Annotated in this window: 52 protein-coding genes (1 of these 52 running past the window's edge); 28 read left to right on the top strand and 24 right to left on the bottom strand. The window is 73.1% G+C overall.

Translation table 11 applies throughout. The annotated features are described in order from the left end of the window. From ilvA to ACFVFS_RS18020, 3 genes are all read left to right on the top strand, one after another. On the top strand, positions 1-908 hold the 3' portion of the coding sequence (gene ilvA, locus ACFVFS_RS18030) for a threonine ammonia-lyase (protein WP_380625190.1). It extends 304 nt beyond the left edge of the window; 908 of the gene's 1,212 nt are visible here — the last part of the coding sequence; the start codon falls outside the window, past its left edge; it ends in the stop codon at positions 906-908. A gap of 179 nt (positions 909-1,087) precedes the next feature. Next, positions 1,088-2,122, top strand: a complete 1,035-nt coding sequence (locus tag ACFVFS_RS18025) for an ATP-binding cassette domain-containing protein (protein ID WP_380625188.1) — start codon at positions 1,088-1,090, stop codon at positions 2,120-2,122. A gap of 1 nt (position 2,123) precedes the next feature. Further along, positions 2,124-2,981, top strand: a complete 858-nt coding sequence (locus tag ACFVFS_RS18020) for an ABC transporter permease (RefSeq protein WP_380625186.1) — start codon at positions 2,124-2,126, stop codon at positions 2,979-2,981. 35 nt (positions 2,982-3,016) lie between these two features. Here the strand turns inward: ACFVFS_RS18020 and greA are convergent, their stop codons facing one another. Beyond that, positions 3,017-3,514, bottom strand: coding sequence for a transcription elongation factor GreA (gene greA / locus ACFVFS_RS18015; protein WP_380625184.1), 498 nt, complete (start codon positions 3,512-3,514; stop codon positions 3,017-3,019). A gap of 272 nt (positions 3,515-3,786) precedes the next feature. Beyond that, the gene (locus ACFVFS_RS18010; protein ID WP_380625182.1) at positions 3,787-4,197 is read right to left on the bottom strand and encodes a DUF4307 domain-containing protein; all 411 of its coding nucleotides are present in this window, start codon (positions 4,195-4,197) and stop codon (positions 3,787-3,789) included. 242 nt (positions 4,198-4,439) lie between these two features. On the opposite strand from ACFVFS_RS18010, the gene mca reads away from it, so the two are divergent. The 3 genes from mca to ACFVFS_RS17995 are packed head-to-tail and all read left to right on the top strand — an operon-like array spanning position 4,440 to position 7,686. Then, entirely contained in the window at positions 4,440-5,345 is a 906-nt protein-coding gene (gene mca / locus ACFVFS_RS18005) for a mycothiol conjugate amidase Mca (protein ID WP_380625180.1), read from the top strand. Between the two features lie 49 nt (positions 5,346-5,394). Next, positions 5,395-5,586, top strand: coding sequence for a hypothetical protein (locus ACFVFS_RS18000; RefSeq protein WP_376093163.1), 192 nt, complete (start codon positions 5,395-5,397; stop codon positions 5,584-5,586). Positions 5,587-5,628: 42 nt separating this feature from the next. After that, positions 5,629-7,686 carry a thioredoxin domain-containing protein gene (locus ACFVFS_RS17995; RefSeq protein ID WP_380625178.1) on the top strand — a complete coding sequence of 686 codons (2,058 nt, stop codon included), beginning with the start codon at positions 5,629-5,631 and terminating at the stop codon, positions 7,684-7,686. Positions 7,687-7,828: 142 nt separating this feature from the next. Here ACFVFS_RS17995 and ACFVFS_RS17990 read toward each other — a convergent pair whose 3' ends face one another. Continuing rightward, positions 7,829-8,761 carry a hypothetical protein gene (locus tag ACFVFS_RS17990; RefSeq protein ID WP_380625176.1) on the bottom strand — a complete coding sequence of 311 codons (933 nt, stop codon included), beginning with the start codon at positions 8,759-8,761 and terminating at the stop codon, positions 7,829-7,831. Between the two features lie 286 nt (positions 8,762-9,047). Between ACFVFS_RS17990 and ACFVFS_RS17985 the strand changes: the two genes are divergently transcribed. Further along, a complete protein-coding gene (locus ACFVFS_RS17985; RefSeq protein ID WP_380625174.1) occupies positions 9,048-9,704 on the top strand; it encodes a papain-like cysteine protease family protein in 657 nt (218 codons plus the stop codon). 8 nt (positions 9,705-9,712) lie between these two features. After that, on the top strand, positions 9,713-10,576 hold the full coding sequence (locus tag ACFVFS_RS17980) for a hypothetical protein (RefSeq protein ID WP_380625172.1): 864 nt from the start codon (positions 9,713-9,715) through the stop codon (positions 10,574-10,576). Positions 10,577-10,636: 60 nt separating this feature from the next. Here the strand turns inward: ACFVFS_RS17980 and ACFVFS_RS17975 are convergent, their stop codons facing one another. Then, a complete protein-coding gene (locus ACFVFS_RS17975) occupies positions 10,637-11,293 on the bottom strand; it encodes a TetR family transcriptional regulator (protein ID WP_380625170.1) in 657 nt (218 codons plus the stop codon). A gap of 8 nt (positions 11,294-11,301) precedes the next feature. Continuing rightward, positions 11,302-12,882, bottom strand: a complete 1,581-nt coding sequence (locus ACFVFS_RS17970) for an MFS transporter (protein ID WP_380625168.1) — start codon at positions 12,880-12,882, stop codon at positions 11,302-11,304. Positions 12,883-13,191: 309 nt separating this feature from the next. Here ACFVFS_RS17970 and ACFVFS_RS17965 point away from each other — a divergent pair, with 309 nt between their 5' ends. Beyond that, positions 13,192-13,719, top strand: coding sequence for a hypothetical protein (locus ACFVFS_RS17965; protein WP_380625166.1), 528 nt, complete (start codon positions 13,192-13,194; stop codon positions 13,717-13,719). Here the strand turns inward: ACFVFS_RS17965 and ACFVFS_RS17960 are convergent. Beyond that, entirely contained in the window at positions 13,690-14,364 is a 675-nt protein-coding gene (locus ACFVFS_RS17960) for a hemolysin III family protein (RefSeq protein ID WP_380625164.1), read from the bottom strand. The genes ACFVFS_RS17965 and ACFVFS_RS17960 overlap by 30 nt on opposite strands. Positions 14,365-14,648: 284 nt before the next feature. Here ACFVFS_RS17960 and ACFVFS_RS17955 point away from each other — a divergent pair, with 284 nt between their 5' ends. Then, on the top strand, positions 14,649-16,490 hold the full coding sequence (locus ACFVFS_RS17955) for a phosphoenolpyruvate carboxykinase (GTP) (protein WP_380625162.1): 1,842 nt from the start codon (positions 14,649-14,651) through the stop codon (positions 16,488-16,490). Between the two features lie 154 nt (positions 16,491-16,644). Here ACFVFS_RS17955 and ACFVFS_RS17950 read toward each other — a convergent pair whose 3' ends face one another. After that, a complete protein-coding gene (locus tag ACFVFS_RS17950; protein ID WP_380625160.1) occupies positions 16,645-17,859 on the bottom strand; it encodes a pyridoxal phosphate-dependent aminotransferase in 1,215 nt (404 codons plus the stop codon). A 449-nt stretch (positions 17,860-18,308) separates the two neighbouring features. On the opposite strand from ACFVFS_RS17950, the gene ACFVFS_RS17945 reads away from it, so the two are divergent. After that, positions 18,309-19,025 (top strand): prepilin peptidase, encoded by a 717-nt coding sequence (locus ACFVFS_RS17945; RefSeq protein ID WP_380625158.1) that lies wholly within the window; start codon positions 18,309-18,311, stop codon positions 19,023-19,025. Between the two features lie 103 nt (positions 19,026-19,128). Here the strand turns inward: ACFVFS_RS17945 and ACFVFS_RS17940 are convergent, their stop codons facing one another. Beyond that, positions 19,129-20,748 (bottom strand): chitinase, encoded by a 1,620-nt coding sequence (locus tag ACFVFS_RS17940; protein ID WP_380625156.1) that lies wholly within the window; start codon positions 20,746-20,748, stop codon positions 19,129-19,131. Positions 20,749-21,170: 422 nt separating this feature from the next. Here ACFVFS_RS17940 and ACFVFS_RS17935 point away from each other — a divergent pair, with 422 nt between their 5' ends. From ACFVFS_RS17935 to ACFVFS_RS17920, 4 genes are all read left to right on the top strand, one after another. Next, positions 21,171-21,965, top strand: coding sequence for an isoprenyl transferase (locus ACFVFS_RS17935; RefSeq protein WP_380625154.1), 795 nt, complete (start codon positions 21,171-21,173; stop codon positions 21,963-21,965). Positions 21,966-22,217: 252 nt separating this feature from the next. Further along, complete coding sequence (locus ACFVFS_RS17930; protein ID WP_380625153.1) at positions 22,218-23,552, top strand: PhoH family protein; 1,335 nt, start codon at positions 22,218-22,220, stop codon at positions 23,550-23,552. A 455-nt stretch (positions 23,553-24,007) separates the two neighbouring features. Beyond that, positions 24,008-24,763, top strand: a complete 756-nt coding sequence (locus tag ACFVFS_RS17925) for a transglycosylase SLT domain-containing protein (protein WP_380625151.1) — start codon at positions 24,008-24,010, stop codon at positions 24,761-24,763. Positions 24,764-25,165: 402 nt separating this feature from the next. Continuing rightward, complete coding sequence (locus ACFVFS_RS17920; protein ID WP_380625253.1) at positions 25,166-26,557, top strand: AI-2E family transporter; 1,392 nt, start codon at positions 25,166-25,168, stop codon at positions 26,555-26,557. A gap of 103 nt (positions 26,558-26,660) precedes the next feature. Here the strand turns inward: ACFVFS_RS17920 and ACFVFS_RS17915 are convergent, their stop codons facing one another. Beyond that, the gene (locus ACFVFS_RS17915) at positions 26,661-27,203 is read right to left on the bottom strand and encodes an alkyl hydroperoxide reductase (RefSeq protein WP_380625149.1); all 543 of its coding nucleotides are present in this window, start codon (positions 27,201-27,203) and stop codon (positions 26,661-26,663) included. Between the two features lie 3 nt (positions 27,204-27,206). Then, positions 27,207-27,758, bottom strand: a complete 552-nt coding sequence (locus tag ACFVFS_RS17910; RefSeq protein WP_380294345.1) for a peroxiredoxin — start codon at positions 27,756-27,758, stop codon at positions 27,207-27,209. A gap of 188 nt (positions 27,759-27,946) precedes the next feature. Between ACFVFS_RS17910 and ACFVFS_RS17905 the strand changes: the two genes are divergently transcribed. Then, positions 27,947-28,900 (top strand): LysR substrate-binding domain-containing protein, encoded by a 954-nt coding sequence (locus ACFVFS_RS17905; protein ID WP_380625147.1) that lies wholly within the window; start codon positions 27,947-27,949, stop codon positions 28,898-28,900. Positions 28,901-28,909: 9 nt separating this feature from the next. Here ACFVFS_RS17905 and ACFVFS_RS17900 read toward each other — a convergent pair whose 3' ends face one another. Further along, positions 28,910-29,533, bottom strand: a complete 624-nt coding sequence (locus ACFVFS_RS17900; protein ID WP_380625145.1) for a TetR/AcrR family transcriptional regulator — start codon at positions 29,531-29,533, stop codon at positions 28,910-28,912. A 151-nt stretch (positions 29,534-29,684) separates the two neighbouring features. On the opposite strand from ACFVFS_RS17900, the gene ACFVFS_RS17895 reads away from it, so the two are divergent. Beyond that, positions 29,685-31,883, top strand: a complete 2,199-nt coding sequence (locus ACFVFS_RS17895) for an MMPL family transporter (RefSeq protein ID WP_380625144.1) — start codon at positions 29,685-29,687, stop codon at positions 31,881-31,883. 61 nt (positions 31,884-31,944) lie between these two features. Here ACFVFS_RS17895 and ACFVFS_RS17890 read toward each other — a convergent pair whose 3' ends face one another. The 3 genes from ACFVFS_RS17890 to ACFVFS_RS17880 all read right to left on the bottom strand — a co-directional run bounded on the left by ACFVFS_RS17890 (position 31,945) and on the right by ACFVFS_RS17880 (position 38,171). After that, complete coding sequence (locus ACFVFS_RS17890; protein ID WP_380625142.1) at positions 31,945-33,756, bottom strand: SpoIIE family protein phosphatase; 1,812 nt, start codon at positions 33,754-33,756, stop codon at positions 31,945-31,947. A gap of 93 nt (positions 33,757-33,849) precedes the next feature. Beyond that, positions 33,850-34,545 (bottom strand): class I SAM-dependent methyltransferase, encoded by a 696-nt coding sequence (locus tag ACFVFS_RS17885; RefSeq protein WP_380625251.1) that lies wholly within the window; start codon positions 34,543-34,545, stop codon positions 33,850-33,852. 641 nt (positions 34,546-35,186) lie between these two features. After that, on the bottom strand, positions 35,187-38,171 hold the full coding sequence (locus ACFVFS_RS17880; RefSeq protein ID WP_380625140.1) for a BTAD domain-containing putative transcriptional regulator: 2,985 nt from the start codon (positions 38,169-38,171) through the stop codon (positions 35,187-35,189). 219 nt (positions 38,172-38,390) lie between these two features. On the opposite strand from ACFVFS_RS17880, the gene ACFVFS_RS17875 reads away from it, so the two are divergent. Continuing rightward, on the top strand, positions 38,391-38,657 hold the full coding sequence (locus ACFVFS_RS17875) for a hypothetical protein (protein WP_380625138.1): 267 nt from the start codon (positions 38,391-38,393) through the stop codon (positions 38,655-38,657). A gap of 262 nt (positions 38,658-38,919) precedes the next feature. Here the strand turns inward: ACFVFS_RS17875 and ACFVFS_RS17870 are convergent, their stop codons facing one another. After that, on the bottom strand, positions 38,920-39,198 hold the full coding sequence (locus ACFVFS_RS17870) for a hypothetical protein (RefSeq protein ID WP_380625136.1): 279 nt from the start codon (positions 39,196-39,198) through the stop codon (positions 38,920-38,922). A gap of 218 nt (positions 39,199-39,416) precedes the next feature. Between ACFVFS_RS17870 and ACFVFS_RS17865 the strand changes: the two genes are divergently transcribed. After that, positions 39,417-40,178 (top strand): GntR family transcriptional regulator, encoded by a 762-nt coding sequence (locus tag ACFVFS_RS17865; RefSeq protein WP_380625134.1) that lies wholly within the window; start codon positions 39,417-39,419, stop codon positions 40,176-40,178. A gap of 31 nt (positions 40,179-40,209) precedes the next feature. Here the strand turns inward: ACFVFS_RS17865 and ACFVFS_RS17860 are convergent, their stop codons facing one another. The 3 genes from ACFVFS_RS17860 to ACFVFS_RS17850 all read right to left on the bottom strand — a co-directional run bounded on the left by ACFVFS_RS17860 (position 40,210) and on the right by ACFVFS_RS17850 (position 42,552). Continuing rightward, positions 40,210-40,470 carry a Txe/YoeB family addiction module toxin gene (locus tag ACFVFS_RS17860; RefSeq protein WP_380625132.1) on the bottom strand — a complete coding sequence of 87 codons (261 nt, stop codon included), beginning with the start codon at positions 40,468-40,470 and terminating at the stop codon, positions 40,210-40,212. Next, the gene (locus ACFVFS_RS17855; RefSeq protein ID WP_380625130.1) at positions 40,467-40,739 is read right to left on the bottom strand and encodes a type II toxin-antitoxin system Phd/YefM family antitoxin; all 273 of its coding nucleotides are present in this window, start codon (positions 40,737-40,739) and stop codon (positions 40,467-40,469) included. The genes ACFVFS_RS17860 and ACFVFS_RS17855 overlap by 4 nt, the downstream gene beginning before the upstream one ends. A gap of 145 nt (positions 40,740-40,884) precedes the next feature. Continuing rightward, positions 40,885-42,552, bottom strand: coding sequence for a fumarate hydratase (locus ACFVFS_RS17850; protein WP_380625128.1), 1,668 nt, complete (start codon positions 42,550-42,552; stop codon positions 40,885-40,887). A 223-nt stretch (positions 42,553-42,775) separates the two neighbouring features. Between ACFVFS_RS17850 and ACFVFS_RS17845 the strand changes: the two genes are divergently transcribed. Both ACFVFS_RS17845 and ACFVFS_RS17840 read left to right on the top strand, forming a co-directional pair. Continuing rightward, the gene (locus tag ACFVFS_RS17845) at positions 42,776-43,507 is read left to right on the top strand and encodes a DUF1707 domain-containing protein (RefSeq protein ID WP_380625249.1); all 732 of its coding nucleotides are present in this window, start codon (positions 42,776-42,778) and stop codon (positions 43,505-43,507) included. Between the two features lie 361 nt (positions 43,508-43,868). Next, positions 43,869-44,225 carry a WhiB family transcriptional regulator gene (locus ACFVFS_RS17840; protein WP_380625247.1) on the top strand — a complete coding sequence of 119 codons (357 nt, stop codon included), beginning with the start codon at positions 43,869-43,871 and terminating at the stop codon, positions 44,223-44,225. Between the two features lie 97 nt (positions 44,226-44,322). Here the strand turns inward: ACFVFS_RS17840 and glpX are convergent, their stop codons facing one another. Next, on the bottom strand, positions 44,323-45,363 hold the full coding sequence (gene glpX, locus ACFVFS_RS17835; protein WP_380625126.1) for a class II fructose-bisphosphatase: 1,041 nt from the start codon (positions 45,361-45,363) through the stop codon (positions 44,323-44,325). A gap of 215 nt (positions 45,364-45,578) precedes the next feature. Between glpX and ACFVFS_RS17830 the strand changes: the two genes are divergently transcribed. Then, entirely contained in the window at positions 45,579-46,115 is a 537-nt protein-coding gene (locus tag ACFVFS_RS17830; protein WP_380625124.1) for a DUF4245 domain-containing protein, read from the top strand. 197 nt (positions 46,116-46,312) lie between these two features. On the opposite strand, the gene ACFVFS_RS17825 is transcribed toward ACFVFS_RS17830, so the two are convergent. The 4 genes from ACFVFS_RS17825 to ACFVFS_RS17810 all read right to left on the bottom strand — a co-directional run bounded on the left by ACFVFS_RS17825 (position 46,313) and on the right by ACFVFS_RS17810 (position 49,993). Beyond that, complete coding sequence (locus tag ACFVFS_RS17825; protein WP_380625122.1) at positions 46,313-46,912, bottom strand: malonic semialdehyde reductase; 600 nt, start codon at positions 46,910-46,912, stop codon at positions 46,313-46,315. Between the two features lie 146 nt (positions 46,913-47,058). Next, positions 47,059-47,322, bottom strand: a complete 264-nt coding sequence (locus ACFVFS_RS17820; protein WP_380625120.1) for an exodeoxyribonuclease VII small subunit — start codon at positions 47,320-47,322, stop codon at positions 47,059-47,061. A gap of 51 nt (positions 47,323-47,373) precedes the next feature. Next, complete coding sequence (gene xseA, locus ACFVFS_RS17815) at positions 47,374-48,597, bottom strand: exodeoxyribonuclease VII large subunit (RefSeq protein WP_380625118.1); 1,224 nt, start codon at positions 48,595-48,597, stop codon at positions 47,374-47,376. Positions 48,598-48,607: 10 nt separating this feature from the next. Further along, entirely contained in the window at positions 48,608-49,993 is a 1,386-nt protein-coding gene (locus ACFVFS_RS17810) for an APC family permease (protein ID WP_380625116.1), read from the bottom strand. An 87-nt stretch (positions 49,994-50,080) separates the two neighbouring features. Between ACFVFS_RS17810 and ACFVFS_RS17805 the strand changes: the two genes are divergently transcribed. Then, the gene (locus ACFVFS_RS17805; protein ID WP_380625114.1) at positions 50,081-51,058 is read left to right on the top strand and encodes a 4-hydroxy-3-methylbut-2-enyl diphosphate reductase; all 978 of its coding nucleotides are present in this window, start codon (positions 50,081-50,083) and stop codon (positions 51,056-51,058) included. A gap of 164 nt (positions 51,059-51,222) precedes the next feature. Beyond that, the gene (gene ppgK, locus ACFVFS_RS17800; RefSeq protein WP_380625112.1) at positions 51,223-51,969 is read left to right on the top strand and encodes a polyphosphate--glucose phosphotransferase; all 747 of its coding nucleotides are present in this window, start codon (positions 51,223-51,225) and stop codon (positions 51,967-51,969) included. 32 nt (positions 51,970-52,001) lie between these two features. Here the strand turns inward: ppgK and ACFVFS_RS17795 are convergent, their stop codons facing one another. Further along, on the bottom strand, positions 52,002-52,439 hold the full coding sequence (locus ACFVFS_RS17795; RefSeq protein WP_380625110.1) for a DUF6542 domain-containing protein: 438 nt from the start codon (positions 52,437-52,439) through the stop codon (positions 52,002-52,004). Between the two features lie 332 nt (positions 52,440-52,771). Between ACFVFS_RS17795 and ACFVFS_RS17790 the strand changes: the two genes are divergently transcribed. From ACFVFS_RS17790 to ACFVFS_RS17775, 4 genes are all read left to right on the top strand, one after another. Next, positions 52,772-53,089 carry a glyoxalase gene (locus ACFVFS_RS17790; RefSeq protein ID WP_380625108.1) on the top strand — a complete coding sequence of 106 codons (318 nt, stop codon included), beginning with the start codon at positions 52,772-52,774 and terminating at the stop codon, positions 53,087-53,089. Between the two features lie 77 nt (positions 53,090-53,166). Beyond that, on the top strand, positions 53,167-54,240 hold the full coding sequence (ychF, locus tag ACFVFS_RS17785; RefSeq protein WP_380625106.1) for a redox-regulated ATPase YchF: 1,074 nt from the start codon (positions 53,167-53,169) through the stop codon (positions 54,238-54,240). A gap of 177 nt (positions 54,241-54,417) precedes the next feature. Then, the gene (locus tag ACFVFS_RS17780) at positions 54,418-54,699 is read left to right on the top strand and encodes a type II toxin-antitoxin system prevent-host-death family antitoxin (protein ID WP_344325967.1); all 282 of its coding nucleotides are present in this window, start codon (positions 54,418-54,420) and stop codon (positions 54,697-54,699) included. After that, on the top strand, positions 54,696-54,950 hold the full coding sequence (locus ACFVFS_RS17775; RefSeq protein ID WP_380625104.1) for a Txe/YoeB family addiction module toxin: 255 nt from the start codon (positions 54,696-54,698) through the stop codon (positions 54,948-54,950). Before ACFVFS_RS17780 ends, ACFVFS_RS17775 begins: the two co-directional genes overlap by 4 nt. The last annotated feature ends 222 nt before the right edge of the window (positions 54,951-55,172 follow it).

Below are 55,172 nucleotides of genomic sequence, written 5' to 3'. Positions count from 1 at the left end.
TGCCGGTGTCCGCGCCGCTGCCGAAGATCGCGGCGACCCGGGAGTACGGCGCCGAGGTGCGGCTGCACGGGGCGACCGTCGACGAGGCGCTGCAGGCGGCGCAGCGGTACGCGGAGGCCGGCGGCGCGGTGTTCATCCACCCGTTCGACCACCGGGACGTCGTGATCGGGCAGGCCACCGTCGGCCTGGAGATCCTGGAGCAGTGCCCCGAGGTGCGGACCGTGCTGGTCGGGGTGGGCGGCGGCGGCCTGCTGGCCGGGATCGCGGCGGCGGTCAAACCGCTGCGGCCGGACGTGCGGGTGGTCGGGGTGCAGGCGGCGGCCGCGGCCGCGTACCCGCCCTCGCTGGCGGCGGGGCACCCGGTCTCGCTGGAGCGGTTCGCCACGATGGCGGACGGGATCATGGTCGGCCGGCCGGGGGACGTCCCGTTCGAGATCGTCAACACCCTGGCGGACGGCGTCCGGACGGTCTCCGAGGACTCGCTGTCCCGGGCCCTGCTGCTCGGCCTCGAACGGTTGAAGCTGGTGGTGGAGCCGGCCGGGGCGGCCCCCGTCGCGGCGCTGCTGGAGCAGCCGGACTCCTTCGAGGGGCCGGTGGTGGCGGTGCTGTCCGGCGGCAACATCGACCCGCAGCTGATGCAGCGGGTGCTGCGGCACGGGCTGGCGGCGGCCGGCCGGTACCTCTCGCTGCGGGTGCGCCTCGCCGACCGGCCGGGCGCGCTGGCGGGCCTGCTCGGGGTGCTGACCAGGGTGGACGCCAATGTCCTGGACGTGGCGCACGTCCGGGTCGATCCGCAGCTGGGGCTGACCGAGGTGGAGGTGGACCTGCACCTGGAGACCAAGGGGCCGGAGCACTGCGCGGTGGTGCTCGGCGAACTGCGGGGCGCGGGGTACGTGGTGACCCGCTAGGGTCCGGTGGGGCGGCCGCCGCTGATCCTTGACGCGATATATCGCGGCTGCCAGACTCGCGATACATCGCGTTCTGTCGCCGCGGCAGCGGAAACGAGTCGCTTGCCTGCCCGAATTGGGGGCAAAGTGGGACAGACCACGCAGTTCCGCCCGTTCCTCCGAGGAGATGAGGCAGGCCCATGGCGCCAGCCATCCAAGCCGAGAACCTGGTCAAGACCTTCGGTGACGTACGAGCCCTGGACGGCGTCAGCCTCGACGTCCCCGAGGGTACGGTGCTCGGGCTGCTCGGCCCGAACGGCGCCGGCAAGACCACCACCGTGCGCGTCCTCACCACCCTGCTCCAGCCCGACTCCGGCCGTGCGACGGTGGCCGGCGTCGACGTCCTCAAGCACCCGAACCGGGTCCGCAGCCTGATCGGACTCTCCGGCCAGTACGCCGCGGTCGACGAGTACCTGACCGGCTTCGAGAACCTCCAGATGGTCGGCGAGCTCTACCAGATGCCCGCCCGCGCGGCGAAGGCCAGAGCGCTCGAACTGCTGGAGTGGTTCAACCTCACCGAGGCCAAGGACCGCACCGCCAAGACCTACTCCGGCGGCATGCGCCGGCGCCTCGACCTCGCCGCCGCCCTGGTCGTCCGGCCGCCGGTGATGTTCCTGGACGAGCCCACCACCGGCCTCGACCCGCGCAACCGGCTCGCCCTCTGGGAGGTCATCGAGACCCTGGTCGAGCAGGGCACCACGCTGCTGCTCACCACCCAGTACCTGGAGGAGGCGGACCGCCTCGCCCACGACATCGCCGTGGTCGACCACGGCAAGGTGATCGCTCGCGGCACCGCCGACCAGCTCAAGGCGCAGATCGGCGGCGAGCGGATCGAGGTCGTGGTGCAGCGGCCCGACCTGGTCGGCGAGGCGGTCGAGGCGCTCTCCTCCTACGCGATCGGCGAGCCGGCGGTGGAGAAGAACACCCGGCGGATCACCGTCCCGGTCAGCGGCGGCGCCCGGGTGCTGGCCGACGTGATCCGCGAGCTGGACTCCCGCTCGATCGGGATCGACGACATCGGCCTGCGCAGGCCGACCCTGGACGACGTCTTCCTCTCGCTCACCGGCCACCACACCGAGGGCGGGGACGAGGAGGCCGCCGGGGGCAAGGGACGCGCGCGGGGCGACGGCTCCGGCACCGGCAAGCAGGCCGTTCCGGCCGGGAAGGAACTCTGAGATGGCCACCGCGACCGAGCACGCCATCGGCGGGGCGGTACCCAAGCAGCGCCGGGGCGTGGACGCCGTCCTGCACGACTCCTGGGTGGTCGCCCGGCGCAACCTGCGCCGGATGACCCGGATACCCGAGATCGTGGTGTTCGGCCTCATGCAGCCGGTCATGTTCGTGCTGCTGTTCTCGTACGTCATGGGCGGCGCGATCAACATCCCGGGGACGCAGTCCAGCTCCTCGGCGTACATCCAGTTCCTGATGGCGGGCATCTTCGCCCAGACCGTCACCTTCGCGGTGGCCGGCGCCTCGGCGGGCATCGCCGAGGACATGTCCAAGGGCCTGGTCGACCGGTTCCGCTCGCTGCCGATGGCCCGCTCGGCGGTGCTGGTCGGCCGGACCCTGGCCGACCTGTGCCAGACCGCGTTCACCCTGGTGGTGCTCGCCCTGGTGGCGCTGCTGGTCGGCTGGCGGATCCACGAGGGGCTGCTGTCCGCGCTGGGCGCGTTCGCGCTGCTGCTCCTGCTCGGCTACGCCTTCTCCTGGATCGGCGCGCTGATCGGCCTCTCGGTGCGCAGCCCGGAGGCGGCCACCTCGGCCGGGCTGATCTGGCTCTTCCCGCTGACCTTCATCTCCAACGCCTTCGTGCCGGTCAGCTCGATGCCGGGCTGGCTGCAGACGATCGCCTACTGGAACCCGTTCAGCGCCACCGTGCAGGCCTGCCGCAACCTGTTCGGCAACCAGGTGGGCCCGGTGGACGACGTGTGGCCGATGCAGAACGCCGAGCTGGTGTCGGTGCTCTGGTCGGTGGTGATCACCGCGGTGTTCTCCTGGCTGTCGGTGCGCAAGTACCGCTCCTCCACCCGCTGATCCGGTCCCGGGTGCGCGAAAGGGCGGGGGTGGGATCAGCCGGAGTAGGGCTTGACCTCGACGATCTTCACCATGGCCTGCTTGCCGTTCGGCAGCTCGTAGGTCGCCTCGTCGCCGATCGTCCTGCCGTCGATCGCGCGGCCGAGCGGCGACTGCGGCGAGTAGATGTCCAGGTCGTCCTCGCCGACCTCGCGCGAGCCCAGCAGGAACCTCATGGTGTCGTCCTCGTCGCCGTCGAAGGCGACCGTGACGACCATGCCCGGAGCCACCACGCCGGAGTCCGCCGGAGCCTCGCCGACCTTGGCGCGCTCCAGGATCTGGGTGAGCTGGCGGATCCGGAGCTCGTACTTGCCCTGCTCCTCCTTGGCGGCGTGATAGCCGGCGTTCTCCTTGAGGTCACCCTCCTCACGCGCGGCCTCGATCTTCTGCGCGATCTCGATCCGCCAGGGGCCGGTCAGGTGATCCAGCTCGGCCTTGAGCTGGTCGTAGCCGGACTGAGTGAGCCAGGTCACGTTCTCGCTGGTCTGGGTCACGGGTGCTCCTCGTAGGTGCTGGGGCTGTGCTGAGGGTGTGAGTCGTCAGCGTGTTGGGTGGTGCCGATATCGGTCTTAACTACAAAGCAACGCCCGCTCCCGTACCAGCTGGTGCGGAAGGGGCGAAACCACGAGCCTAACAACTCCTGCCGACAATCGGGAGGGTCGTTGGCGCGCCATTGACGACGGCGTTGCGCCGAGGTGTACAGGATCGGTGGGCGGGACTCCTCTACGGATGCCCGTTCTCCTGAGCGGATATGCCTGGCGCGCCGCTACTCGGGAGTACAGCCCAGCAGCTCGGCGGTGGTGCCGCGGGCGGTGGTCCGCAGGCTCACCACGGCGTCGTACTCGGTGCCGCCCGCCGGGACGGGGAAGTCGGCCACCCCGACCACCGCGCCGTTCTCGCCCTGCGAGCGGACGGTGCAGCTGCCGGCCGTGCCGTCGCTCTTGCGCACCGCCAGGTGCAGCTGGAGCTCGGTGTCGGAGAGCGCCTGGAAGGTCGGCACGGTGCCGTTGATCTTCGTCTCGCGGATCAGGTAGGTGCCGCCCAGCCAGGCGACCACGCCCAGCAGCAGCACCCCGCAGACCGCGCCGACCACCTTGAGCCGGCGGTCGTCCTCGCGGTCGCCGCGCCGCCCGTAGCGGTCCTCGGGCAGCTGCGGGGGCCGGGTGCCAGCGCTCATGGGGCTCAGTCCTCTCGTGGGGAGGGGGCCGCGCGGGTGGTGCGGGGGGAATGCGGTGCTCCTCCAGTCCGTCACTATAGGAGGGGCACGCCCGCGGCCGTTCCGGCGGGGGCGGGCTCGGTCGTGTCGGCGCCCCGCGCGGCGGCCGGCCCCTGCGGTGACGCGGCCCCGAGAGCGGATCGGACGGCGGGCGGACCGGCTTGCGCGGTACGCCCGGACATTTTGTGGAAGGAACGCACGCGTTGACTGAGCAGTTGCGACTGATGGCGGTGCACGCCCACCCGGACGACGAGTCCAGCAAGGGCGCGGCGACCATGGCCATGTACGTCGACCAGGGGGTGGACGTGCTGGTGGCCACCTGCACCGGGGGGGAACGCGGTTCGGTCCTCAACCCGAAGCTGCAGGGCAAGCCGGAGATCGAGGAGAACATCCACGAGGTGCGGCGCAAGGAGATGGACGAGGCCCGCGCGATCCTCGGGATCAGGCAGGCCTGGCTGGGCTTCGTGGACTCGGGCCTGCCGGAGGGCGACCCGCTGCCCCCGCTGCCCGAGGGCTGCTTCGCCCTGCAGGACGTCAAGGAGGCGGCCGAACCGCTGGTCCGCCTGATCCGGGAGTTCAAGCCGCAGGTCATCACGACCTACGACGAGAACGGCGGCTACCCGCACCCCGACCACATCATGACCCACAAGATCACCATGGTGGCCTTCGACGCGGCCGGCGACCCCGACGCGTACCCCGGGGCCGGCGAGCCCTGGCAGCCGCTGAAGCTGTACTACAACCACGGCTTCCCGATGGGCCGGATCCGAGCCCTGCACAAGTACCTCTCCGAGAACGGCCACGAGTCCCCCTACGGCGAGTGGATCGCCGGCTGGGAGAAGAGCGGCCGCGTGGAGCGCGAGATCACCACCCGGGTCCGCTGCGAGGACTGGTTCGAGACCCGGGACCGCGCGCTGATCGCGCACGCCACCCAGATCGACCCGGACGGCCCGTGGTTCCGCGTCCCGCTGGAGGTCCAGCGCGAGGTGTGGCCCACCGAGGACTACGAGCTCGCCCGTACCCTGGTCGACGTGGACCTGCCGGAGGACGACCTGTTCGCCGGCCTGCGGACCCCCAGCCTGACGGCCGAGTCGGCCGACACGCGGGACTGAAGCACCCCCCGATGGCCCGGCTCCCCGTGAGCCGGGCCACCATAGAGATATGAGTGCCCCCGTGAACCTCACCCACCTCGCCGTCCAGCTCGCCGTCGACGACGCCAAGGTCACCCCCGGCCTGCTGGGCTTCCTCGTCTTCGCCGCCCTCGGCGTGGCCACCTGGTTCCTGGCCAAGTCGATGAACAAGCAGTTCAAGCGGGTGAACTTCGCCGAGGAGCCGGAGACCCCGAAGGAGTGAGGACGGGCCCCCTCCGGCGCGCGGATGCGCAAGGATGGGGGCATGCCGAACCGCCTCGCCGACGCGACGTCGCCGTACCTGCAGCAGCACGCCGAGAACCCGGTCGACTGGTGGCCGTGGGGGCCGGAGGCCTTCGAGGAGGCGGAGCGGCGCGGGGTCCCGGTGCTGCTGAGCGTCGGGTACGCCGCGTGTCACTGGTGCCACGTGATGGCGCACGAGTCCTTCGAGGACGCGGGCACGGCGGAGTACCTCAACGAGCGGTTCGTCGCGGTCAAGGTCGACCGGGAGGAGCGGCCGGACGTCGACGCCGTGTACATGGAGGCCGTGCAGGCGGCGACCGGGCAGGGCGGCTGGCCGATGACCGTCTTCCTGACCCCCGGCAAGGAGCCGTTCTACTTCGGCACCTACTTCCCGTCCGAGCCCCGGCACGGCATGCCGTCGTTCCGGCAGGTGCTGGAGGGCGTGCACGCCGCCTGGCGGGACCGGCGGGAGGAGGTCGGCGAGGTGGCCGCCCGGATCCGGGCCGACCTGGCCGAGCGGGCCTCCGTCTACGCGGTCGGCAGCGGGGTGCACCAGCCGCCCGGGGAGGCCGATCTGCACCAGGCGCTGGTCGCGCTCAGCCGTGACTTCGACCCGCGGCACGGAGGCTTCGGCGGGGCGCCCAAGTTCCCGCCGGCCATGGCGGTCGAGTACCTGCTGCGCCACCACGCCAGGACCGGCTCGCAGGCCGCGCTGGAGATGGCCGTCCGCACCGGCGAGGCGATGGCCCGCGGCGGCATCCACGACCAGCTCGGCGGCGGCTTCGCCCGGTACGCGGTGGACGCCGGCTGGGTGGTCCCGCACTTCGAGAAGATGCTCTACGACAACGCGCTGCTGCTGCGCGCGTACCTGCACCTGTGGCGGGCGACCGGCTCCCCGCTGGCCCGCCGGGTCGCGCTCTCCACCGCGGACTTCCTGCTGCGCGAACTGCGCACCCCCGAGGGGGCGTTCGCCTCGGCGCTGGACGCCGACAGCCTGGACGAGGAGACCGGCGCCACCGCCGAGGGCGCCTACTACGTCTGGGAGCCGGGCCAGTTGGTCGACCTGCTCGGCCCCGCCGACGCCGCCACCGCCGCCCGGCTGTTCTCGGTCACCGCCGACGGCACCTTCGAGCACGGCACCTCCGTCCTCCAGCTCCTCGCCGACCCCGAGGACACCGCCGAGTACGAGGCGATCCGTGCGCGCATGCTGGCCGCCCGCGCGGACCGCCCGGCGCCCGCCCGGGACGACAAGGTGGTCGCCGCCTGGAACGGGCTCGCGATCGCCGCCCTCGCCGAGACCGGCGCCCTGCTGGAGCGCCCCGACCTCGTCCGGGCCGCCGAACGCGCCGCCGACCTGCTGCTCGCCGTCCACCTCACCCCCGAGGGCCGGCTGCTGCGCACCTCCCGGGACGGCCGCCCTGGCGCCAACGCGGGCGTGCTGGAGGACTACGCCGACACCGCCGAGGGCTTCCTCGCGCTGTACGCCGTCACCGGTGAGGCCGAGTGGCTCCAGCTGGCCGGCGGACTGCTCGACACCGTGCTCAAGCACTTCGCCGACGAGGGGACCGGCGCGCTGTTCGACACCGCCGACGACGCCGAGGAGCTGATCCGGCGACCGCAGGACCCGACCGACAACGCGACCCCGTCCGGCTGGACCGCCGCCGCGGCCGCCCTGCTCACGTACGCCGCGTACACCGGCTCGGACCGCCACCGGACCGCCGCCGAGCGCGCGCTCGGCATCGTCGGGGCGCTCGCCTCGCGCGCGCCGCGGTTCGTCGGCTGGGGCCTGGCCGCCGCCGAGGCGCTGGCCGACGGCCCCCGCGAGGTCGCGGTGATCGGCCCGGCCGGCGACCCCCGGACGGTCGCGCTGCACCGGACCGCGCTGCTGGGCACCGCGCCCGGCGCGGTGGTCGCGTTCGGCGAGCCGGGCGCCGGCAGCGACGAGGTCCCGCTGCTCGACGGCCGGCCGCTGGTCGACGGCGCGCCCGCCGCCTACGTCTGCCGGCACTTCACCTGCGACGCGCCGACCACCGACCCGGCGGTCCTCGCCGAGCGGCTGGGAGCGGCCGAGGCCGGGTAAAACCGCTGGGCGGCGGAGCAGCGGCGGGGGAGGACGGGGCATGCCCTGGACCCTCAGGGACCGGCTGTTCGGCACCGTCGACCCCCGGTACGACGCCCGCCGCGCGGCCCCGGACCCGGCGCGCCCGTGAGCCGCTCCGGGGCTACTCCCAGTCCCAGCCGATGCCCAGGATGCAGGGCCCGACGGCGGTGGCGACCAGGTGGACGCAGTGGTGGCCGTCGAGGGTCAGTTCCTCGCTCTCGTAGGGCCGCTCCGCGGGCGAGCGGCGGGCGAACCGGTGGCAGCGGACGGGCAGCGCGGCCGGGTCGAAGGTGATCTGGAGGACGTACTGCCCGGCGCCCGTGTGGAAGCCGCGGAGGTACTCGCAGCTGGGCTCGGGCGCCGGGGCGTCGTCGAAGCCGTAGCCGAGCAGGTGGGTGTCGCCCGCGCGCAGCCGCCGGTCCAGCAGGAGTTCGGCGATCAGCAGGTCGTGGGCCTGGTCGCGGCGGATGCGGCCGGGGCGGCAGTTCTCCTCGGCGCGGACGCCGACCCGGGTGATGTCGCTGCCGGGATCGCCCTGGTGGATGGCGAGGTAGCGGTCGACGCCGTCGCGGTGGGCGCGCAGCGCGTGCTGGGAGTCGCGGCGCCGGAGCCGCCGGTCGGCGCCGATCCTGATCCGCTCGATATGGGTGATGGTGTGCAGCCCGCTGTCGCGCGGGCCGGCCAGTTCGGCGAGCAGGTCGTCGACCGCGGTGGGCGGGGTGATGAGGTCGCGGTAGGGGCGGACGGGTGGACCGGCCGGCGCGGCGGGGGCGGCGCGCCGGGGGCCGAGCAGCCGGGTGAGGGAGTGCGCGGGCAGCTCCAGCACCCGCTCCAACTCCCGGACGGCGCGCAGTGACTCGGCCCGTTCGGGGCGGCGGTGGCCCTGCTGCCAGTAGCTGAGGCTGGTGACCCCGATGTGGACGCCGCGCAGCGCCAGGCGGTCGCGGATGCGGTGCAGGGCGAGGCCGCGGGCGGTGATCGCGGTGCGCAGGGCGAGGTCGAACGGGCCGGTGCGCAGCGCGGTGGCGAGGTCGGCTCGGTCGGTCCGCTGCATGCGGCCTCCTCGGGGGCGGGGCCGGGCGGCCCGGCGCTGGCCGGTGCGGTGGGCCCGGTTGGTCGTGAATATTCACACGGGGAGGGGGGTTTGTCACCGGTCCTGACGCTCCGGGCGGGGGTTCCGGGGCCGGCGTTCACAGCGGGGCGGGCCCGTTCACAGCCGTGCGGGCGGGGGCCGAGGGCCGTTGACCTGCCATGTCAACGGCGCGATGCTCGGTGGCGCGATCCGGACCGCACCCCCACACCTCTCGACTCCTCTGCCTGCCGCAAGGAGGCCATCCCCCATGTCCGTTCCCCGGATACGCCTGCGTCGCGCCGTCTCGGTGCTCGCCCTCGGCGTCCTCGGCCCGGCGCTCAGCGTCGCGGCCGTCACCCCGGCCCAGGCCGCCCCCACGGCCGCCGGCCCCCAGGCGCGGGTGCGGCCCGCGGCCGCCGCCGGCGCCACGACCGACCTGGCCGGCACGTCCAGGAAGCTCAACATCACCATGCAGCAGCAACAGCAGACCAACTGGTGCTGGGCGGCGAGCGGCAACACCATCGCCACCTGGTACGGCTACGACTACAGCCAGAACCAGTTCTGCAACGCCGCGTTCGGCCGCTCGACCAACTCCGGCTGCCCCAACAGCCAGGCCACGCTGGGCGACGTGCAGAACGCCCTGAGCCGGATCGGCATCAATCCGGGCTCCTACGTCACCGGCTACCTGCGGTACGCCACGGTGCAGACCGAGGTGAACGCCGACCGCCCGGTCGAGACCCGGATCCAGTGGAGCTCCGGCGGCGGCCACATGCACGTCCTGTACGGCTACGACACCGCGAGCAACTGGGTCTACTGGGGCGACCCGTGGCCGTCCAACTACCGCTACAACTGGGCGGACTACAACTACTACGTGTCGAACGGCACGTTCTCCTGGACCCACTCCCTGTACCGGATCGGCGCGTGAGGGGCGACATGAGCAGCAGCATGCGCAAGGCCGCGGCGGTCCGCGGCGCGGCGGCCGTCCTGCTCGCCGCCGGTCTGGGGCTGGCCTTCGGGCCGGCCGCCTCCGCCGCCGGTCCGTCCGGCGGGTCCGGTCCGGCCGGGGTGCCCGAGCCGGTGCCGGCCGCGGAGCTGGCGCTGGCCCGCAGCGCGGCGCAGAGCCCGGAGGTGCTCGACCGGGTCGGCCGCTTCCTCACCCGCAACGGCCTCCCGCCGACCGGGCGGCTCGCCCCCGGGGCGGCCGACGGCGCGGCGGCGGACGCCACCGCGCCCCGGCTGGCCGGGGACACCGTGCCGGTGTACACGCTGAACGCCGCCTTCGTGTCCGGCACGCCGGGCGCCCCGGTGGCCCGGGCCGAGTTCGCAGCGAGCCGGGTGGTGGCGGCCGACGGGCAGGTCGCCTCGGTCTGGACGGTGAAGCAGGGCGACGGCTGGCGGGTCGTCAACATCGCCACCGGCGGCGACGAGGGCGACTACGCCGCGCGGGCGGCGGACGGCGGCGGCGGGACGGCGTTCCGCGAGCCGCAGATCAACGCCTGGTACGTGCTGCGGGACGGCCGGGTGCTGCCGCTCGACGAGGAGGCCCGCCGCTCGGTGGGCGGGGCCGGAGTGAGCCTGGCCGCGTACCAGGGACTGGTCCGCCAGCGGTACGGCGACAAGCTGCCCGGCTCGGCGTACGACCGGACGGGCCGGGGCGGCGGCTACGAGCCGGCCGCCGCGCGGGGCGCGGGCGGTACCGCGCTGCCCGCCGTGACGGCGGCCGCGGCCCTGGGCGCCACCGCGCTCGCGGGCGCGGGCGTCGCCCTGCGGCGGCGGACGGCCCTGCGGCACGGGTAGCCCGCAGGGCCCCCGCCCGGGAGCGCGGCGGCGGCGACCCCGCCGTCGCGTTCCCGCCGGCTACAGACCGGTGAAGCCGTCCTCCAGGATCGCGAAGGTGCGGTCCACCAGGTCGGCGATGTCCTCGGAGCCGTCGCTCTCGGCCCACCGCAGCACCGTCTCCGTGGTGGCGGCGCCGATCGCGGCGGCGGTGATCCGCATCGCGAAGGTGGGTTCCTCGACGCCGGCCCGCCGGGCCATCGCGACGAGGTAGAGCCGCTGCGGCTCGTTGCCGGCGTCGATCATCCGGGCGCGCAGCGAGGGGACGTCCTTGGTCAGCCGCATCCGGACGAGCAGTTCCTCGCGCTCGTGCTCCATCAGCTGCCGGAGCAGGCCGATGACGGCCTCGCGGCAGGAGCGCAGAAACGGTTCGTCGGAGGGCCTGGCGAGCAGGGCGTCGATCATCGCCGGGTCGTACTCGTCGGTGAGGACGAGGTCCTCCTTGGTGGCGAAGTAGCGGAAGAAGGTGGACGGGGACACCTCGGCGGCGGCCGCGATCTGGTCCACCGTGGTGTTCTCGTACCCCTGCTCGGCGATCAGCCGGTACGCCTCGCGCCGGATGGTCTGGCGGGTCTTCAGCTTCTTGCGCTCGCGCAGCGACAGCGGCGCCTCCAGCATCGCCTGGATCGGGTTGCCCGGTCCGGTCGGAGGTGCCGTCGCCGGCCGCGGTGCGTTCATGCCTTCGATTATCCGTGATCGGCCGCGGGCACCGCGGCGGACCCGGCGGCCCCGGAGGCCGGCCCGGCCGGTTCGACGGCGGGCATCCGCAGCGCGACCAGGATCGCCGACAGCATCGCGATCGCCCCGGAGACCAGCAGCACGACCGTCATCCCGTGCACATAGGCGCTGTGCGCGGAGGCGGCCAGTGCCGGGTCGCCGGCCGCGGCGGCGACCGCGTCGGCGGCGACCACCGACCTCCCGGCCTGCTCGGCCGAGCCCGCCGCCAGCCCGCCGGTGTCCAGTGCGCCCCGGTAGGCGTCGGCGAGCAGGCTGCCGAAGACCGCCACCCCGATGGCCCCGCCGACCTGGCGGAAGGTCTGCAGCAGGCCCGAGCCGACGCCGGCCCGGGCGGGCGGCAGCGTGAGCAGGGCGGTGGCCTGCGCGGTGATGAGGGACAGGCCCATGCCGACCCCTAGCAGGGTGAGCCAGACGGCGGCCGGGCCGTAGCCGTCCGCGACCTCCGTCCGGCCGCCGATGAGCAGGGCGGCGGCCAGCAGGGCCAGCCCGAGGGCGATCACCGTCCGGGGGCTGGTCCGGGCCACCAGCCGGTCGCTGAGCCGGGCGGCCACCATCAGGCCGAGCATCATCGGCATCAGCCGCAGACCGGTGCCGAAGGCGTCCGCGCCGAGGACGCTCTGGAAGTACAGCGGGAGCACGAAGAACGCGCCGAACAGGACCAGGGACACCAGCGTCGCGGCCACCGTCGACCAGCGGAAGGAGGCGTCGGCGAGCAGCGACAGGTCGAGCATCGGGCTGCTCCGCCGCCGGCTGCGCAGCACCAGCAGGGTGAGCGCGACCAGTGCGCCGCCCACGGTGCCGAGCACCAGCGGGTCGCTCCAGCCGCGCTCGGGGCTCTCGATGATGCCGTAGGTGAGCGCGGCCAGCCCGCCGGCGCCGAGCAGGGTGGCGGGCACGTCGATCGGGGGCGCGGCGGGGTTGCGGGTCTCCGGCAGCAGGACGACGCAGGCGGTGATGCCGATCGCCACCAGCGGCAGGTTGATCGCGAAGATCGCGCCCCACCAGTAGTGCTGGAGGATGAAGCCGCCGATCAGCGGGCCGAGCGGGGTGCCGACGGCCAGCGAGGCGGCCAGGATCGCGGTGGCGCGCCGCTGCTCGCCGGGCGGGAAGAGACCGGGGATCACCGCCATGGACATCGGCATCACCAACGCGCCGGCCAGGCCCATCGCGGCGCGGGCGGCGATCAGCGTGTCGGGGCTGTCGGCCAGTATGCCGACCGCCGAGGCGAGGCCGAACAGGGCGAGGCCCAGAGTGAGCGTGAAGCGGCGGCCGAAGCGGTCGCCGATCAGCCCGGCCGGGAGCATCACGGCGGCGAAGACCACGGTGTAGGAGTCGACGATCCACTGCTGCTGCCCGGTGGTGGCCTGGAGCTGCGAGGCCAGCGTGGGCAGGGCGACGTTCAGGACCGTCATGTCGAGGCTGATCACCAGGACGCTCAGCGCGACCGCGACGAGCGCGAGCCAGCGCCGCGGGTCCGGGCCGGGCGGGGCCGGCCGGTCCTCGGTGGGCGGGGTGGGCGCGGTGGGCACGGGAAACCTCCGGAGACCGGTGAAGGTAGTCGGTGTCAAATGACAGTAACTCCCAAAAGAAGGTCGCCGTCAACGTCCAAAGGGGGGTGGGATTTCGTCACTCTCCGTGATGTGTCCTGGAAGTGCGCGTTCCGCACGGGGAATTGACGCAACGTTGATCTGTCGTTCGCCGCTTTCGGGCCGTTGCGGGTGACTGTCGGTAGATACGATGTGGCCGTCGGTCAGTGCGGACCGGTGCGTGCCGAGAGCGGAGAAGGGGTGGGGCGGCAGGGGCCGACCACGAGCCCGGCGCAGGAAGGAGAAGCCGTCATGGCCGTTCGGGAGTCGGGTGCCCAGATCTGGGGTGCCGCAGTGGTGGTGGGCTCGGCGCTGGCCGTGGTCGCGGCCTATCTGATCCACGGCGCCGCGCTGGTGCTGGCGGTCGCCGGGGTCGAGACGCTGCTGCTGATGGTCTACGTGGGCCGCCGCTGGCGGCTGCTCCACCAGGCGCCCGAGCCGGACCGCGGGTCGGCGCCGGGCGGGCACCGGACGGCCGGGGGCACGGCGGACGCCGCGCACTGCGAGCGCTGCCGCCGGGCCCGGGCGGCGATCGACGCGCGGCAGGCCGGGCGGACGGTCCGCGGCCAGCACACCCATGAGCGCTTCGACCGGCTGCGCGACCACCGGCACGACGGGTCGTACGAGCGGGCCCCGTACGAGCGGGCGCCGCACGACCGGGTGTACGAGCACCCGGTCCGGGAGTGGACGGCGGAGCGGGCGGCCGTCCGGTCGCACGACCGGCCGACCGCCCGCCACGGGGCGCCGGGCTCAGCCGGCCGCGCTGTAGGCCACCAGTGAGACCCCGACGTACTGCGTGATGAAGGCCCCGAGGGTGAAGGCGTGGAACACCTCGTGGAAGCCGAACCACTGCGGTGACGGGTTCGGCCGCTTGAGCCCGTACACCACGCCGCCGATGCTGTAGAGCACACCGCCGACGATCATCAGCACCAGGACGGCGACGCCGCCGGCGCGCAGGAAGTCCGGCAGGAAGAACGCGGCGGCCCAGCCCAGCGCCAGGTACACGGGCGTGTAGAGCCAGCGCGGCGCGCCGACCCAGAAGACCCGGAACGCTATCCCCGCCAGCGCGCCGCCCCAGACCGCCCAGAGCAGCACCTGCCGGGCGGTGCCGTCCAGCAGCAGGACGGTGAACGGGGTGTAGGTCCCCGCGATGATCAGGAAGATGTTCGCGTGGTCCAGCCGGCGCAGGATCGCGTCGCCGCGCGGCCCCCAGTGGAAGCGGTGGTAGACCGCGCTGACCCCGAAGAGCAGCCAGGCGCTGGCGGAGTAGATCGCGCACGCGATCCTCGCGGGCCCCGGTTCGGCCAGCGCGATCAGCGCGATCCCGGCGGCCACCGTGGCGGGGAACATTCCTGCGTGCAGCCAGCCGCGCCACTTCGGCTTGCTCTCGGCACGCTCCGTGCTCTCCAGGAGCTCAGCAGTCATGAGCCGCATGCTACCCGCTACCTACGGACCCGTAGGTTACTGATTCGTAGGAAGTGGCGCTCATCACGACTTGGACGTTTTGGAGTATTCGGAGGAGGGGTGGCGGGCCTCGCGAGGTGTCGTAGGTCCAGTCCTACCGGCAAGTAATCATCCGTACTGTAGTAAAAGATGCGTCAACTCTGCCGTTGTGCCGCGTTGAGGCCGAGGGTCCGGAGCTACGCTGCAAGCACCCTCAACCCCCGCTACGCCGTCTCCCCGCCGGGATGGCGTGAAACGGAGCGATCGTGTCGAACGAGAACTCGGCTGCTCTCAGCGCCGCGCCCACCCGCCACCAGCGTCTGCTGGCGTGGGTCGGCGAGATCGCGGAGCTCACCCAGCCGGACCGCGTCGAATGGTGCGACGGTTCCGACGAGGAGTACCAGCGCCTCGCGGACCTGCTCGTCGCCCAGGGCACTTTCAAGAAGCTCAACGAGGAGAAGCGACCCAACTCCTACTACGCCGCCTCGGACCCCTCGGACGTGGCGCGCGTGGAGGACCGCACCTTCATCTGCTCCGAGCAGGAGAAGGACGCCGGCCCGACCAACCACTGGAAGGCTCCCGCCGAGATGCGCGAGCTCTTCCAGGGCGAGCAGGGCCTGTTCCGCGGCGCCATGAAGGGCCGCACCATGTACGTCGTGCCGTTCTCGATGGGCCCGGTCGGCTCCCCGCTGGCCGCCTACGGCGTCGAGATCACCGACTCCGCCTACGTCGCCGTGTCGATGCGCGTGATGACCCGCATGGGCCGGGCCGTGCTCGACCAGCTCGGCGAGGACGGCGACTTCGTCAAGGCCGTGCACACCGTCGGCGCCCCGCTCGCCGAGGGCCAGGCGGACGTGCCGTGGCCGTGCAACAGCACCAAGTACATCTCGCACTTCCCGGAGACCCGGGAGATCTGGTCCTTCGGCTCCGGCTACGGCGGCAACGCCCTGCTCGGCAAGAAGTGCTACGCGCTGCGCATCGCCTCGACCATGGCCCGCGACGAGGGCTGGCTCGCCGAGCACATGCTCATCCTGAAGCTCACCCCGCCGGCGGGCCCCGCGGGCGAGGCCGAGCCCAAGTACGTCGCGGCCGCCTTCCCGTCCGCCTGCGGCAAGACCAACCTGGCGATGCTCCAGCCCACCGTCCCGGGCTGGAAGGTCGAGACGATCGGCGACGACATCGCCTGGATGCGCTTCGGCGCCGACGGCCGCCTGTACGCCATCAACCCCGAGGCGGGCTTCTTCGGCGTCGCCCCCGGCACCGGCGTGGACACCAACGCCAACGCGATCGACACGCTCTGGGGCAACACCGTCTTCACCAACGTCGCGCTCACCGACGACGGCGACGTCTGGTGGGAGGGCCTGACCGACGAGAAGCCGACCCACCTGACCGACTGGCGCGGCAACGACTGGACGCCGGAGTCGGAGACCCCGGCCGCCCACCCGAACGCCCGCTTCGCCGTCCCGGCCGCGCAGTGCCCGACCATCGCCCCCGAGTGGGAGGACCCGGCGGGTGTGCCGATCTCGGCCATCCTGTTCGGCGGCCGCCGCGCCACCGCCGTCCCGCTGGTGACGGAGTCCTTCAACTGGCAGCACGGCGTCTTCCTCGGCGCCAACATCGCCTCCGAGAAGACCGCCGCCGCCGAGGGCACCGTCGGCGAGCTGCGCCGCGACCCGTTCGCGATGCTGCCGTTCTGCGGCTACAACATGGGCGACTACTTCGCCCACTGGCTGAAGGTCGGCGCCGAGGCGGACGCCGGGAAGCTGCCGAAGATCTACTACGTCAACTGGTTCCGCAAGAACGCCGACGGCCAGTTCGTCTGGCCGGGCTACGGCGAGAACAGCCGCGTGCTGAAGTGGGTCGTCGAGCGCCTGGAGGGCACCGGCGAGGGCGTCGAGACCCCGATCGGCGTGCTGCCGACCGTCGAGGGCTTCGACCTGAACGGGCTGGAGCTGTCGAAGGAGGACCTCGACCTGCTCTTCACCGTCGACGCCGACATCTGGCGTCAGGAGGCCGCGCTCGTCCCGGCCCACCTGGAGATGTTCGGTGAGCACACGCCCGCCGCGCTGTGGGACGAGTACCGAGACCTGGTCGCCCGCCTCGGCTGAGCCTGAGCCTCAGCAGGAGCGGTAGAGAGGCCGGTGCGCCGCACGAACCGCGCACCGGCAAGCGACAGGACGGCCGGAGCCCCGACGGACGATCTTTCCCCGACCAAGGAGATCGCCCGACCGGGACTCCGGCCGTAGCGCTTTCCGCGGGCCCTCAGGGCTGGGTGTAGCCGCTCAGGAACGTCCCGATCCGGGTGACCGCGTCGGTGATCTCCTCCGCGCGCGGCAGGGTGACCAGCCGGAAGTGGTCCGGCTCGGGCCAGTTGAAGCCGGTGCCCTGGACCAGCAGGATCCGTTCGGCGCGCAGCAGGTCGAGTACCATCCGGGCGTCGTCCTTGATCTTGAAGACCTTCGGGTCCAGCCGGGGGAAGGCGTACAGCGCGCCCTTCGGCTTCACGCAGCTGACCCCGGGGATCTCGTTGAGCAGCCGGTACGCCGCGTCCCGGGACTCCAGCAGCCGTCCGCCGGGCAGGATCAGGTCCTTGATCGACTGGCGTCCGCCGAGCGCCGCGGCCACCGCGTGCTGGGCCGGCATGTTGGCGCACAGCCGCATCGAGGCCAGCACGGTCAGGCCCTCGACGTAGCTCCGGGCCCGGGCGCGGTCGCCGGAGAGCACCATCCAGCCGGAGCGGAAGCCCGCCACCCGGTAGGACTTGGACATGCCGTTGAAGGTGACGCAGAACAGGTCGGGTGCCAGGCCGGCCAGCGGGACGTGCTCGGCGTCGTCGTAGAGGATCTTGTCGTAGATCTCGTCCGCGTAGATCACCAGCCGGTGGCGGCGGGCGATCCCGACCAGCCCCTCCAGCACCTCGCGCGGGTAGACCGCGCCGGTCGGGTTGTTGGGGTTGATCACCACCAGCGCCCTGGTCCGGTCGGTGACCTTGGCCTCGACGTCGGCGAGGTCCGGGTACCACTCGGACTGCTCGTCGCAGCGGTAGTGGACGGCGGTGCCGCCGGCCAGCGAGACGGAGGCCGTCCACAGCGGGTAGTCCGGGGCCGGGACGAGCACCTCGTCGCCGTCGTCCAGCAGGGCGGTCATCGCCAGCTGGATCAGTTCGGAGACGCCGTTGCCGAGGAAGACGTCCTCGACCGTCAGGCCCTCCAGGCCGCGCTCCTCGTAGTCCATCACCACGGCGCGGCGCGCGGAGAGCAGACCCTTGGAGTCCCCGTAGCCGTGCGCGGAGGAGAGGTTGCGCAGGATGTCCTGGAGGATCTCCGGCGGCGCGTCGAAGCCGAACAGCGCGGGATTGCCGGTGTTGAGCTTCAGGATGCGGTGGCCCTGTTCCTCCAGCCGCATCGCCTCGTCGAGCACCGGACCGCGGATGTCGTAGCAGACATTGGCGAGCTTGCTGGACTGGATGACCTGCATGCCTGCCTACTTTAGGGGCACGAACGGGCGGTCCGGCGCGTGTCGTGGGACACCCGCAGGACCGCCCGGACGCCACCGTTCCGCTCCGCCTTCGATCAGGAGGCGGATGCCTCGGCCCGCCTTCCGGATCAGCGGCCGGGGGTCCGGAACGCTGCCGAAGGCGAGGAACTGCGGCGGGGTGCCGTCCGGAACGAGACGGACGGCACACTTGCCGCCGGGTCCGGCCGTCGGCCGGGGTGCCCGGCTTCCCGCCGGAGTCGTACGGCGGGGCCGGACCGCCGCGCGCAGAGTGCTCCGAAGCTTCGTCAAGGCGCCCCTCGCCCGTGGATGATGTGGTCGTGCGGCACCCGGGTTCCGCGGTGCCGTCGGTGGCGGACGCGGACGGTGTCCGGCCGGCTCCGGAGCGGAGCCCGCCGGACCGCGCGTCCCGGGCGAGGAGGGGGCGAGCCGTGATCGCGAGCGCGCTGGGAGCGGTACTGGCCGGGGTGCTGGTGGCACCGGCGCTGCGCGGCCTGGTGGTGCGCTACGCCGTGCCGGAGGGCGAGGCGTGGTGCCTGGCCTGCCCGTCCTGCGGGCGGGAGCTGCGCGGACTGCCGCCCACCGGGCGGTGTCCGGGCTGCCGGACCGGGCTCGGCCCCGGCCCCTGGCGGGTGGAGGCGGTCACCGCGGCCGCGGCCGCCGCCGCGCTGGTCGCCGCGCACCCGGCGGACGCGCTGCTGCTGCTCTGGCTGGCCGGGCCCGGCGTGGTGCTCGGCTTCACCGACGCCCGGGTGCACCGGCTGCCCTACCCGCTCACCTGGACGCTGGCGGCGGGCCTCGCGGTGCTGCTGACCGGGGTGCAGCTGGCCGAGGACGCCCCGGGGGTGCTGCTGCGCTGCCTGCTGGTGGCGCTGGCCGCCGGGGTGCTGTTCGAGGTCCCGGTCCAGCTGGGGCTGGTGGGCGCGGGGGACACCGTGCTGGCGCTCGGTCTCGGCGCGCTGCTCGGACGGTACGGCTGGTCGGCCGCCTTCGCCGCGCTGGTGGCCTTCGTCCTGCTGGCCGGGCTCTGGTCGGTCGGCGTGCTGCTGACCGCGCTGGCGCGCCGCCGCCCGGTGCGCGGCCGGGAGGTGCCGCTGGGCCCGTTCCTGCTGCTCGGCACCCTGCTGGCGGTGCTCGGCCACTCCTGAGCCGGGCCCGGACAAGCGAACGGGCCCGCCGTACCGGTCAGGTACGGCGGGCCCGGCGCCGACGCGCAGGCCCCACCCTCAAGGAGCGGCGCGCCGGGGGGAGTTACGGCATCTGGTGGACGAACGAGCCGACCGTGTTGGAGAAGGCGTTCCCGTTGACGGAGTCCCAGTTGGTGGACCAGGTCATCGCGCCCCGGATGGTCGGCCACTTGGCCGGCGGGACGAAGCTGCCGCAGTTCTTGCCGGTGGCGAGGCAGTCCAGCGCGTTGTTGACGACGCTCGGCGCGACGTAGCCGCCGCCGGCCGCCTTGCTGGAGGCGGGGACGCCGATGCCGACCTGGTCGGGCCGCAGGCCGCCCTGGATCTGGGTGCAGATCTGCGAGGTGATGAAGTCGATGGTGCCCTGGGTGTAGACCTTGCCGTCGCAGCCGTTCATGCCGCCCGAGTTGTAGAACTGGGTGTTGACGACGGTCAGGATGTCCTTGGTGTTCAGCGCCAGCTGGAAGTAGGCGCCGGCGGTGGAGTACATCCCGATGGTCTCCGGGGCCATCGTCAGGACGAAGCCGGAGCCGACCTTGGCCTGGAGGCTGTGCAGGGCGTTGCCCATGTGCGTCGCGTTGACGCCGTTCTCCAGGTCGATGTCGATGCCGTCGAAGCCGTAGTCCTTGATGACGGCGTAGGCGCTGTCCACGAAGGCCTGCGCGGCGGCGGCGTCGTTGACCGAGATGGCGCCGTTCTGGCCGCCGACGGAGATGATCACCTTCTTGCCGGCCGCCTGCTTGGCCTTCACGTCGGCGCGGAACTGGGCGTCGGTGTAGCCGCCGAGGCCGGCCGACAGCTCCGGGTCCAGCTTGAAGGTGATGGCGCCGGCGCGGGTGGGAACGGCGTCCGCGAAGGAGACCGCGATGATGTCGTACGCGCTCTGGACGTCGCTCAGCTTCTGGAGGTTGTTGCCCTTGTTGTCGAAGTTGTGCCAGTAGCCGGTGACGGCGTGCTTCGGGACGCCGGTGTTCGGGTTGCCGGTGCTGGTCGCCGTGGGGGTCGGGGTGACCGTCTGGGTGGGGGTGGGGGTCACCGTCTGGGTCGGCGTGGCGGTGGCCGTCGGCGAGGCGGTCGTGGTCGGCGTCGCGGTGGGGGTGACGGTCGGCGTGGGGGTGGCCGTCGCGGTCGGGCTCGGGGTGGAGGGGCCGGCCGGGCCGCTCAGCACGACGTCGTCGGCGAGGTAGGCGCTCTGGCCGTACCAGCCGTGCAGGTAGACGGTGACGCTCTTGGCGCTCGCGCCGGTGGTGAACGTGGTGGAGAGCTGGTTCCAGCTGTTCTGGTTGGACCAGACGCTCGGGTCGGTGCCTCCGGTGCCGCGCGCCCCGAGGTAGGCGTACGGGCCCTGGACCCAGGCGCTCAGGGTGTAGCTGGTGTTGGGCAGCACGCTGATGGTCTGGGTGCACTCGGCGGTGTCCGCCGCACCCGGGGTGGCCTGCAGCGCGCCCGTGCCCGAGTGGACCGGCGTGGTGACGGCGCTCGCGGCGCCGGTGCAGACCCAGCCGCCGAGCGAGCCGTCGAAGCCGCCGTTGGCGACCAGGTTCCCGGCCGCGGCGTTGGCGCCGCCGGCGAAGAGGGCGAGGCCGGTGCCGGCCAGGGCGAGGGCGGTGGCGCCCGCGGCGAGAGCCGGGACGGGGCCGCGGCGGCGCTTGTGCGACACGGGCCGGTTCAGCGTACGGGCCATGGAGGTGCGCTCCTGTGGGGGAGGAGCGGCCGCCGCGGTGGGGGGCGCGGCGGCCGCGTGTGGGGGAGGGCATTGCGTCCGAAGTACTGCCTTGACGAGGGCGGGGCCGGTGTTCTGTTCCGCCCTGGGAACAAAAGCTGGACTAGACCATTGGGGGTCGTCAAGCATTGAACCGTCGGCTTACGGATTCCTTAAGGAATCGGAGACCGTTCCGTATCCGGCCCCCGGCCGTTCCCCGGGGCGTCCCCGGGGCGCCGCCGGGGCGCGTTCCGGCCACCTCCGGCGCGCCGGCCGCGACAGACTCCGCACAGGACCGTGACCCTCCCGCGACCTGCGGCTTTCCCTGCCGCCACGGCGCGGGAGTAGGCTGCGCCGGGGGTTCTGAAGCACCCGGTGAAGTGAGTACGGAGGGGCCGAAAACCATGGGTCTGCGCGATGTCGTCGAACGCACGCCGGGTCTGCGCGTCCTGCTGGACGGGATGTACGGCCTCTACGGTCGCCGGGTCGAGGTGCACCTCGCCCGCACCCCGCACCACATCGGCGTGATCCTCGACGGCAACCGCCGCTGGGCCCGGGCGACCGGCGGCTCCACCGCGTACGGCCACCAGCGCGGCGCCGACAAGATCAGCGAGTTCCTCGGCTGGTGCGACGAGACCCACGTCAAGGTCGTCACCCTGTGGATGCTCTCCACCGACAACCTCGACCGCCCGGCCGACGAGCTGGTCCCGCTGCTCGGCATCATCGAGGACGCGGTCACCAACCTGGCCGCCGCCCGCCGCTGGCGGATCCACCCGGTGGGCGCGCTGGACCTGCTGCCGCAGCACACCGCCGACGTCCTGAAGCGGGCCGCCGACGAGACCGCGGGCATCGACGGCATCACCGTGAACGTGGCGGTCGGCTACGGCGGCCGGCACGAGATCGCCGACGCCGTCCGCTCGCTGCTGCAGGAGCACGCCGGCCGGGGCACCTCGATCGAGGAGCTGGCCGAGATCCTGGACGTCGAGCACATCGCCGAGCACCTGTACACCAAGGGCCAGCCCGATCCCGACCTGGTCATCCGCACCTCGGGCGAGCAGCGGCTCTCCGGCTTCCTGCTCTGGCAGAGCGCGCACAGCGAGTTCTACTTCTGCGAGGCGTACTGGCCGGCCTTCCGCAAGGTCGACTTCCTGCGGGCGCTGCGCGCCTTCGAGCAGCGCAACCGGCGGATGGGCCTCTGACGGGGGCCGCGCCGCCCCCCCCGGGGACCGGGCCCGGCGGCCCGGCGCACCGGATTGACCACCGTAGGGGCTGGCCTACCCGGCTGCCGGGCGAGGCCAAACGTTCACCGGCAATGATCCGTCAGTTCTCCGAGGGCGCGAATGCACCGCCCCCCGCCTGGGAATACTCCGATCAGACCGGCCCCGAGGCCACCGGGGCAGCGGGGGCCGGCTTGCCGCGGATGACGCAGGGTCATCCGCCCTGGAGGCCTAGTGGTCAGTTCCAAGAGCCGCCGGACACCAGACCGGCGCACGTACGTTCTCGACACCAGTGTTCTCCTGGCGGACCCGCTCGCCATGACCCGTTTCGAGGAGCACGAGGTCGTCCTCCCGGTGGTCGTGGTGACGGAGCTGGAGGCCAAGCGGCACCACCCCGAGCTGGGGTACTTCGCCCGCCAGGCGCTGCGACTGCTCGACGACTACCGGATCCGGTACGGCCGCCTCGACGAGCCCATCCCGGTCGGGGAGCTCGGCGGCACCATCCGGGTCGAGCTCAACCACTCCGACCTGTCGATACTGCCGGCCGGCTACCGGGCCGGCGGCGGCGAGGCCGACGCCCGGATCCTGGCGGTGGCCCGGAACCTGCAGGCCGAGGGGTACGACGTCACCGTCGTCTCCAAGGACCTCCCGCTGCGGATCAAGGCGTCCTCGGTCGGCCTGCTCGCCGAGGAGTACCGGGCCGAGCTGGCGATCACCTCGGGCTGGACGGGCATGGCCGAGCTGCACGTGCCGGCCGACGACGTGGACGCGCTGTTCGCGGCCGGCCACGAGGCCGGCGTGGACGTCGACGGCACCGCCGAGCTGCCGGTGCACACCGGGCTGGTGCTCACCTCCGAGCGCGGCAAGGCGCTCGGCCGGGTCACCGGCGACGGCCGGGTGCGGCTGGTGCGCGGCGAGCGCGAGGCGTTCGGCCTGCGCGGGCGCAGCGCCGAGCAGCGGGTGGCGCTGGACCTGCTGCTCGACCCGGAGGTCGGGATCGTCTCGCTGGGCGGCCGGGCCGGAACCGGCAAGTCCGCGCTGGCGCTCTGCGCCGGCCTGGAGGCGGTCCTGGAGCGGCAGCAGCACCGCAAGGTGATGGTCTTCCGGCCGCTGTACGCCGTCGGCGGGCAGGAGCTCGGCTACCTGCCGGGCTCCGAGACGGAGAAGATGAGCCCCTGGGCCCAGGCGGTCTTCGACACCCTCTCGGCGGTCACCACCCCCGACGTGATCGAGGAGGTCATCTCCCGGGGCATGCTGGAGGTCCTGCCGCTCACCCACATCCGCGGGCGCTCCCTGCACGACGCCTTCGTGATCGTGGACGAGGCGCAGTCGCTGGAGCGCAACGTCCTGCTGACGGTGCTGTCCCGGATCGGCCAGGGCTCGCGGGTGGTGCTCACCCACGACGTGGCGCAGCGGGACAACCTCCGGGTCGGCCGGTACGACGGCGTGGTGGCGGTGGTGGAGAAGCTGAAGGGGCATCCGCTCTTCGCGCACATCACGCTGACCCGCTCGGAGCGCTCGCCGATCGCGGCGCTGGTGACGGAGATGCTGGAGGACGTCAACCCGTGACCCGGTGATCTCCGGCGATCCGGGCATTCACGACAAAAGCGTCAATTTCCGGCATGGGGCCCGTTCCTGGTGGAGCGGGCCCCGTCCCTTTTCATCACATCGAGTGCTTTGTGTCCGGCGAACGCCGGTTCGGTGAATGTGACATCCGCCACGCAACGGGGAATTGCGTCGACAGGTCCCCGTGCGGCATGGTGAGGGTTCTGTCAGGCCCCGCGTACGGCATGGCAGGACTTCCGGAAGGCCGGGAGTCCGGCCCGGACGGTCCACCAACTCCGGTGGGTGGACGCACAATTGAAGACCGTGAGCCGTACGCCGCCCGAATGAAACGCCCGGTCGCCTCACCTCGGCCGGACGCCGGGTCAGTACCTCCCGTGACCAGCACCGTACGGAGGGCAGAGCCAAGGGGCAGGTTGCGCCCGTACGGTCACGCGTGGGCGATGCTGGAAGGAAACCATGTGACTCGGATCTCGGTCCGGGGAGTTGCTGTCGCCTCCGCCACCGCCGTCACCGCTGTCGGTGCCGTCGTGGGCATGGCGTCGGGCAGCGAGGGCAAGACGACGCAGACGGTCGACGTCGCCGGCGCGACCCTGCTTGCCGAAGTCCCCTCTGGCGCCCAGGCGCAGACCATCAGCGACAACATCGGCACGCAGGCATCCGCCCAGCAGGCCGCCGCCGACGCGGCCGCCAAGGCCGCCGCCGAGCAGAAGGCCGCCGAGGAGGCGGCCCGTCAGCAGGCCGCCGCCGAGGCCCAGGCCAAGGCGGACGCCGCGGCCAAGGAGGCCGCGGCCAAGGCCGAGGCGGAGAAGGCCGCGAAGGCCGCCGAGGAGAAGCGCAAGGCCGACGAGGCCGCCGCCAACCGCTCCAAGGCCCGCTCGGCGATGTCCGCCACGGACAGCTCCGCCCCGCCGGTCTCGGTCAGCCCCGGTTCGGTGCAGGAGCTGGCCCAGCAGATCGTCGGCAACGACGCCCAGTTCCAGTGCTTCAGCCAGATCGTGAAGCGCGAGAGCGGCTGGAACTACACCGCCACCAACAAGAGCTCCGGCGCCTACGGCCTGGTCCAGGCGCTGCCCGGCTCCAAGATGGCCTCGGCCGGCGCCGACTGGCGCACCAACCCGGCCACCCAGATCAAGTGGGGCCTGAACTACATGAACAGCCGCTACGGCAGCCCCTGCGGCGCCTGGTCGTTCTGGCAGTCGCACCACTGGTACTAGGAACGCCGCCGCGGCCCCCGGTCACCCACCCGGTGACCGGGGGCCGCGGTGTTTTCGCGGGACGGGCCGCGCCGCCCGGGCCGCGCTGACCAGTGCGCCCTCGGGCGGTGCGGGCCCGGGTGCGGACGCGGGGACGGGGAGGGGTCCTGGTACTCCCCGCGCCGGCCGGTCCGCCGACAGTCGGCTCCGGGTTCCCGCCCGACTCCTCCCCGCTGCCGGGCGCCTGAAACCACCCGGGACGTGCTGGTTTGCCCCGGAATCGGCTCCGAAGAACCCGAGCGGATCCTTCCGGCGGGCGGACTCACCGCCCCCCGGCCGGGTAGCGTCTTCCTGACGGCCGTGGCGGGATCCACGGCGTGCCGCCGCACCGGGCGGCTCCGGCGGGCAGAAGTGGTTGTGAGCATGGCGCGGGGCGGACAGGCCTTCAAGGCCGTGGCCAAGGGGATGGCCGTGGTGGCGAGCGCCGCCGCCGTGATCGAACGCCGCCGGCGGGCCGCGATGGCGGCCGACTTCCACGAACCGCCGCTCGCCCCGCCGGCCGCCGACCCGCTGCCGGGCCCGCGGACCGAGGCCGCCGCGCCGGCCGCCGTTCCCGCGCCCGCGCCTGCTCCGGCACCCCCGCCCGCACCCGCCCCCGCTCCGGTGTCCGCACCCTCGCACGGCCACTTCGGCCGACCCGCGACCCCCGCCGAGGCGGTGCCGTGGGGCCTGCGGGTCGCCGCCGAGTCCACCTGGCGGCTGCTGCTGCTCGGCGCCGCGCTGTACGTCGTCTTCTACATCGTCGACATGCTGCGGCTGGTCGCCTTCGCGGTGCTCGCCTCGCTGCTGATCTCCGCGCTGCTGGAGCCCACCGTCTCCTGGCTGCGCCGCCACGGCGTGCCGCGCTCGCTGGCCGCCGGCGGGGTGTTCATGAGCGGGCTGGCCGGCATCGGGCTGGTCGGCTGGTTCGTGGTCTGGCAGGTGACCACCAACCTGGAGACCGTCACCAGCAAGGTCAAGGCCGGTGTCGACCAGCTGCGGGACTGGCTGATCACCGGGCCGCTGCACCTGACCGAGCAGCAGATCACCGACTTCGCCAACCAGATCACCAAGGCGATCAGCACCAACACCGAGCAGATCACCTCGGCCAGCATCACCGGCGCGCAGATCGCCGTGGAGGTGCTGACCGCCGTCCTGCTCGCCTTCTTCACGACCTTCTTCCTGCTCTACGACGGCGAGCGGATCTGGAACTGGGCGCTGCGCGGCCTGCCCCGGCACTCCCGCTACGCGATGGCCGGAGCCGGGCCGAAGGCCTGGGCCACGCTCACCGCCTACGTCCGCGGCACGGTCTGCGTGGCCTTCATCGACGCGGTCTGCATCGGCATCGGCATCCAGCTGCTCGGCGTGCCGATGGCCCTGCCGCTCGCCGTGATCATCTTCCTGGGCGCCTTCGTCCCGCTGGTCGGCGCACTGGTCACCGGGACGGTCGCGGTGCTGATCGCCCTGGTCACCACCACGCCCTGGACGGCGCTGATGGTGCTGGTGGTGCTGATCGCCGTCCAGCAGATCGAGGGCCACGTGCTCCAGCCGCTGATCCTCGGCCGCGCCGTCCGCGTCCACCCGCTCGGCGTCGTCCTCGGCGTCGCCGCCGGCTCCATCATCGGCGGCATCGGCGGCGCCATCGTCGCCGTCCCCCTGATCGCCGTCACCAACACCGTGGTCACCCATCTCCGCCGCCGCAACGAGGCCGGCCAGGCCGTCTTCACCGCCCTCGAAGCCGCCCGCGAAGCCGCCACCCGCCCCCCGACTCCCTGACCTCCCCGGCCCCCTGACCTCCCCACGCCCCCCGCACGCGAACGGGCCCCTCGCCGGGACTCGGGGGGAGTCCGGGGGAGGGGCCCGTTCGGGGTGGTGCGGGTCAGGCGGTGACGGTCGCGAGGGCGGCCTCGGAGTCGAGGACGCCGGCGACGGCCTGGAGGACGGCGGCGATCTTCATCGAGGCCTGGACGACCTCGCGGTCGACGCCGGCCTTGCGCAGCACGGCCTCGTGGGAGTCGAGGCACTGGCCGCAGCCGTTGATCGCGGAGACCGCGAAGCACCAGAGCTCGAAGTCGACCTTCTCGACGCCCGGAGTGCCGATGATGTTCATCCGCAGACCGGCCCGCATGCTGCTGTACTCCTTGTCGGAGAGCAGGTGCAGCGTCCGGTAGTAGACGTTGTTCATCCCCATGATCGCGGCCGCGCCCTTGGCGGCGTTGTACGCCTCCGGGGAGAGGTTGGCCTTGGCCTCGGGCTCCAGCGCGCGCAGGACGGCGGGGCTGCGGGTGGCCATCGCGCAGGAGAGGACGGTGCCCCACAGCTGCTGGGCGGGGAGGTCGGAGTTGCCGATGACCGAGCCCAGGTTGAGCTTGAGGTCCTTGGCGTAGTCCGGGAGGGCGGACTTCAGGTCGTCGAGGGCCATGGGTCAGCCCGCCAGGAGGGCCTGGGCGTCGAGGGTGTCCTCGCCCTTGTTCCAGTTGCACGGGCACAGCTCGTCGGTCTGCAGGGCGTCCAGCACCCGCAGGACCTCCTTGGGGTTACGGCCGACGGAGCCGGCGGTCACCATGGCGAACTGGATCTCGTTGTTCGGGTCCACGATGAAGACGGCGCGCTGGGCGGTGCCGTCCGCGTTCTCGACGCCGCAGGCGCGCATCAGGTCGTGCTTGATGTCGGCCAGCATCGGGAACGGCAGGTCGTTCAGGTCCTTGTGGTCCTTGCGCCAGGCGTGGTGCACGAACTCCGAGTCGCCGGAGACGCCGAAGATCTTGGCGTCGCGGTCGGCGAACTCCTCGTTCAGCTTGCCGAACGCGGCGATCTCGGTCGGACAGACGAAGGTGAAGTCCATGGGCCAGAAGAAGACGACCTTCCAGCCGTTCTGGTCCTCCGAGGTGTAGTCCTTGAACTCCAGCTTGTCAGCGGACGGGCCTTCCACGCCCTTGAGGTTGTAGGCCGGGAACTGGTCGCCGATCGTCAGCACGTTCGCTTCTCCTGTGAGGGGTGGGGAGTTTGTCCGGTTTGCGGAACGGCTTCCACCATTCCACATCGTGGACTGATCAGGGAAATAGCTACACTCGATGTGTCTGATCGGAGAGAGTTATCAACAGCCCCGCGCCCCCCTCCCGCCCCGCCCGTCGCAAGGCCCCCGCCCGCAAACCCGACGCCGCTGTGGCGAACGCCACCCCGCGCAGCCCCCGCACCCCCACGGTCGCCCAGCTCAAGGCCTTCGTGGCGGTGGCCGAGCACCGGCACTTCCGGGAGGCCGCGGCGGCCACCGGGACGAGCCAGCCGGCGCTCTCCGGGGCGGTCGCGGCGCTGGAGGAGTCGCTGGGCGCGCAGCTCGTCGAGCGTACGACGCGCCGGGTCATGATCACTCCACTGGGGGAGCGCGTACTGGAGCACTCGCGCCGGGTGCTCGCCTCGCTGCAGGCGCTCACCGAGGAGGTGGAGGCCGCCCGCCGCCCGTTCACCGGGCCGCTGCACCTGGGCGTCATCCCGACCGTCGCGCCCTACCTGCTGCCGACCGTGCTGCGGCTGGTCCGCGACCGCTACCCGGACCTGGAGCTGCACGTCCACGAGGAGCGGACGCCCTCGCTGCTGGAGGGGCTGGCCGCCGGGCGGCTGGACGTGCTGCTGCTGGCACTGCCGGCCGGCGGCAGCGCGCCGACCCGGGACATCCCGCTGTTCGACGAGGACTTCGTCCTGGTCGCCCCGCCCGACCACGAGCTGGCCGGCCGGGTCGACGTACCGCGCGACGTGCTGCTCGACCTGGACGTGCTGCTACTGGAGGAGGGCCACTGCCTGCGCGACCAGGCCCTCGACATCTGCCGCGAGGTCGGCGCCGACCAGGCCGGCTCCACCACCCGGGCGGCGGGCCTGTCCACCCTGGTGCAGCTGGTGGCCGGCGGCCTCGGGGTGACCCTGCTGCCCGCCACGGCGCTGGACGTCGAGGCGGGCCGCACCGACCGGCTGGCCGCCGTCCGCTTCGCCGCGCCCGCGCCGGGGCGCCGGATCGGCCTCGCCACCCGGACGGGCTCGGCCCGCAGCGCCGAGTACGACCGCTTCGCCGCCACGCTGCGCGAGGTGCTGGTCGAACTGCCGGTCCGGATCGTCGAACCGTAGGGCAGGCCGTCAGGCCTGCGCGGGCGCGCCGAGGCAGAGGCCGACCGTGGTGGCGACCAGCAGGTCGAGCGCCCGGCGGGACTCCTCCTCCGGGTCCTCGCCGGCGGCCTTGAGGACCAGGTAGCGGTCGGTCAGCCCGTTGAAGCCGGCCAGGAAGTACACCGAGACCTCCCGGGCGGGAAGCGGCAGCGGCTGCCCGTGGGCGGCGGCGAGCCCGGTGAGCAGCTCGGCGGCGGTGGCCTCGATCTCGTGCTGCACCGCCCGCATGATCTCCTGCAGGTCCGGGTCGCGCAGCGCCAGCGCGGAGAACTCGGTGATCAGCGCGCACTTGCCGCGCTCGCCGACGGCGCTGTCCCACAGGGCGTAGACCATCGTGCGGATCTGCTCGCCGAACGGGCCCTCGGCGGGCGCGGACGCCCGCACCTGGTTGATGAACTCGGCGGTCAGCTGCTCGACGACGGCCCGGTAGAGGTCCTTCTTGGTGCCGAAGGTGTAGTGCACCGTCGCCTGTGCCACGCCCAGCTCCGCCGCGATGGCGCGGGTGCTGCCGGCGGCCACGCCCTCGCGGGCCATCAGGTCGATGGCGGCCTGGATGAGTTGGGGGCGCCGTTCGGCGGCCGGGACATGAGCCATTGGGCCAGGGTATCGCCATGTTCAGGCAACCAGATCGAACGATTGCGTCACACGCTCTCGTCATTCGACTTTGTCACGTGAACAAGTTGCGCGTACGGTGGTGCGGACGACTGGGCGACCAGCCCCGACGACCCGACCCGAAGGTGCACGCATGGCCACGTACCTGTACCGCCTGGGCCGCCTCTGCTTCCGCCGCAGGCGTACCGTGCTCGCCGTCTGGCTGGCCCTGCTGATCGCCGTCGGCGGCGCGGCGGCGGCCTTCGGGGGCGCGACCTCCGAGGAGTTCAAGGTCCCGGGCACCGAGGCCCAGGCCACCCTGGACCGGATCAAGGGCACCTTCCCCGAGCAGGGCCACGGCTCCGCCCAGGTGGTCTTCGCCACCGAGGCGCCCGGCGGCATCGCCGCCCCCGACAACGCCAGGGCGGTCGGCGAGGCGGTCGCCCGGATCGCCGCGGTCCCCGGCGTCGCGGGCATCCCCGACCCGTACACCACCGGCGCGCTCTCCCCGGACGGCAAGGTCGCGCTGGGCCTGGTCTCCTTCGACGGCGCGCTCGGCGACGTCACCGACCAGCAGCGCGACGCCGTCCGGGCGGCGGCGGACCCGGCCCGCGCGGCCGGGGTCACGGTCGCCTTCGGCGGAGACGCCTACAACCAGATGGCCCAGGTCGACGGCGGCGAGGTGATCGGCCTGATCGTGGCCGGGGTGGTCCTGGTGGTCACCCTGGGGTCGCTGGTCGCGGCCGGACTCCCGCTGGTCACCGCCCTGATCGGGGTCGGTGTCGCGATGGCCGGGGTGTTCACCGTGGCGGGCTCGTTCGAGGTCATCTCCACCGCGCCGGTGCTGGCGCTGATGGTGGGACTCGCGGTCGGCATCGACTACGCCCTGTTCATCCTCTCCCGGCACCGCCGCCACCTCGCCGAGGGGCTGGAGCCGGAGGAGGCCGCGGCCCGCGCCAACGCGACCGCCGGCAGCGCGGTGGTCTTCGCCGGCCTCACCGTCGTCGCCGCGCTGGCCGGCCTGGCCGTCGCCGGGGTGCCGTTCCTGACCGTGATGGGCCTGGCCGCCTCCGGCGCCGTCGTGATCGCGGTGCTCGTCGCGATCACCCTGCTGCCCGCCCTGCTCGGCTTCGCCGGCCGCGGCATCGACCGGCTGCCGGTCTGGCGGCGCGCGCTGCGGACCGGCGGGCGCACGACGCTCGGCGAGCGCTGGGCGGGCTTCGTGGTCCGCCGCCCGCTCGCCGTCCTGCTGGCCGGCCTCACCGCGCTGGTCGCGCTCGCCGTGCCCGCCGCGAGCCTCACCCTCGGTCTGCCCGGCGGCGGCTCGCAGGCCGAGGGCACCGACGCCCGTACCGCGTACGACCTGGTGGACCGCGGCTTCGGCCCCGGTTTCAACGCCCCGCTGGTGGTCGTCGTCGACGCCGCCGGCACCGCGCAGCCGGAGCGGGCGGTGCAGGACGTGGCGGGCCGGCTCGCCGCGCTGCCCGGCGTGCAGACCCTGCTCCCGCCGCAGCTCGACGGGGCGAGCGGCACCGCGCTCGTCCCGGTCATCCCGAAGACCGGCCCGGACCACGCCGACACCCGGCAGCTGGTCACCGACATCCGCGGCCAGCGCGACGCGCTCCAGGCCGGGACCGGTGCGCGGATCGACGTCACCGGCACCACCGCCGCCAACATCGACGTCTCCGCCAAGCTCGCCGACGCGCTGCCGCCGTTCGTCGCGGTGATCACGGGCATCGCGCTGGTGCTGCTGGCGCTGGCCTTCCGCTCGGTGCTGGTGCCGCTGAAGGCGGTCGCGGGCTTCCTGCTCTCCATCACGGCCTCGCTCGGCGCCGTCGTCGCGGTCTACCAGTGGGGCTGGCTGGACGGCCTGATCGACGTGCCGAAGGTCGGCCCGGTGGTCAGCTTCGTGCCGATCCTGCTGATCGGCGTGCTGTTCGGGCTGGCGATGGACTACGAGCTGTTCCTGGTCTCCGGGATGAAGGAGCACCACGTGCACGGCATGGCGCCGCGCGAGGCGGTGGTGGCCGGGGTGCGCAACGGCGCCCGGGTGGTCACCGCGGCCGCGCTGATCATGATCGCGGTCTTCGGCTCGTTCGTCTTCGGCCACGACCCGATCGTCCAGCCGATCGGCTTCGCGCTCGCGGTGGGCGTGTTCGTGGACGCCTTCGTGGTGCGGATGGCCCTGGTGCCGGCCGCGATGGCGCTGTTCGGCCGGGCCGCCTGGTGGTTCCCGAAGCGCCTGGACAGGGTGGTGCCGCGGGTGGACATGGAGGGCGAGCAGCTGATGGCCCGGCTGGAGCCGGCCGGGAGCGCCGCCGCCCGGGAGACGAAGCTGTCCGAGCGGGTCTGACGGACCCGGGCAGGACCGAGGGCCGCCCCCCGGCGCACCGCGCCCGGGGCGGCCCCGTGCGTCACGGCAGCCGCTGCTCGAACCAGACCACCTTGCCGGTGCCCAGCCGGGTCGCACCCCAGCGCTCGGCGCACCGGGCCACGATCTGCAGGCCCCGCCCGCGCTCGTCCTCCGGCCCGGTCCGGCGCGGCCGGGGCAGCAGCGGGCTGTCGTCGCCGACCTCGCAGCGCAGCCGCGTGGTGCGGACCAGGCTCAGCGTCACCGGGCGGGTGGCGTGCTGGACGGCGTTGGTGACCAGCTCGCTGACCATCAGCTCGGTCGCCTCGGTCAGCTCCTCCAGGCCCCAGCGGCGCAGGGTGTGCGCGGCCAGCCGGCGGGCCCGCCCCGGGGTCTCGTTGCGCGGCTGGAGGTACCAGTGCGCGACGTCCCCGGCCGGGATGCCGTCGAAGCAGGCGGCCAGCAGCGCGATGTCGTCGCCCCGGTCGCCGGGCGGCAGGATCCGCAGCGCCTCCTGGCAGAGGTGCTCGGGCGCGTGCCGGTGGGCGCCGGCGAGCCGGGCGCGGAGCAGTTCGAGGCCGTCGCTGAGCGGCCGGTTGCGGGTCTCCACCAGGCCGTCGGTGAACAGCAGCAGGGCCGAGCCGGGCGGCGCGGGCAGTTCGACGGAGGAGAAGTCGACCCCGCCGACGCCGATCGGCGCGCCCGCCTCCAGGTCGAGCAGCTCGGCCGCGCCGTCGGGCTGGACGAGCACCGGCGGCACGTGGCCGGCGTTGGCGAGCACCACCCGGTTGGCGATCGGGTCGTAGACGGCGTAGACGCAGGTCGCCAGGTGCTGTTCGCGGCCGAGCCGCTGGGCCTGCTCGTCCAGGTGGTAGAGCACCTCGTGCGGCGGCAGGTCGAGCGCGGCCAGGGTCTGCGCGCTGGTGCGCAGCTGGCCCATGATGGCGGCCGAGGTGAGCGAGTGGCCCATCACGTCGCCGACGATCAGGGCCACCCGGTTGCCGGGCAGCGGGACGGCGTCGTACCAGTCGCCGCCGACCTGGGCGCCGCGCTCGCCGGGCAGGTAGCGCTGGGCGAGCCGGACGCCGTGCGGCTGGGGCAGCCGCAGCGGCAGCATGCTGCGCTGGAGCTCGTTGGCTATCTCCCACTCGCGGGCATAGCGCAGCGCGGTGTCGACGGCCAGCCCGGCCTGGGTGGCGAGGTGGGCGGCGGTGGCGGTGTCGGTGGCGTCGAAGGAGGGCCGGCCGCTCTTCGCGGACGGGCGCCGGATCAGCACCAGCAGGCCCAGGACGGTCTTGCGCCCGCGCAGCGGCAGGGCGAGCACCGACGTCCCCGGGCTGAGCCGGGCCAGGCCGCGGGAGCCGTACAGTTCGCGCAGCAGCTCGGTGGTGCGGGCGCGGCCGCCGTCCTCGCCGGAGCCGAGCACGACCGCCTCGGCGGGGCGGCGGCTGAGCAGGGTGTGGGCGAGCGCGCCGCCGCGGGTGACCGGGGTGGCCGGGCCGGGGTCGGCGGTGGAGCGGGCGCCGTAGCGGCTCCCGTAGCGGTCGCGGCGGTCGTCGCCGGCCGGGCGGCCGCGCCGGCCCAGCCGGGTGCCCTGGCTGTGGTGGATCCGCAGCTGCTCGGGGAAGCCGGGCTCGCGCTCGACGTTGGGCAGCGGGTCGCGCAGATGGACGACGGCGGCGTCGGCGAGGGCGGGGACCAGCACCCGGCCGACGTTGCGCAGGGTGGCGGCCAGGTCGAGGGCGCTGTTGATCCGCCGGGTCGCGGAGTCGAGGTAGGCGAGGCGCTCGGGGACGTGTTCCGGGGGCGACGACGGACGGCGCGGGGTCGGCAGGGCAGGCGGCTCTCCGGCCTCGGGATTGAGCTGGTCGCGCACGGGTGCCTGTCCTGGGGATCGGTACGGTCTGTGGTCTGTCGGGGGACTGCCTGTGGTCTGCCTGTGGCCTGCCCGGGTCCGCGGTCCGGCCGGTCAGCCGGCCCGCCGACACCGGAGGAAGAGCTGCTCCTCCGGCGGCAGCGAGGTGCTGGCGGGTGCGTAGGGACGCCCCTCCTGCTCCTCGACCGTGAACCCGGCGGCCAGCAGGACCCGTTCGAGATCCTCCCGCAGGTATCCGCTGATCCGCAGCTCCCGGCCGAGGAACGGCAGGGGAACGTGGTCGAGGTCCGCCTCGACCATACCGAGCGCCAGGAGCCCGTCGGGCCGCAGCAGGTCCCGCAGCCGGCCGAGCACGGTGGGGATCTCGTCCTGGGGGAGCAGGATCAGCGAGAAGAAGGCGGTGACCGCGTCGAAGGTGCCGCGCCCGGCGGGGCCGAGCCGGGGCACGTTCCAGGCGGAGCGGGCGCGCTCGGTGGCGAGGTCGTACATGTCCATGCGGTGCAGGACGGGCGGGTGCGGGCCCGGGTGGCGGGCCTGCCGGGCCAGGTTCAGCATGACGTCCGAGAGGTCCACCCCGGTGACCCGCATCCCGGCCGCGGTCAGCTGGCGGACGGTCGGGTCGCCGCTGCCGCAGCCGACGTCCAGCACCGCGGCGCCCGGCTCCAGCGCGGCCAGCAGCCGGCGCCCGCAGGCCAGCTGTCCGTCCTTCGAGGGGAACGCCTCCGCGTAGCCGGTGCCGATGGTGTCGAAGGCCACCGCCTGCAGGGCGCGCGCGGCGCGGCGGCGCAGGACCTCGGACCCGTCGTCGCCACCCGCGTCCTCGTCGACGGGGAACGGATCCGATATCTGTCCGGTCGTCACGATTGAGAGGCACCTTTCCGGCCGGGCCTCCGGTCGGCTGGACGAGGCGCGGGGCCGGACCGCCGTCTGCTCCCGGCGCCGCGGCGCTGCCCCGCCGGCCCGCTGCCGGTGGCGGTACGTCACGCTCCCCGCGTCACAATGACTGCATTGCCACGCTGACTGCACGCTGACACTCTGCACAGACTCTTTGCACAGAGACACTCTGCACTGCGGGAGCGCCGCCGCGCTGCCTTTTCCGGATTGCTTCACCGGAGAAGGGCACCCGTGTGTGTACTGGCATCCGAGAATATGCGTGATCACTCCGCCGTGGGGTCCGTTTCCGGCCAACTCGCGGCGGTTGGCCGACATCGTCCCCTCCCCGGAAGCGCGGGGCGCACGCCGGGGTGGCGCGGTCGATTGCCGCGCGCCGTACGGTCGGCCGCCGCACCCGCGCCGACCTGCGGTTTCGTCGATCACCGGGCCGACAAGCAGGCGTTTATTGAACGTCAATCGGGTCGGTGCACAGTGGAGTCCAGCGCCGGACGCTCACGGGGGAAGGCCTCCAGGGGGGACACGGGGGAGCGGAGGCCTTACGGCGCGGGGGGAGAGAGGGGCTCGGTGTGCTGCTGGGAGATGAGGTCCGCCACGGGGGAGGCCTCGGGCACACCGAGCCGCGTGAAGATGGCGTGGGCCTCGCGCAGGCACGCCAGACCACGTGCGGGCTGGGCGAGGGAGAGCAGGGCCTCGCCCAGCGCGGCGTCGGCCAGGCCCTGGCAGTAGGCGGAGTCCATCTCCAGCCCGATCGCCAGGGACTCCTCCGCCGCCTCGGCGGCCTCGGCCTGCTGGCCGGCGGCGAGCAGCGAGGAGGAGAGCCGGGCGAGCGTGTAGCCCTCGCGCAGCCGGTTCTGCTGCGACCGGTAGAGCCGGTGCGCCTCGCGCAGGTGCTCGGCGGCGGTCGCGGGGTCGTCGGCGGAGGAGAGGACCACGCCGAGCTGGTACAGCGTGTCGGCCAGGCAGGGGCCGTTCTTCGAGGCGCGCGCGGTGGCGACCGCCTCGGTGACCGAGCGGACGGCCTGTTCGACCTGCCCGAGCCCGAGCTGGGCCCGGGCGAGGTTGGCGAGCAGCCGCGCCTCGCCGATCGGGGCGCCGACGACGCGGCTGATGACCAGGGCCTGCTCGAAGAACGGCGCCGCCTCGGCCGGGCGGCTGCCCAGGCTCAGGATGATGCCGAGGGTGTTGGCCGCCATCGAGCGCATGACGGTCATGTCCGCGGGGCCCAGCAGGTCCAGGCTCTTGCGCAGCGACCGCTCGGAGCTCTGGAAGTCGCCGGTGACGGACTGCAGGGTGCCGAAGGCGAAGTGCACCCGGGCGAGCGCCGCGGCGTCCCCGTGCTCCTCCGCGCTCCGCTCGGCCGCCTCCAGCATCCGGCGGACCCGGGGCCCGTGCGTCGGGTCCTCCACCAGGCTGTCCAGGATGATCAGCAGGTCGACGGCTGGCCGCAGCAGCCCGCTCGGCCCCTGGACGGCCGCCTCGACCGAGCTGAGCAGCAGGCCGATCTCGGCCCTGATCCACTCCTGCGCGTACTCGCTGGTGATCAGCGGGACGCCGGCGGAGCCCGGGGCGTTCAGCGGCTCGGGCAGCTGGTCGTCGGGCTCGATGGCCTGGGCGGCGTTGCGGACCGTGGCGAGCAGCAGGTCGAGCAGCCGCAGGACGGCGGCCCGTTGCTCGTCGAGGTCCCCGACCCGCTCGTTCTGCCGCTGCGCGTAGAGCCGGAGCAGGTCGTGGTACCGGTAGCGGCCCGCGGAGAAGGTCTCCAGCATGTTGGCCTCGACCAGCGCCTCGGCGAGGTCCTCGGCCTCGGCCTCGTCCACCCCGAGCAGCGCCGACACCGCCGGCAGCGGCAGGTCCGGCGAGTCCACCACCGAGAGCAGGCGGAAGGCGCGGGCCTCGGCGGGGGAGAGCTGGCCGTAGCCGAGGCCGATGGTGGTCTCCACGGCGAGGTTGCCGAGCTGGAGCTCGTCCAGGCGCCGGCGCTGATCGGCTAAGCGGCGGGCGAGGTCCGAAACGCTCCACCGCGGACGGCTGGCGAGCCGGGCCGCGGCGATCCGGACGGCGAGCGGCAGGAAGCCGCAGGCGGTCACCACCGCCATGGCCGCCTCCGGTTCGGCGGCGACGCGCTGCTCGCCGACGATCGCGGAGAACAGCGCCAGCGCCTCCTCCGGCGTCAGCTCCTCGACGTCCACCAGGTGCGCGCCGGGGATGCCGGCCAGCCGGGAGCGGCTGGTGGCGAGCACCGCGCAGCTGGAGACCCCCGGGATCAGCGGCCGGATCTGCTCGGCGTCCTGGGCGTTGTCCAGCAGGATCAGCATCCGCCGGCTCGCGAGCAGCGAGCGGTAGAGGGCGGCGCGCTGCTCCAGCGAGTCCGGGTTCTCGGTGACGCCCAGGGCGTGCAGGAAGTCGCCGAGCACCACCGCCGGGTCGGCGGGCGAGGCGCCGGCGCCGCGCAGGTCGACGTAGAGCTGCCCGTCCGGGAACTCCGCGCGCACCCGGTGGGCGACGTGCACCGCGAGCGTGGTCTTCCCGACCCCGCCGATGCCGGCCAGCGAGGTGACCACGACGGCCTGGCCGGTGGCGTTCATCAGCACGGCCGACAGATCGGACACCATCTCCGAGCGGCCGCTGAAGTCCGACACGTCGGCGGGCAGTTGGGCCGGGGCCGGGGCGGGCGGAGCGGCGGGGCCCTCCTCGCGGGCGGCGGCGGGCGCCGCGGGCGCGGCGGGAAGCGTCAGTGCCGGGTCCGCGGCGAGGATCCGGGCGTGCATGGTGGAGAGCCCGGCGCCCGGTTCGACGCCCAGCTCGTCGATCAGCAGCTTGCGGGTGTCGGTGTAGACGCCGAGCGCCTCGGCCTGCCGGCCGCAGCGGTACAGCGCGAGCATCAGCAGCTCGCGCAGCCGCTCGCGCAGCGGGTGCTCGGCGGTGAGCGTGTTCAACTCGCCGACGACCTCGGCGTGCAGGCCGATGTCGAGGGCGAGCGCGCAGCGCTCCTCGGCGACCGAGACCTGGCGCTCGCCCAGCCGCAGCCGCTGGGCGTCCGCGTACGGGCCGGGGACGCCGGTGAGCGGCCGGCCGGCGAACAGGGCGAGCGAGCGGACCAGCAGGCGGTGGGCGTTGTCGAGGTCCCCGGCGTTGCGGGCGGTCGCGGCCTCGGCGGCGAGCTGCTCGAAGACCGTCATGTCGAGGGCCTCGCCCGGGATGTGCAGGGCGTAGCCGTCGGCGACGGAGACCAGGAACTCGGCCGGCCGCCGCACCTCGCGGCGGGGCTCGATGACCGAGCGCAGCCGGGAGACGTAGGTGCGCAGCGCCGCGACGGCCTGGGCGGGCGGTCGGTCGCCCCAGAGGCCGTCGACGAGGTCCTGGGTGGTCACCGGGCGTCCGGCGTGCAGCAGAAGCATCGTCAGGACGGCCTGCTGCTGCGGTGAGCCGAGGGCGAGCTGTCCGCCGTCGAGCCAGGCCTGGACCGGACCGAGTACCTGGAAGCGCAGCGCCGGTGCAGGCGGCGTCTCCCGCAACTCCATGTGGTCCCCCGATGGCCTGGTGTCGATTTCCCGGTAGGGCGCTCGGCGGTTCCGCCCTCGGTGGTGGCCTCAGCTTAGGCGGGGGGCCGACTCTGCCGGACGGCACGGTCAGCCGCACGATGTTTATCGGACATTTAATCAACCCTACGATACTGAGCCCGTGCCCGCGCCAATCCGGTGGGGCGGAAGACAGTTTGATGACCGAAAGGCGGCCGACGCATGGCCAACGACCAGAGTGAGTCCCCCGTGGCGACGGTGCCGGCCGGCGAGGCCGTCGCCGAGCAGGCCGGCCAGGTCGTCGAGGGCGCGGTCGCCGCGACCTCGGACCAGGCCGATTACGCCGAGCCCTCCGCCGATCGCAAGGCCGACCTGGAGGACGACTTCTTCGGCGACGAGGCACAGTACCTCGCGGAGACCGAGGAGGCGGGCGACGGCGGGGCGGCCACCGAGCGCGAGCCGCAGGGCGTCATCGCCAGCCACCCGTAAGCGGGTACCGGCAGTTCCAGGGGGGAACGCTTGAACACGCTCCGTCGCCTCGCGGTCGTCGCCGTCTCGACGATCGTGGTGACCACCGGCTACCTCGTGACGGCCACCGGCGCCTCCGCCGGAGTCATCGCCGGTCACCCGTAGCCCACACACCATCCGAGTGCCCCGCACCCCGCCGTCCCGGCGGTGCGGGGCACTCGCACGTCCGGGCGAGGGCCCGGTGGCCGGATTCCGCCGGTGGGGTTGCCCCCGGGCGCGGGCGTCAGGCCGCGCGGGCGGGGGCGGCGGCCGCGGGGCCGGCGCGTCCGGCGGGCCCGCCGCGCCCCGCCGGATCGGTGTCGGCGCCCCCGCCCCCGGCCGGGGCCGCGGGGGTGACGTGCTCGGGGCGGGCGGTCCACTCGCAGCCGCCCTCGGGCGGTCGGAGGTAGTGCTCCCCACCGACGGTGTCCATGTAGATGCCGGTGCGCCCGGTCCTGGTGTCGAGGACGGATTCCCCCGCCCGCGGCCGGTAGGCCGCGGCGGCGCGCTTCCGAATGCTCACCGCGCTGCTCCTTGCTGCTCCGGTGCGGGCGCGGCGACGGTGGTGGCCGGCCCTGGTCGCTGTCGTGGCTTGGCTCGGTTCGGCTCTGCTCGGCGACTACCCAGCATCTCTAGAGAAGCTAATATCTCTAGAGATGTCAACGGTCGAACCGGTCCTATCGGCTGACCGCGGACCGTAGGCGCGCCTACCATTTCTGGCGGAGGACGAGGGAGAAGGCGATGGCCGGCAGCAGCAGCGGCGAGAAGCAGCCCAAGTACCAACGGATCGCCGACGCGCTGAAGGCGGCCATCGACGCCGGCGAGTACCGCGCCGGCGACCGGCTCCCCGGCGAGAACGACCTGATGGACGCGTACGGCGTGGCCCGGATGACCGCCCGCCAGGCGCTCGGCGTCCTGCAGAGCGAGGGCATCGCCGAGGCCCGCCGCGGGGCGGGCGTCTTCGTCCGGGACTTCCGGCCGCTGCGCCGGCGCGGGATCCAGCGGCTCGCCCAGGGCCAGTGGGGTTCCGGCCGCTCGATATGGTCGGCCGACATCGACCGCCGCAGCCTCGTCGTCGACCAGGTCGCGGTCACCGAGCAGGGCGCGCCGGAGCACGTGGCCCGGGTGCTCGGCGTCGACCCGGGCGAGCCGATGTGCGTGCGGCATCGGCGCTTCGTGCTGGACGGCAAGCCGGTCCTGCTGTCGACCTCCTACCTGCCGGCGGGCCTGGTCGCGGGCACCGCGATCACCCGCGAGGACACCGGCCCGGGCGGCACCTACGCCCGGCTGGCCGAGATCGGGGCCAAGCCGGTGCACTTCCGCGAGGAGGTCCGCTCCCGGATGCCGAACGCCGAGGAGACGGCCCGCCTGGGACTCTCCGCCGGTACTCCCGTCATCCTCATCTGCCGCACCGCCTTCGCCGACGAGGGCCAGGTCGTCGAGCTGAACGAGATGACCCTCGACGCGGCCTCCTACGTCCTGGAGTACGACTTCGACGCCTGACCGGCGGCGGCTGTTCCGCGACCCACCGGTCTCACTGGTAGTGGTAGCGGGCTTTGAGGATCTTCACTTCCTTGTCGTCGGCCCGGTAGACGAGGCGGTGCTCGTCGTCGATCCGGCGCGACCAGTAGCCGGCCAGGTCGCCCTTCAGCGGCTCCGGCTTCCCGATCCCGCCGAACGGGTCGCGCTGGATCTCGCCGACGAGCCGGGTGATCCGCTGAGCCATCTTCCGGTTGGAGGCGAGCCAGAACAGGAAGTCCTCCCAGGCGTCCGGGTCGAAATGGACACTCCTCACACCTCACCCGCCAGGGCTTCCAGTTCCTCCACGGTCCTGGTGACCCCGGGGTGCCCGGCCTTGTCGCGGGCGACGGCCTCCATGAGGCGACGGGCGTTGGCGGGGGAGCGCAGCAGGTAGATCGTCTCCTGCCACGCGTCGTAGTCCTCGGCGGACATCAGCACGGCGTCCCCGCCCCGGGAGGTGATCCTTATCGGGACGTGGTCGTCGTTGACCTTCTTGATCAACGGGAAGAGCTGGGAGCGTGCGTCGCTGGCGCTGATCGTCATCGGCCTGCCTCTCGTTCCGGTACCGGATTCCCGTACCGGAATGGTACGGGAATCCGGTACCGGCGGCGAGGGAATTCGCCCGGGACGCCACCGCCCCGGGCGCGCGGGGCGCGGCCGGGGCGGTGGCGGAAGCGGAAGCGGGGGGCTACTCCTTGGAGCGCACGCGGAGGCTGGTGATGAGCGGGCCCTCGGTGGTCTCGCGGAAGAAGTCGTTGCCCTTGTCGTCGACGACGATGAAGGCCGGGAAGTCCTCGACCTCGATGCGCCAGACGGCCTCCATACCGAGCTCGGCGTACTCCAGGACCTCGACCTTCTTGATGCAGTCCTGGGCGAGGCGGGCGGCGGGGCCGCCGATGGAGCCGAGGTAGAAGCCGCCGTGCCGGGCACAGGCGTCGGTGACCTGCTTGGAGCGGTTGCCCTTGGCGAGCATGACCATCGAGCCGCCGGCGGCCTGGAACTGGTCGACGTAGGAGTCCATCCGGCCGGCGGTGGTCGGGCCGAAGGAGCCGGAGGCGTAGCCCTCGGGGGTCTTGGCCGGGCCGGCGTAGTAGACCGGGTGGTCCTGGAGGTACTTGGGCATGCCCTCGCCGGCGTCCAGGCGCTCCTTGATCTTGGCGTGCGCGATGTCGCGGGCGACGACCAGGGTGCCGGTGAGCGAGAGGCGGGTCTTCACCGGGTACTTGGAGAGCTCGGCGCGGATCGCGGACATCGGCTGGTCGAGGTCGATGCGCACCACGTCGTCGTCGAGGTGCTCGTCGGTGGTGTCCGGCAGGTACTTCGCCGGGTCGGTCTCCAGCTGCTCCAGGAAGACGCCCTCGGCGGTGATCTTGCCGAGCGCCTGGCGGTCCGCCGAGCAGGAGACGGCCATCGCGACGGGCAGCGAGGCGCCGTGGCGCGGCAGGCGGACGACCCGCACGTCGTGGCAGAAGTACTTGCCGCCGAACTGGGCGCCGATGCCGATCTTCTGGGTCAGCTCGGTGACCTTGGCCTCCAGCTCCAGGTCGCGGAAGCCGTGGCCGGTCTTCGCGTCGCCGGAGGTCGGCAGGTTGTCCAGGTAGTGCGCGGAGGCGTACTTGGCGGTCTTCAGCGCGAACTCGGCGCTGGTGCCGCCGATCACGATCGCCAGGTGGTACGGCGGGCAGGCCGCGGTGCCCAGCGAGCGGATCTTCTGCTCCAGGAACGAGAGCATGCTGGCCTCGTTCAGGATCGCCTTGGTCTCCTGGTACAGGTACGACTTGTTGGCCGAGCCGCCGCCCTTGGCCATGAAGAGGAACTTGTAGGCGTCGCCGTCGGTCGCGTACAGCTCGATCTGCGCCGGCAGGTTGTTGCCGGTGTTCTTCTCGTCCCACATGGTGACCGGGGCCATCTGGGAGTAGCGCAGGTTCAGCCTGGTGTACGCGTCGAAGACGCCGCGCGCGATCGCGGCCTCGTCGCCGCCCGCGGTGAGCACGTTCTGGCCGCGCTTGCCCATGACGATGGCGGTGCCGGTGTCCTGGCACATCGGCAGGATGCCGCCGGCCGAGATGTTGACGTTCTTCAGCAGGTCCAGCGCGACGAAGCGGTCGTTCGGGCTGGCCTCCGGGTCGTCCAGGATGCGGCGCAGCTGGGCGAGGTGGGCGGGGCGCAGGTAGTGCGAGATGTCGTGCATCGCCTCGGCGGTGAGCAGCCGCAGGGCCTCGGGCTCGACCTGGAGGAAGGTGCGGCCGCCGGCCTCGAAGGTGGAGACGCCTTCGGAGGTGAGCTTGCGGTAGGGGGTCGGGTCAGCGCCCAGGGGGAGCAGGTCGCTGTACTCGAAGTCCGGCGTGGGAGCCATGGGGGCGGTCCTTAGGTGTCCAGTGTTGCCGGTGTTCCGGCTGCGTCGGCGAAGCACCCTGGAGGGGCGAAAGCACCCTCAAGGGTAGGACCCGCCGATATCCCGCACGCGGGAAGGTCCGCCTGCGTGACCAGGGTCACCCGGGGGTGGGTTCGGGGCGGGCCCGTTGACTAGGCTTGCCCCCGTGGACAACTCGCCGTCGAAGGACCCGCAGGACCAGCAGATGGACGATCAGGGGCAGGGGCCCGTACCGATGACCAAGCCCGCGGCGACGCCGCCCGCGCGGCCCGCGCACGCCCCGGTGGCGCAGGCCGAGATGCGGGCCTCGGACGCGGACCGCGAACGGGTGGCCGAGCTGCTGCGCGACGCCTACGCCGAGGGGCGGCTGGACGTCGACGAGCACGCCGAGCGGATCGAGGCGGCCTACGGCGCCAAGACCCTGGGCGAGCTCGTGCCGCTGACCCGGGACCTCCCGGTGCACCGCGAGATCTCCTTCGCGAAGCCGCCGCTGGGCGCCCCGGAGCCGGCCGGCGCTCCGCGGCCGGAGGGCCCGGTGCGGCTGCCGGCCCGCAACGAGGCGCCGACCATGCTGGCGGTCTTCGGCGGTTCGTCCCGCAAGGGGCGGTGGCGGGTGGGGTCCAACCTGCGGGCCGTGGCGATCTTCGGCGGGGTCGAGATCGACCTCACCGACGCCGTGTTCGAGTCGCCCGAGGTGGTGATCGACGTGGTCGCGATCTTCGGCGGGGTGGAGATCAAGGTGCCGGAGAACGTCAGCCTGCACGGCGGCGGCGTCGGCATCTTCGGCGGCTTCGACGTCAAGGAGCAGACCGCGGCGGACCCGTACGCGCCGGTGGTGCGGGTGAAGGGCACCGCGGTGTTCGGCGGGTGCGAGGCCAAGCCGCGCCGGGGCAAGAAGCTCAAGGAGTGGGTGCGCAAGCAGCTCGGCGCCGACTGAGCCGGGTACGGACGACGGGCCCGGTGCCCGGTCGGGGGGCAACTCCCGGCCGGGCACTCGCCGTTGTCTCGGGTGCAGGCTGTAGTCGGTTGCGTGCAGTGTGCATGAATCGCGCGGACGTGGGGTAGTTCCTCTGGCACATCGCTTCTTGTACGGCTGCGTAGCGGAGGCGGCCTGAGGCCGGCCCGGGGGTGAGAACGGGGGCCCGCAGCTGGGCAGGGGAGCGAGCTTCCCCGTGTCCGAGAGCCTCGTCAGGAGTACGGCCGTGCTGCATCCGATCGAGTCCCGCACCACCTCGTCCGCCGCCCCTGCGCCGGCCGCCCCGTCGCCGGTCGCGCGGCCGTCCGCCGCGGCCTCGCCGGTGGTCGCGGCCCAGCTGCTGGACCGGCCCCCGGCTCCCCAGCCGGCGGGCGAGGACAACCCGTGGCACACCGCCGCGGCCTGCCGGCGGGACGAGGTGGGCCTGTTCTTCGCGCCGTCCAAGGAGCCGACGGCGGCCCGGCTGTCGCGCGAGGAGCAGGCGAAGCAGGTGTGTGCCAGGTGCCCGGTGCTGCTGGACTGCCGGGAGCACGCGCTGGCGCAGCCGGAGCCGTACGGGGTCTGGGGCGGGCTGACGGCGGCCGAGCGCCGGGTGGTGCTGGCGCGGCGGCGGCGCCGGGACGTCGAGCTGCGCGAGGCGGCCCGGGTCCCGGGGGCGCGCGGCCGGATCGCGGGCTGATCCCCGGGCGGGCGCGGGCCGGGTGACGGCGGAAAAAGGCCCGCGTCCCGGCGAAGGGGGATTTCGCCGGGACGCGGGCCGTTTCGTGCTGCCCGGGTCAGTTGGCGCGGTCGAAGTCGATCGCGCTGTAGGCCCGCAGCTTGGACAGCTTGTGGGTGGAGTCGATCTCCCGGATGGTGCCGCTCTTGGAGCGCATCACCAGCGAGCTGGTGGTGGCGGTCTCCTGGCGGTAGTGCACGCCGCGCAGCAGTTCGCCGTCGGTGATGCCGGTGGCGACGAAGAACACGTTCTCGCCGCTGACCAGGTCGTCGGTGGAGAGGACCCGGTCGAGGTCGTGCCCGGCGTCCAGGGCCTTCCGGCGCTCGGCCTCGTCCTTGGGCCAGAGCCGGCCCTGGATCACGCCGCCCATGCACTTCATCGCGCAGGCGGCGATGATGCCCTCGGGGGTGCCGCCGATGCCCATCAGCAGGTCGACGCCGGTGCCCTCGCGGGCGGCCATGATGGCGCCGGCGACATCGCCGTCGGAGATGTACTTGATCCGGGCGCCGGCCTCGCGGATCTCCCGGACCAGGCCCTCGTGGCGCGGGCGGTCGAGGACGACGACGGTGACGTCCTCGACGGCGATGCCCTTGGCCTTGGCGACCCGGCGGATGTTGACGGCCGGCGGCGCGCTGATGTCGACGAAGTCGGCGGCCTCCGGGCCGGCGACCAGCTTGTCCATGTAGAAGACCGCGCTCGGGTCGAACATGGTGCCGCGGTCGGCGACGGCCAGGACGGCGACCGCGTTGTTCATGCCCTTGGCGGTGAGGGTGGTGCCGTCGACCGGGTCCACCGCGACATCGCACTCGGCGCCGGTGCCGTCGCCGACCCGCTCGCCGTTGTAGAGCATCGGTGCCTCGTCCTTCTCGCCCTCTCCGATGACGACGATGCCGTTCATCGAGACGGTGGAGACGAGGGTGCGCATGGCCCGGACGGCCGCGCCGTCGGCGCCGTTCTTGTCGCCACGGCCGACCCAGCGGCCGGCGGCGAGCGCCGCGGCCTCGGTGACCCGGACGAGTTCGAGCGCGAGGTTCCGGTCGGGAGCCTCGGGCGCGACCTCCAGGGCGCTGGGCAGGTGGTGCGGGTACTGCGTGGTCATCGTCGTTACCTCTCTGTACGCGACGGCCAGTGAGCGCCCGACTACTGCCTGGTCGAACGCCGTGGTGAGGGTGTTGCGATCGTATCTGCCCCCGGGACGGGTGTCTGTGGCGCGGTCCCCCGCCGGGGGCGGGACGGGCGGGATCCGCCCCGCTTCACCCGGACGTGGAGACCCCGGGTGCCGGGGCGGGCGTCGGCATGAGTCACCATGTGGGGGTGGCTGGAGAGAGCAAGGGCATGAGGGGCCGGCAGACCGTACGGGACATGATCCTGTCGATGCTGGCCGTCGGCGTCGTCGTGTGGGTCGGGTACCTGTTCCTGCCGCACGACGCGGACGGCGACGGGGTCCGCACGGTCGAGTACTCGGTCGCCGCGTCCTCGGCGAAGCGGGCCGCGCCGTACCCGCTGCTCTCCCCGGAGGGCCTGCCCGCGCAGTGGCGGGCCACCTCGGTGACCTACAGCCCGGCGTCGATGGGCCTCGGCAGGGGCAACGCCTGGCACCTCGGCTTCGTCACCCCCGGCGGCCAGTACGCGGCCGTGGAGCAGAGCGACGCCAAGCCCGAGGACCTGATCAAGGCCGCGGTGGCGGACGGCAGGCCGGACGGCACCGTGGAGGTCGCCGGGCAGACCTGGGAGAAGGTGCAGGGTCCCAAGGCGCGGGCGCTCACCGTGCAGTCCGGCGGCGCGACGACCCTGCTCACCGGCACCGCCTCCTACGAGGAGCTGGCCGAGCTGGCGCAGGCGCTGAAGTAGTCCGGTTTCCGCCCCCGGAGCGGAGCTCTCCGCTCCCCGGGGCCCCGGGTGAACCGCTCCGGCTGAACGGCTCAGGATGAACGGCTCAGGATGAACGGCCTCCGGGCGGAGTGCCGGGGCCGGGGGACGAACGCGAAGGGCCCCGCACACGGTGTCGATGTGTGCGGGGCCCTCGCGGTGTCCGTCGGCCGTCAGGCTCAGACGGTGGTGACGACCTCGTCGTAGGCGAGGCGCGGGGAGCGCGGGTACCAGGCGTTCTCGCCCGGCTTGCCGATGTTCACCACGGCCAGCACCGAGTGCTCGCCGTCGCCGAAGAACTCCTTGTTGATGCCCTCGGCGTCGTAGCCGGTCATCGGGCCGGCGGCCAGGCCGGCGGCGCGGACGCCGATGATGAAGTAGCCGGCCTGCAGGGCGCCGTTCATCGCGGCCGAGGTCTCGCGGACCGGGCGCTCGGCGAAGTAGTCCTTGGCGGCCGGGAAGTGCGGGAAGACGGTCGGCAGCTCCTCGTGGAACTCGTTGTCCACGGCGAGGATGGCGGTCAGCGGGGCGGTGGCGGTCTTGGCCTTGTTGCCCTCGCCGAGGTGCTGGACGAGGCGCTCGCGGGCCTCGGCCGAGCGGACCAGGACGACGCGCAGCGGCTGCTGGTTCATCGCCGTCGGGCCGAACTTGACCAGCTCGTAGATGGCCTGGACCTGCTCGTCGGAGACCGGCTCGTCGGTGAAGGTGTTGGCGGTGCGGGCCTCGCGGAACAGCAGGTCCTGGGCGGCGGTGTCGAGAACCAGGGCGTCGGTGGTCATTGTGTGCACCTCGGGGAGGAAGAAACGGTGGAGAACAGCTGTTGCTGGTGACCGGCCGCAGCCGATCGTTGAGTTCCAACATAAATGAAGATTCAACTGTTCCGCCTCCGAGTGTGACCCGCATCACCCCGCCCCGGCGCCCCGGATCACCCCTGCGGGGGCGCCCCCTCCTCGGCCGCCAGCGCGGCGTCCAGCCGGGCCCGCGCGCCGTCCAGCCAGCGCTGGCAGACCTTCGCCAGCTGCTCGCCGCGCTCCCACAGCGCCAGCGACTCCTCCAGCGAGGTGCCGCCGTTCTCCAGCTGCCGGACCACCTCCAGCAGCGCGTCCCGGGCGTGCTCGTAGCCCAGCGCGTCGTCCGCGGTCGGCGTCTGCGCGGCGGCCGCCGCCGGGTCCTGCTCCTGATCAGCCATGTCAGCCAGGGTAGGGGCCCGCACCGACAGCGCGGACCGCCCCGCCGCCGCTCAGTCGGCCCGCGGGCCGACCGCCACCGTGACGTCGAAGCCGCCGCCCGCCACCCGGGCGTGCAGCTCCTCGCCCGGCGCGGCCTGCGCCGGATCGGTCACCACCGTGCCGTCGCCCCGCTGCAGCACCGCGTAGCCGCGCTCCAGGGTGGCCGCCGGGGAGAGCGCCACCACCCGGGCCAGGGTGTGCCCGAGGTCGCTCTGCGCGTGGTCCAGCCGGTGGCGCAGCGTGCGCCGGGACCGCTCCAGCAGCCCGTCCACCTCCTGCCCGCGCCCGTCCAGCATCCGCTGCGGCGCGGCCAGCACCGGGCGGCTGCGCACGCCGTCCAGCCCGTGCTGCTCGCGCTCCACCCGGGCCAGCACGTGCCGCCGGGCCCGGTCGCGCAGCTGGCGGACCTTGGCCAGCTCCTCGCCGACGTCCGGAACCACCCGTTTGGCGGCGTCGGTCGGCGTGGAGGCGCGCAGGTCGGCGACGAAGTCCAGCAGCGGCTGGTCCGGCTCGTGCCCGATCGCGCTCACCACCGGCGTCCGGGCGGCCGCGACCAGCCGCACCAGGCCCTCGTCCGAGAACGGCAGCAGGTCCTCGACGCTGCCGCCGCCCCGGGCCACGACGATCACGTCCACCTCGGGGTGCTCGTCCAGCTCCCGGACGGCCTCGCTCACCCGCTCCACCGCGCTGACGCCCTGCACCGGCACGTTGCGGACCTCGAAGCGGACGGCCGGCCAGCGCCGCCGGGCGTTCTCCAGGACGTCCCGCTCGGCCGCCGAGCCCCGGCCGGTGACCAGCCCGACGCACTGCGGCAGGAACGGCAGTGGCTTCTTGCGCTCCGCGGCGAACAGGCCCTCGCCGGCCAGCCGCCGCTTCAGCTGCTCCAGCCGGGCCAGCAGCTCGCCCAGCCCGACCAGCCGGATCTCGGAGGCCCGCAGCGAGAGCTGGCCGCGCGCCGCGTACCACTCGGGCTTGGCGTGCACGATCACCCGCGAGCCCTCCTGCACCGCGTCCGCGACCTGGTCGAAGACGGAGCGGAAGCACGTCACGGTCAGCGAGACGTCGGCCTGCGGGTCGCGCAGCGTCAGGAACACCACCCCCGCGCCCGGCCGCCGGCTGAGCTGGGTGATCTGCCCCTCCACCCAGACCGCGCCGAGCCGGTCGACCCAGCCCCCGATCAGCGCGGAGACCTTGCCGACCGGGAGCGGCGCTTCGGGGGAGCTGGGGTTGGCCATGCGTACGAGGCTAGCGGCGTCCGCCGACAGCGGAAGCCCGCCGACCGAGCAGCACCAGCAGCCCGACCGCCAGCCAGACCAGCCCCACCACCTGCGCGGCGCCCGAGGCCTCGGCCACCACCGCGCCGATCACCGCCACGCCCAGCACCGGCACCACCACGTCCGCCAAGCGGTTCCGGGAGCGGTGCCGCACCGCGTACCAGCCCACCACCGAGGCGTGCAGCAGGGTGAACGCGGTGAGCGCGCCGATGTTCACCACCGAGGTCAGCCGGTCCAGCCCGTCGTCCCGGTCCGCCGCCCAGACCGCCGCCGCCAGGGTGACCGCCGCCGACACCAGCAGCGCCCGCCGGGGCACCGCCGAGTCCGGGTCGACCGCGCCCAGGAAGCGCGGCAGCCGCCCGTCCCGGCCCATCGCGAACAGCAGCCGCCCGGCCGCCGCCTGCCCGGCCAGCGCCGCGAACGCCGCGCCGATCGCCTTGCTGGACGCGACCAGCACGTGCAGCCAGTGCCCGACCGAGCCCTCCACCGTGTCGTAGAACGCCGACCCCTGTGCCGCCGGGTCCGCCGCCAGCTGCTGCGGGGCGGTCGGCTCCAGCAGCGCCGCCAGGTAGGTCTGCGCCACGAACAGCGCGCCGGACAGCGCCAGGCACCACAGCACCGCCCGGGCCACCGCCGCCGAGGCGCCGACCGCCTCCTCCACGAAGGTCGCGATCGCGTCGAAGCCCAGGTAGGACAGCACCGCCACGGAGACCGCCGACAGCACCGCCGTCGCCGAGAAGCCGCCGACCGCCGTGAACGGGCTCGCCCAGTCGCGCTGCGCGCCGTCCCGGGCCAGCACTACCACCGCCGCGACCACGAACACCGCCAGCACCGCGAGCTCCATCGCCAGCACCGCGAAGCCCACCACGGCGGCCGTCCGCACCCCGGCCAGGTTGAGCCCGGTGGTCAGCACCACCGCGAGCGCCGTCCACACCCAGCGCGAGACGTCCGGCACCAGCGAGTTGAGCGCGATGCCGCTGAACAGGTACGCGACCGCCGGGATCAGCAGGTAGTCGAGCATCGCCATCCAGCCCGCGACGAACCCGGCCGCGTCGCCCAGCCCCGCCCGCGCGTAGGCGTACACCGAGCCGGTCCGCGGCACCGCCCGCACCATCCGGGCGTACGAGACGGCGGTGAACCCCATCGCCACGGTGGCCGCCAGGTAGACCGCGGCGACCGCCCCGTGGCTCTTGGCGTCGAGTACCCCGAACACCCCCACCGGGGCCATCGGGGCGATGAACAGCAGCCCGTACACCACCAGGTCGCGCACACCCAGGCTGCGCCGCAGCCCGCCCGGCGCCTCGCCCCGCGACTCACCCCGCAGCTCGGGGCCCTCCGGCCCGCCTCGCTCGCTCATAGCTTCCACATTTGAGCACCCGCGACCGCTTCCGACGGGAACGCGGCTCCCGTCGGCGCGGTGGCGTCCCGCCCGTACGATGGAGCCATGTCCTCCAACACCGCGCAGCGCCGTGTCCTGCTCGCCGCCCCCCGGGGCTACTGCGCGGGCGTCGACCGCGCCGTGATCGCCGTGGAGAAGGCCCTGGAGCAGTACGGGGCCCCCATCTACGTCCGCAAGCAGATCGTCCACAACAAGTACGTGGTGCAGACCCTGGAGAAGAAGGGCGCGATCTTCGTCGACGAGACGGAGGAGGTGCCCGAGGGCTCGATCGTGGTCTTCTCGGCCCACGGCGTGGCGCCCTCGGTGCACGACGAGGCCCGGGCCGGCAAGCTCGCCACCGTCGACGCCACCTGCCCGCTGGTGACCAAGGTCCACAAGGAGGCCGTGCGCTTCGCCGACGAGGACTACGACATCCTGCTGGTCGGCCACGAGGGCCACGAGGAGGTCATCGGCACGATGGGCGAGGCCCCGGACCGGATCCACCTGGTGGACGGTGCCGAGGACGTCGCCAACGTGCAGGTCCGCGACGAGTCCAAGGTCGTCTGGCTCTCCCAGACCACGCTCTCGGTGGACGAGACCATGGCCACCGTCGGTGAGCTGAAGAAGCGCTTCCCGCTGCTGGTCAGCCCGCCCAGCGACGACATCTGCTACGCCACCCAGAACCGCCAGGTCGCGGTCAAGCAGATGGCCCCGGAGACCGACCTGCTGATCGTGGTCGGCTCGAAGAACTCCTCCAACTCGGTGCGCCTGGTCGAGGTCGGCCTGGAGTACGGCGCCAGGGCCGCGCACCTGGTGGACTTCGCCGAGGAGATCCGCGAGGAGTGGCTGGAGGGCGTCACCACGGTCGGTCTGACCAGCGGCGCCTCGGTGCCGGAGATCCTGGTCGAGGGCGTGCTGGAGTGGCTGGCCGCGCGCGGCTACGACGAGGTCTCCACCGTCAAGACCGCCGAGGAGCACCTCGTCTTCTCGCTGCCCAAGGAGCTCCGCCGCGACCTGCGCGCCGAGGCCGCGGGCAAGCTGTAGGACGTTTCGCCCGGTGTTCCGGCGAACATTCCGGCTCAGGACCCGGTGACCCGTTCGGGTGCCGGGTCCTCCGCTGTGCGGGGCCAGGCGGGTTCTCGTAGGTTTTGTGCACGGGCAGGTCCTGTGCACAGGCCTGTGGACAACTTCGGCGGAGGGCGGTCGTCATGACGGCGGTATTCGGTGTGGACATCGGCGGGTCGGGCATCAAGGGCGCCCCCGTCGACCTCGCCCGGGGCGTGCTCGCCCAGGAGCGGCACAAGGTCCTCACCCCGCAGCCCTCCACCCCGGAGTCCGTGGTCACCGCCGTCCGCGAGGTGGTCCGCCACTTCGACCACCGGGGCCCGGTGGGCCTGACCTTCCCCGGCGTGGTCGTCGACGGCCGCACCGTGACCGCCGCCAATGTCGACAAGGGCTGGATCGGCCTGGACGCCGCCGGCCTGTTCCGCGAGGCGCTCGACCTGCCGGCCGTGGTGCTCAACGACGCCGACGCGGCCGGCCTCGCCGAGACCGCCCACGGCGCCGGCCGCGGGCGGGCGGGCGTGGTCCTGGTCCTCACCTTCGGCACCGGCATCGGCAGCGCCCTGTTCGTGGACGGCGTGCTGGTGCCCAACACCGAGCTGGGCCACCTGGAGCTGCGCGGCAAGGACGCCGAACGGCGGGCCTCCTCGGCGGCCAAGGAGCGGCACGGGCTGAGCTGGGCGCAGTGGGCCGACCGGGTGGACGAGTACCTGGACCTGGTGGAGATGCTGTTCTCGCCGCAGCTGATCGTGATCGGCGGCGGGGTGAGCCGCAAGCACGAGAAGTTCCTGCCGCTGCTGCGCGAACGCGGGGCGCGGGTCGTTCCGGCGGAGCTGCGCAACGACGCCGGCATCGTCGGCGCGGCCATGGCGGCGGCCCGCGCCACCGCCTGACCCCCCGGTCCGGCCGGACCGCCCCCGGCGCCTCAGCGCGCCCGGTGGATCCGGCGCTGGGCGACGAACCGGGCCAGCGCGATCACGGCGGCCAGTCCGGTACCGGTGAACAGCCAGCCGGAACGGGTGGCCAGGTTCGTCGCCAGCGCCACCACCTGCGCGGTCACCCCGGTGGAGGTGACCGGTCCGAACAGCAGCAGCGCCGCGGCGAAGGCGATCGGCCCGCTGATCGGCGCGGCCAGCAGGTCGGCGTACCGGACCCGGACCGCCAGCTGGAAGCAGACCAGCAGGTAGCCGATGCCGAACAGCACCCCGAGCCCGCCGAAGACCAGCCGGTCCAGGCTGGCCACCGCCATCGTCGCCACCAGGGCGACCACCCCGGTGCCGACCGCGGTCAGCCGGGCCGGCCGGCCGGTGCGCCGCCGCCCGTACAGCCGCCCGATCCGGGGCCGCTCCGGGGACCCGGACACGCGGCGTAGCCGGGACCCCGGGCCGCCGGCCCGCGCCCCGGCCCCGCCCGGAGCCTTCCCGGAGGCCCTGCCCCGGGCCCTCCCGGGCGGAGCGGCCGGCTCCCCGGCGCTCTCGCGGGCCCGGCCGGGCCCGGGGACGGCGGCCCCGGCCGCGCCGTTCGGCGGTCGGCGTCTGGGCCCTGGCGGCTGGGTACGGATGCTCTGCTCCACCCACCCAACGTACGGTCCGATCATCGCCACACTGTGTAATGGGCTGTCGGGGCTTGGTCCGTGTCTCCGGACGGAGTATTGGTGTGACCGTCGCTCAACTGCCCGGGGGAAGCCGATGACCAGTGGATTCCCGTTCGAACGCCTGCACCGGGTACGGCCGGACACCCCGGCCGGGGCCGGCCGCGCGCGGCGGCTGCTGGTTCCGGGGCCGCGGGGTCGAGGCGCACCTCGGTGTGGTGCCGGACTTCCGCCCCTCCCGCAAGGGCCACCCGGGCTTCCGGGTGGACGACCTGGACGTGCTCGCCGCCCGTCCGGCCGCCCACGGCCACGAGGCCGTCCGGGACGGCAGCCTGCCCGGGCATCGCCGCTTCCACTCCGGCGGCCGGCTCGGCAACCGCCTGGAGTTCCCGGCCCCCCTGCCGGGGGCGGCGGACGCCTGACCCGCTGCCCGTAGACTGGGGGATCGGTCCGGTGGACGGGCCGGCCCAACTCCTCCAAGCCCACAGGACTGCGCTTCATGTCGCTCACGATCGGAATCGTCGGCCTGCCGAACGTCGGCAAGTCGACCCTGTTCAACGCCCTGACCAAGAACGACGTGCTGGCGGCCAACTACCCGTTCGCCACCATCGAGCCCAACGTCGGCGTCGTCGGCGTCCCGGACGAGCGGCTGAACAAGCTCGCCGAGATCTTCGGCTCGCAGCGCATCCTCCCGGCCACCGTCGACTTCGTCGACATCGCGGGCATCGTCCGCGGCGCCAGCGAGGGCGAGGGCCTGGGCAACAAGTTCCTGGCCAACATCCGCGAGTCGGACGCCATCTGCCAGGTCGTGCGCGCCTTCACCGACCCCGACGTGGTCCACGTGGACGGCAAGGTGTCCCCCAAGGACGACATCGAGACCATCCACACCGAGCTGATCCTGGCCGACCTGCAGACCATCGAGAAGGTCCTGCCCCGGCTCCAGAAGGAGGCGCGCCTCAAGAAGGACACCGCCCCCGTACTGGCCGCCGCCGAGGCCGCCCAGGCGATCCTGGAGACCGGCAAGACCCTCTTCGAGGCCGGCTTCGACACCGCCCCGATCCGCGAGCTGCACCTGCTGACCGCCAAGCCCTTCCTCTACGTCTTCAACGTCGACGAGGACGAGCTGTCCGACGAGGACTTCAAGCAGGCCCAGCGCGAGCTGGTCGCCCCCGCCGAGGCGATCTTCCTCAACGCCAAGATCGAGTCCGAGCTGATCGAGCTGGACGACGCCGAGGCCCTGGAGCTCCTCCAGTCGATGGGCCAGGACGAGCCCGGCCTCGCCACCCTCGCCCGCGTCGGCTTCGACACCCTCGGCCTGCAGACCTACCTCACCGCCGGCCCCAAGGAAGCCCGCGCCTGGACCATCAAGAAGGGCGCCACCGCCCCCGAGGCGGCCGGTGTGATCCACACCGACTTCCAGAAGGGCTTCATCAAGGCCGAGGTCATCTCCTTCGCCGACCTCGTCGAGACCGGCTCCCTCCCCGAGGCCCGCGCCAAGGGCAAGGCCCGCATCGAGGGCAAGGACTACACCATGCAGGACGGCGACGTCGTGGAGTTCCGCTTCAACGTGTGATCGTTTCATTGCTTTGAGGTAGATCGATCTGTCAAATGCGCAGGTCGGACGGGGCTCGCCTCCCATGAGGCGGGCCCCGATCCCTTTTCCGCGCTGACCTGGTGCTGACTTCTTCGGCTCGTCGCATCCACTTGAGTGGTACGTTATGTGGTACCAGCCGTGGAGGGAGTTCAGTCGATGTCGATCACTGCCAGCGAGGCGCGCAAGGCTCTCTTCCCGTTGATCAAGAAGGTCAACGACGATCACGAGGCCATTGAGATCGTCTCCAAGCACGGGAACGCCGTACTCGTCTCGGCCGAGGACTACGCCGCCCTGCGTGAAGGCTCCTACCTGTTGCGCTCGCCGGTGAACGCCCGCCGCTTGCTCAAGGCGTACGAGAACGCCCTTGGTGGCATAGGGCTTTCCGAGCGGGAGCTCATCGACCCTGACGCGGCGGATGGCGAGAAGGGTGCCGCGTGAGGCTCGTCTTCGAGGAGGCCGGCTGGGAGGACTACACCTCCTCGCTCAAGAGCGACCGCAAGATGCTCGCCCGGATCAACAGGCTCATCGAGGACGTGTTGCGCGACCCGTTCACCGGCATCGGCAAGCCCGAGCCGCTGAAGTACCACTTGCCCGGGGCCTGGTCCCGGCGGATCGACGACGAGCACCGCCTCGTCTACTTGGTGACGGACCGGGAGATCATCGTTCTGGCCGCCCGCTACCACTACTGATGGCTGACTGCGAGTTCGAACCACCGTGCTGATTCTGTGCTGGCTCGGGCCGCCGGGATCGGCGTCTTCGCAGGGCACAGCCTCGTGGAGAGTATTCCGCTTCAACGTCTGACCGCGTCCGGGAGGCCGCCCGACCCGCTGAGCGCGGGGCGGGCGGCCTCCCCGCGTTTACGGGGGCGGTGAGCAGGCGAACCCCCGGGAGTTTGCGAAAAAGGTCAGGAA

The organism is Kitasatospora sp. NPDC057692 (genome assembly GCF_042799475.1).
GTDB lineage: Bacteria > Actinomycetota > Actinomycetes > Streptomycetales > Streptomycetaceae > Kitasatospora.
Note: the sequence above shows the minus strand (reverse complement) of the source record. Positions and strands in the feature narration are given on the sequence as shown.

Bases quoted from the DNA above. Each gene is read 5' to 3' on its own strand.
- ACFVFS_RS18025 (WP_380625188.1), top strand. From the start codon at position 1,088: ATGGCGCCAGCCATCCAAGCCGAGAACCTGGTCAAGACCTTCGGTGAC.
- ACFVFS_RS18020 (WP_380625186.1), top strand. From the start codon at position 2,124: ATGGCCACCGCGACCGAGCACGCCATCGGCGGGGCGGTACCCAAGCAG.
- ACFVFS_RS18010 (WP_380625182.1), bottom strand. From the start codon at position 4,197: ATGAGCGCTGGCACCCGGCCCCCGCAGCTGCCCGAGGACCGCTACGGG.
- ACFVFS_RS18000 (WP_376093163.1), top strand. From the start codon at position 5,395: ATGAGTGCCCCCGTGAACCTCACCCACCTCGCCGTCCAGCTCGCCGTC.
- ACFVFS_RS17995 (WP_380625178.1), top strand. From the start codon at position 5,629: ATGCCGAACCGCCTCGCCGACGCGACGTCGCCGTACCTGCAGCAGCAC.
- ACFVFS_RS17990 (WP_380625176.1), bottom strand. From the start codon at position 8,761: ATGCAGCGGACCGACCGAGCCGACCTCGCCACCGCGCTGCGCACCGGC.
- ACFVFS_RS17985 (WP_380625174.1), top strand. From the start codon at position 9,048: ATGTCCGTTCCCCGGATACGCCTGCGTCGCGCCGTCTCGGTGCTCGCC.
- ACFVFS_RS17980 (WP_380625172.1), top strand. From the start codon at position 9,713: ATGAGCAGCAGCATGCGCAAGGCCGCGGCGGTCCGCGGCGCGGCGGCC.
- ACFVFS_RS17975 (WP_380625170.1), bottom strand. From the start codon at position 11,293: ATGAACGCACCGCGGCCGGCGACGGCACCTCCGACCGGACCGGGCAAC.
- ACFVFS_RS17965 (WP_380625166.1), top strand. From the start codon at position 13,192: ATGGCCGTTCGGGAGTCGGGTGCCCAGATCTGGGGTGCCGCAGTGGTG.
- ACFVFS_RS17960 (WP_380625164.1), bottom strand. From the start codon at position 14,364: ATGACTGCTGAGCTCCTGGAGAGCACGGAGCGTGCCGAGAGCAAGCCG.
- ACFVFS_RS17950 (WP_380625160.1), bottom strand. From the start codon at position 17,859: ATGCAGGTCATCCAGTCCAGCAAGCTCGCCAATGTCTGCTACGACATC.
- ACFVFS_RS17940 (WP_380625156.1), bottom strand. From the start codon at position 20,748: ATGGCCCGTACGCTGAACCGGCCCGTGTCGCACAAGCGCCGCCGCGGC.
- ACFVFS_RS17935 (WP_380625154.1), top strand. From the start codon at position 21,171: ATGGGTCTGCGCGATGTCGTCGAACGCACGCCGGGTCTGCGCGTCCTG.
- ACFVFS_RS17920 (WP_380625253.1), top strand. From the start codon at position 25,166: ATGGCGCGGGGCGGACAGGCCTTCAAGGCCGTGGCCAAGGGGATGGCC.
- ACFVFS_RS17915 (WP_380625149.1), bottom strand. From the start codon at position 27,203: ATGGCCCTCGACGACCTGAAGTCCGCCCTCCCGGACTACGCCAAGGAC.
- ACFVFS_RS17900 (WP_380625145.1), bottom strand. From the start codon at position 29,533: ATGGCTCATGTCCCGGCCGCCGAACGGCGCCCCCAACTCATCCAGGCC.
- ACFVFS_RS17895 (WP_380625144.1), top strand. From the start codon at position 29,685: ATGGCCACGTACCTGTACCGCCTGGGCCGCCTCTGCTTCCGCCGCAGG.
- ACFVFS_RS17880 (WP_380625140.1), bottom strand. From the start codon at position 38,171: ATGGAGTTGCGGGAGACGCCGCCTGCACCGGCGCTGCGCTTCCAGGTA.
- ACFVFS_RS17875 (WP_380625138.1), top strand. From the start codon at position 38,391: ATGGCCAACGACCAGAGTGAGTCCCCCGTGGCGACGGTGCCGGCCGGC.
- ACFVFS_RS17865 (WP_380625134.1), top strand. From the start codon at position 39,417: ATGGCCGGCAGCAGCAGCGGCGAGAAGCAGCCCAAGTACCAACGGATC.
- ACFVFS_RS17855 (WP_380625130.1), bottom strand. From the start codon at position 40,739: ATGACGATCAGCGCCAGCGACGCACGCTCCCAGCTCTTCCCGTTGATC.
- ACFVFS_RS17850 (WP_380625128.1), bottom strand. From the start codon at position 42,552: ATGGCTCCCACGCCGGACTTCGAGTACAGCGACCTGCTCCCCCTGGGC.
- ACFVFS_RS17845 (WP_380625249.1), top strand. From the start codon at position 42,776: ATGGACGATCAGGGGCAGGGGCCCGTACCGATGACCAAGCCCGCGGCG.
- glpX (WP_380625126.1), bottom strand. From the start codon at position 45,363: ATGACCACGCAGTACCCGCACCACCTGCCCAGCGCCCTGGAGGTCGCG.
- ACFVFS_RS17825 (WP_380625122.1), bottom strand. From the start codon at position 46,912: ATGACCACCGACGCCCTGGTTCTCGACACCGCCGCCCAGGACCTGCTG.
- ACFVFS_RS17820 (WP_380625120.1), bottom strand. From the start codon at position 47,322: ATGGCTGATCAGGAGCAGGACCCGGCGGCGGCCGCCGCGCAGACGCCG.
- xseA (WP_380625118.1), bottom strand. From the start codon at position 48,597: ATGGCCAACCCCAGCTCCCCCGAAGCGCCGCTCCCGGTCGGCAAGGTC.
- ACFVFS_RS17810 (WP_380625116.1), bottom strand. From the start codon at position 49,993: ATGAGCGAGCGAGGCGGGCCGGAGGGCCCCGAGCTGCGGGGTGAGTCG.
- ACFVFS_RS17805 (WP_380625114.1), top strand. From the start codon at position 50,081: ATGTCCTCCAACACCGCGCAGCGCCGTGTCCTGCTCGCCGCCCCCCGG.
- ppgK (WP_380625112.1), top strand. From the start codon at position 51,223: ATGACGGCGGTATTCGGTGTGGACATCGGCGGGTCGGGCATCAAGGGC.
- ychF (WP_380625106.1), top strand. From the start codon at position 53,167: ATGTCGCTCACGATCGGAATCGTCGGCCTGCCGAACGTCGGCAAGTCG.
- ACFVFS_RS17780 (WP_344325967.1), top strand. From the start codon at position 54,418: ATGTCGATCACTGCCAGCGAGGCGCGCAAGGCTCTCTTCCCGTTGATC.